Source organism: Megasphaera stantonii, assembly GCF_025567065.1.
Lineage (GTDB): Bacteria > Bacillota > Negativicutes > Veillonellales > Megasphaeraceae > Megasphaera > Megasphaera stantonii.
The window spans coordinates 1-56715 of the sequence record NZ_JAOQKD010000007.1 but is presented as its reverse complement, the minus strand read 5'-3'; the positions used below and the strand labels follow the sequence as shown (position 1 = coordinate 56715).

Below are 56715 nucleotides of genomic sequence, written 5' to 3'. Positions count from 1 at the left end.
AGAATATGGGCGTAGGATTATAAAATTCGTCTACGTCATGATATATGCGCTTCCAAACGGACAGATCCACGCGGACATCGCGGAATCCCGCCTCGGCCAATAACTCGCAATCCCGCTGCGGACGCAGCTCCGGCCTGCGCAGGACCGTCTTCATCCGTTCATAGTCAGCCAGCAGCGACGGCGCAATCCGTTGGTGCGCGTGGGCAGCCGGCAGCGGCATATCCGCCCTTTCATGGCAATAATCGGCGTCAAAATTCAGCAGCAGGCCGCCGTCCTTCAGCACGCGCCGCCACGCCCTATAGGCCTTGCCCAAATTCGGAAGAGCCCAGGTCAGATTGCGCGAAATGACGACGTCGAAAGAAGCGTCGGGAAACTCGGGCCGTTCCGCATCCATGACGTAAAACGCCGACGGCACATGATATAGCGCCGCTTTCCGCTTCGCTTCGGCGATCATGTGCTCCGTCAGATCGATGCCGACGACGTCGTGCCCTTCCAGGGCCAGGATATTAGCAAAAAATCCTGTGCCCGTGCCGACGTCTAAGATGCGCAGCGGCGCGTCCATTGAAAAATACCGCTGAAACTCCTCTATCCACAGCCGCCGCTTCGGGCTTTGAAACTCCCGGCACCGCTGCGCCGAAAACTCGTCGACCCGCTGCGACCAATACGCTATCATTTCACGTTTAATCTCTTCCATCTGCCTAGCCTTTCTATACATCGTAATTTAAAGTAATTTTATTATACAAAAATATATATGGCCTTTTAAGCCCCCTATGGGGATAGAAATTACCGTACAGTCCATCCAATCCTTCATGACCATATGCTAATCGTTTATACTGCGCACAAAAAAACAGCTCATGCAAAATGCATGAGCTGTTCTGTGGTGACCCGGTAGGGATTCGAACCCTAGACCTACTGATTCGTAGTCAGTCACTCTATCCAGCTGAGCTACCGAGTCATATCTTAACGACTTATACAGTATAGTAAATTTTTTATTATTTGTCAATACGTTTTTTATATAAAATGGGGAAAGAGCGGCGCTCCTTCCCCATTTGCTCCATCGTATTGATGATTTCCAGTTACATGACGCCGGCATCCTTCATCATCTGCGTCAGGAATTCTTTTACCTTCGGGCTGGCGTCTACCATAGGCAGACGGAATGCGCCGGCCGGCAGGCCGAGCATGTTGCAGCAGGCCTTGATCGGCGTCGGGTTTACGGTGCAGAAGATACCCGTCATAACCGGCAGGTATTTCTGATGCAGTTCCATGGCCTTTTTGATGTCGCCGTCTTTATAGGCCTGAACCATTTCGTTCATCTCCTTGCCGATGATATGGGACGCAACGCTGATAACGCCGCAGCCGCCGACGGACAAAATCGGCAGGGTCAGGTTATCTTCGCCGCTGTATACGTAGAAGTCGTCGTCTGTGTCGCGGGCAATCGTCGTAGCTGCGTTCAAATCGCCGCTGGCTTCCTTGATGCCGACGATATTCTTGAAGTCATGGGCCAGCTTGACGACCGTAGCCGCTTCAATCTTGCCGCCCGTACGGCCCGGTACATTGTAGATCAGAATCGGCATATCCGTCGCCTTCGCAAGGGCCGCAAAGTGGGCGTAGCAGCCGTCCTGATTCGGCTTGTTGTAATAGGGAACGATGGCCAGGAAGCAGTCTACTCCCGTCTTTTCCGCTTTTTTCATGAATTCGATCGTCTGCGCCGTATTGTTCGTGCCTACGTTGGCCATGACCATCACTTTATCGCCTACGGCGGCGGAGATGTCCGTAAAGAGCTTTAATTTTTCCTCTTCCGTCATCGTAGCGCCTTCGCCGGTCGTACCGGCTACGAGAATGCCGTCGGAGCCGTTTTCGCAGTAATACTGTGCTAATTTGACGGCGCCTTCGTAATTGACGGACTCGTCTTCATGAAACGGCGTAATCATAGCCGTGATAACGTTGCCAAATGTTAACATACCAATTCGCTCCTCTCTACTTTACCATATCACGAGCCAGCATATATTCGGCGATCTGCAGGGCGTTCAGGGCGGCGCCCTTGCGGATTTGGTCGCCCGATACCCACAAGTTGACGGCTTTGGGATTGTACAGGTCCTTGCGGATGCGGCCTACGTAGCAGTCGTATTGTTCCGACGTATACATGGGCATGGGATATTCCATTTCGGCCGGATTGTCCTGTACCTGCGCGCCCGGGAAGGCATCGATAGCCTTGCGGATCGCGTCGACAGTCAATTCATCCTGTGTTTCTACGTAAATGGATTCGGCATGGCTGCGGAAAACGGGAACGCGGACGGTTGTCGCCGTAATGGCGATAGTATCGTCGTGAAGCATCTTATGGGTTTCGTTGACCATCTTCATTTCTTCCTTCGTATAATCGTTTTCCATGAATTTATCAATCTGCGGAATCAGGTTAAACGCGATGGGATAGTGCTTCGGCAGGCTCTTGCTCGGCAGGATCTGCGGGTTCATGGCTTCGCCCTTGAGGTAGGCCTGCGTTTCTTCCTGCAGCTCATCGATGCCTTCTTTGCCGGCGCCGGACACGGCCTGATAGGTGCTGACGATAATCTTTTTGATCGGCGACAAGTCGTGAATCGGCTTCAAGGCCATGAGCATGATGATCGTCGAGCAGTTCGGATTGGCTATGATGCCCTTATGCCAGGCAATGTCTTCCGGATTGACTTCGGGAACGACAAGGGGCACGTCCGGATCCATGCGGAACGTGCTGGAATTATCGATGACGATACAGCCCCGTTTAGCAGCTTCAGGCCCCAGGGTCTTGCTGATAGAACCGCCGGCAAACAAGCCGATATCTACGCCGTCGAAAGATTCGGGCTTCGCTTCTTCTATCGTGTATTCCTGACCGTTAACGGTCAGCGTCTTGCCTGCCGAACGGGCCGACGCCAGCAGCTTCAGCTTGCTGTACGGAAAGTTTCGTTCTTCAATCAGGCGGATAAATTCTTGTCCAACTGCACCTGTGGCGCCTAAAATCGCTACTACCGGTTCTTTTGCCATACTAAAAACCCCTCCAACATCTTACGTCTTATAAATAATTTTCCAAGCCAAAGGTCAGGCCCGGCCGCGAGCTTACCTTCTTCACAGCTAAAATGACTCCGGGCATGAACGATTTGCGGTCGATAGAATCGTGACGGATCGTCAGCAGCTCGCCGTAGCCGCCGAACAGTACTTGCTGATGGGCGACGTAGCCGGGAAGGCGGACGCTGTGAATGGGAATGTCGTCCACTTTTGCGCCGCGGGCGCCGTCCAGGCTTTCATGCGTCTTATCCGGAGCCTGCTGGGCATTGGCAGCCTTGCGGGCCGCGTCGATTTTATTAGCCGTCATGATGGCCGTGCCAGACGGAGCGTCCAGCTTATTATTATGGTGAAGTTCGATGATTTCTACATCCGGCAAATAAGGAGCCACTTCTTCCGACAGCTTCATCATCAAAACGGCGCCGATAGAAAAGTTCGGCGCAATGAAAATGCTCGTCTTGCGCTGTTCTGCCAAGGCGGCCAATTCGCCGCGCTGTTCCGCCGTCAGGCCCGTCGTGCCGACGACCATGTTGACGCCGTGTTCAATGCAGGTCTTGGCGTTTTCAAAGATAACCTTAGGTGTCGTAAAATCTACGACGACGTCGGGCTTGATGTCATCCAGAGCCTGGCCTAAGCCTTCGCGGATAGCGATTCCCAGCGCGCCGACGCCGGCCAGTTCGCCGGCGTCTTTGCCGATATTCGTCACGCTGACGCCGCCGACAAATTCTAAATCCTTATCTTCATATACGGCTTTGACGACCTGGCTTCCCATGCGGCCGTCCGCGCCGTTTACCAATACGCGAATCATGTTTGTTCACCATCCTAATTTTACTTAATTAAAGATTACCATTAATATATACCTATTATGCAAATTCGTCAATAGAATCACTTTAAATCTTGTCGTCCCGCACTTGACGCACGATTTGCTTGGCCGCCTCGATGCTGGCCTCCGTCGCGTCGTCGCCGGCAAACATGCGGGCGATTTCCAAGACGTGGTCTTCTGCCGACAACGGGCGAACTTGTGAAACGGTCCGACCATCGGCTTCCCTTTTATAGATGAAGTAATGGTGATCGGCGATGGCCGCCGTCTGGGGCAGGTGGGTAATGCACAAGACCTGATTGTCCCGTCCCAGCCGCCGGATGTGCTCGGCTACCTTCAAGCCCGTCTGCCCGCTGATGCCGACGTCGATTTCGTCGAAGATCATCGTCTGCCCGCCGGCCGAGGCCGCGCTCGACTTCAGGGCTAGGGCAATACGGGAAATTTCGCCGCCCGAGGCGATTTTCGCCAGAGGCTGCATGGCTTCGCCCGTATTGGCGGAGAAATATAATTCGATGGAAGCCGCCCCGTCAGGAAGAATTTTTTCCATAGGCTCGATGTGAAAGGCGATGCGGCTGTTCGGCATGCCTAATTGATGCAGGGTCTCTTCCATGGCCTGACGAAAGGAGGCGTCCGCTTCCCGCCGCAGCAAAAGCAGCCGTTCGGCCTGTCGCCGCAGGCCCTGTTCCTGCCGCTTGATGTCGGCTTGAAGCTCTGCCAGCAAGCTTTCCGATTGGTCGAGCCGTTCGTACTCGCCCTTGGCTTTGGCCAAAAAGGCCAGTATTTCTTCAATCGTAAGGCCGTATTTCCGCTTGAGCTTGTCGATCGCCGCCAGGCGGGACTGCATGGCGTCAAGAGCCCGTTCGTCAAACTCAAAGGAATCGGCATACCGCATCAGGCCGTCGTGCACGTCTTCCACCTCGTAGGACAGCGTTTCCACCTTAGACGCTAAGTCGGCAAAGGCCGCATCGTAGGCGGAGGCCTTTTCCAGGCAGCGATGTATCGTCTCCAGCTGTTCGACGATGCCCTTCTGCCGTTCGCCCCCTTCCAGGCAAAATACGGCTTCCTTTAGATTGTCTTTAATATGCTCGGCATGAGAGGCGGCGCGCACCTTCTTTTCCAGCTCGTCGTCTTCGCCGATTTGCAGCTGGGCGCTCTCGATTTCCTTGATTTGGAAATCGAGGATACCGGTCATGCGCGCCTTTTCGCCTTCGTCGTGCTGCAGCTTGCGCGCCTGCTGGCACAGGGAACACCACGCGCCGTACATTTCGTCATACCGCCGCCGCTCCTGCTGCAGCTCCGGCGTCAGCGAATCCAGTATGCCGACGTGGTAGGCCGGGTCAAAGATGAGGCGGTTGTCGAACTGGCCGTGTATGTCGAGAAGGTATTCGCCAATGCGCTTGACGACGGCAGTCGGCACCAGCGTGCCGTTCACCAGCGTCGTACCCCTGCCGCTGCGGTAAAACTGCCGGCAGATGACAAGCTGCCCGTCGTCGCATTCGATGTGGTTTTCTTCCAGCAGACGGGCCAAATGTTCGTCTATAGCAGAAAAAAAGAACGCGCCTTCAACACGAAAGGCGTCCGTGCCCTGCCGCACGAACGATGCTGAAGCGCGTTTTCCTGCCAACATGCCGATTGCATCGAGAAGAATAGATTTGCCGGCACCGGTTTCGCCGGTAAAAATCGTAATGCCCTCGCCGAAAGAAAGCTGCAGATCTTCTATTAACGCAAAATTATGTATGTGCAGCGATTGCAGCATAAGCGCCTCATTCTTTCATCAACGACACGATTAATTTTACCAGCTGCGGCACCGTTTCCGCGTTGTTCGTAATAATGAGAATCGTATCGTCGCCGGCTAAGGTCCCGATAATGCTTTCCCATTTCGCGTGGTCGATAGCCGAAGCTACCATGCTGGCCGAGCCCGGCAGCGTATGAACGACGATTTGATTAAAGGCCGAGTCGACGCGGACGATAGAATCCTGGAACAGGCGGGCCATGCGGTTTTTGGACATGAGCATGTTCTGTTCCGGCGACAGGGCGTACCGATAATGGCCGTCACTGGTCGGAACCTTGATGAGCATGAGTTCTTTAATATCGCGCGACACCGTCGCCTGCGTGACCTCAATCCCTTCTTCCTGCAGGGCTTTTGCCAGCTCTTCCTGCGTTTCAATCGGACGGGACTGCACTATTTCCTTTATCTTCGTATAGCGAAATCGTTTCATGTTAGCTTACCCTCTTTTCTGTACAATATATAAAACAGGCGGACAATGTATTTGGTTGATTGGCTGCCACAGGGACACGTCAAATTCCCGCTGCGGCACGGATTGGAGAAAACGGCGAAGAGCCTTTTCCTCCTGAGCCCCGGCCTCGGTGCCGGGATAGGCCGCTATCATAATTATCCCATTTATCGCAATTTTATGCAAGCATATTTTTATAGCTTTTATCGTCGTTTCACTTTTCGTATGAATCCCATGGTCCCCCGAAGGCAAATATCCCAGGTTAAACACGGCGATATCAACAGGCTCGGCAATGTGCCCGACCAAGTCGTCGTGAGACCCCTGACGATATACGACGGTCTTATGGGACAAGCCCAGGCTGTCCAGCCGCTCTTTCGTCCTGGCGACAGCGCAGTCCTGGATATCAAAGGCATACAAGACGGCGTCGTCCTTCATCAAAGAGGCCAAAAAAGCCGTGTCGTGCCCGTTGCCGCAGGTCATATCGACGAGGACCTGCGCCTCCGACACGTAGGGCTGCAGCAGCATGTGGGACATAGCTACGACATTTTTAAACGGATATACTTTCATTTACTCATTTCCCATCATCTTTTTAAACAAATTGCCGTAAAAATAGCTTTGGTTAAACCGCACGATGTTCAGCACGTCGTCGGATTTTTTGACGTGAAGCACAGCGGAGCGCAGCAGCTCCTGGTCCATCATGCCGTCGACGGAAATGCGGACGCTGTTGCGGCTGTTGTCGACGGTAAAGCTGAGCTCGTCCCTGTCGCTTAGCACCAGCGGCACTTTCAGCAGCAGGTGCGGGCAGATGGGCGTCACCATGATGCACTTGACCTGGGGGGAGACGATGGGGCCGCCGCTGGAAAAGGTATAGCCCGTGCTGCCCGTCGCCGTCGACACGACGAGGCCGTCGCCGGGAAACTGCTGGATAAACTGCCCGTTAATGCTCATGTCGACGCGGATCAGCTTGCCTACGTTGCCGTGGCCGATGACAATATCGTTCAGCGCCGGCGGCAGATGCTGACATGTGCCGTCTTCGTAGCACAAATCAGCCTGAAGCATCATGCGCTCCTCCATGAAATACCGGCCGGCGATGAGGTCTGCAATCCGCTGCTCCAAGGTACTTGTCTCCACTTCGTACAAAAAGCCCAGGGAGCCCAGGTTGACGCCGCAAATCGGCACGCCGGCCTCGGCAAACTGCTTCGACATTTTCAGAATCGTGCCGTCGCCGCCGAGCACCATAGCCACGTCGATGGATTCGTATATTTTTTTCTGCGGCCGCAAATGAGACGCGCCGATATGGCGGTACAGCGCCTGCCGGCTTTCGCCGACATAGGCCGGCAAGTAGTATTCGACGCCCTGGTCCTCGCAAATCGCGATGATCTGCCGGACGATATCGGCGCTCTCTCGTTTTACCAGATTGGGAAATATGCCAATGCGCATACGCTATCACCTACATTTCATGAGAACGGGTTACGATGTCTTCGATCATGTCGTCGCTTATTTCATTGCGGACGGCCCCTTCTTTTTTGCTGTACAGCAAATATTCGATATTGCCGTCGGCCCCTTTGATCGGTGAAAAGGTCAGGGCCAGGGGCGATATGCCGCAGGCTGCAATGCCGTCGGTCACGCGGCGGATGACGTCGCGGTGCACGCCGCTGTCCCGGACGATGCCGCCCTTGCCGACATGCTCGCGCCCCGCTTCAAATTGGGGCTTGATCAGCGTGACCATGGAGCCTCCGTCAGCCAGCAGCGGCGCGACGGCCGACATGATCTTGAGCAGGGAAATAAACGACACGTCGATGGAAATAAAATCGACGGGCTCGCCGATGTCTTCTACCGTGACGTTGCGTATATTGGTCCGCTCCATATTGACGACCCGTTCGTCCGTGCGCAGTTTCCAGGCCAGCTGGCCGTACCCCACGTCGACGGCGAATACCTTGGCCGCCCCGTTCTGCAGGGCGCAGTCCGTAAACCCGCCTGTCGACGCGCCGATATCCATCATCGTCACGCCCGTCAGGTCGATAGGAAAGGTTTCCATCGCTTTTTCCAGCTTCAATCCGCCTCTGCCGACGTAGGGAATGGGATTGCCCTTCACCGCTACTTCGGCGTCGACGGAAATCTTCGTTCCCGCCTTGTCGACGCGCTGATTTTTAACGAATACGAGGCCTGCCATAATAGCAGCCTTTGCCTTTTCCCGGCTTTCCGCCAGCCCTCGTTCGACGAGCAGCACGTCGAGCCGTTCTTTTTGCTGCATACTTTCCTCTCCTTACTTCGTACGGACGAGCATATACGACACGAGGTCCCGCAGGAACCAAGCCTTCGGTCCCAGCGGTTCTACGGCGGCCGTCGCTTTTTCCGCCGCTTCCTCCGCCATGCGCCGCGCTTCGTCTAATGAAAAAATCGTAACATACGTAGCCTTGTCGTTTTTTGCATCGCTGCCGACAGGTTTCCCCAGCGAAGCTTCGTCGCCGACGACATCGAGAATGTCGTCGGTAATCTGGAAGGTCAGGCCCATGTAAAAGGCGTATGTATCCAGAGCTTTTTTCTGCGCTTCGCCGGCATCGCCCAGTACAGCTGCCAATTCAATCGCCGCTTTAAAAATGATGCCGGTTTTAGAATAGTGGAGAAGCTCTAAGCCTTCGCGGCCGATGGACGTATTGCCTTCCGACGCCAGATCAAAGGCCTGGCCGCCTACCATGCCGGCCGGTCCGGCCGCATGGGCAAAGATGGCGATGCACCGCGCCAATTTAGCCGCGTCGATATGGGTCTGCGCCGCCATGAGCTCGAAGGCATAGGTAAGCAGGCCGTCGCCAGCCAAAATCGCCGTGCCTTCGCCGAACACGACGTGATTCGTCGGCTTGCCACGCCGCAGGTCGTCGTCGTCCATGGCCGGCAAGTCGTCGTGGATGAGCGAATAGGAATGAACGCATTCCAAAGCGCAGGCCAGATCTATATACGGTTCCGAATCCTTGCCCAAGGCTTCCAGCGTAGCCAGAAGCAATATCGGCCGGATGCGCTTTCCGCCGGCCAGCAGGCTGTAATTCATCGCCTTATACAGCTGGGCAAACTGCGGCACGTCCGTCTGGAGCAGCGTTTCCAGCCGGCTGTCTATGCGGCCCTTCTGTTCCTTCATATAGTCTGCAAAATTCATAAGCCTAACGTCCCTTCTTCCAAGGTTTGGTCTGACGAATCGTCCTCTTCGGCCCGTTCGTGAATCTCTGCCAGAGCCTGGGCCCGCTGTTTGGCATATTCCAGCGCGCTTTCGCAAGCTTCGGAAAGTTTGATGGCCTTTTCATATAAGTCCAGCGATTCCTTGAGCGTCAAGTCCGGCGAATCCAGGGCCTTGACCACTTCTTCCAGCTTTTCATAGTTCGCTTCAAAATTCTTTAGTTTATCCGTCGTTCTTGCCATATATGTCTACCTCTTTGATTTCCGTCGTAATTGCGCCGTCTACCAGCTGTATCCGCAGCGGACAGTCTTTGTCCAGCCGGCGGATATCCGCGACGATGCGTCCCTTCTGCTCCAGCTGCCCGTATCCGCGGCGCACGAGAGCCGCCGGGTTCAGGGCCTGCAGCGCAGCCTGCAGACCGGCCATGCGCCCGCCTTTTTCAGCTAAAATCACGTCAAGACGGCGGCTCCCCGTCTGTACTATCTGGCGGATGCGGTCTCGTTTTTCCGTCAAAAAGGCGCCGTACCGCCTCGGCTGCATGCGGGCGGCCAGGTTGGCCGTATCGCGGCGCCGTCCTTCAATCGCGTCCATCAGCATGTCCCAGGCCTGACGGCTCATAGCCGCCAAGTCCAGCTCGATTTCCTCTACGTCGGGAAAGGCCAGTTCGGCCGCATGAGTCGGCGTCGCCGCCCGGAGGTCCGCCGCGTAATCAGCCAGCGTCGTATCTGTCTCATGGCCAATAGCCGTAATGACCGGCACCGCCGAGCCGTAAATAGCCTTGACGACGGCGGGACTGTTGAAGCACCACAAATCCTCCATGGAACCGCCGCCGCGCGCCAAAATGAGGACGTCCAAATCCCTGCGCGTTCCGGCTTTTGCCACGGCGGCCGCAATTTTTTCTTCGGCTCCTGCGCCCTGCACGGGAATGGGAAACAGGCGGATATCCACGTAGGGATTGCGTTCGGCGGCTATCTTGCGGATATCGTGAAGCACGGCGCCCGTACGCGACGTCAGCACGCCTACAGTCCAGGGAAAGCGGGGAATCGCCTGTTTGTGGGCGGCGTCGAAATACCCGTCCCGCTCCAGTTCATTCTTTATCCGTTCGTATTCGGCCTGCAGCGAGCCTATGCCCTGCGAAAAGAGGCGCTCGATGATAAACGACAACGCGCCGCCTTTTTCGTATACGTTGACCGAGCCGATGACGACGACATGATCGCCTTCGCGGATACCGTCCATCATCCTCCCGGCGCGATTGCGGAATAAGATGGCCCTGATCGAGCAGGCGTCGTCGTGGAGATTCATGTAGTAATGGCCGTTGGACGCCCGCTTCAGGCCGATGATATTCCCTTCCATCGCTACGCTTTGGAGGCGAAAGTCTTTTTGTATATCGTCCTTGATACGCCGGACGACGTCTGTCACTGAGGCATACTTCATTTGCTCTTCCTTTCCTGCCAGGCAGCCCAAAAGGCCGCGCCGGAACCGTTGTCCGCGCTAAAGCCGGCCGGAGCCAGCAGCAGCCTGACATGACGGCGGCGGCAGTAAGCCGCCAATTCGCCCTGCAAATAGGCGTTCGACATGACGCCGCCTACGGCGACGAGAGACTGCATGTCCTCCTTGTCGTCCAGCATGCGGCGCAGGCCGTCCCAGACCGTAGCCAGCGTCCAGCTGCATATTTCGGCAGCCGTGTCGCTGCGCCCGGCAATGCGCCGCTGCCCCTGCGATTCCGGGCCGGAAAAACTGATTTCTCCCTGCCGGCACCACACGTGCGACGGCTTAGCCGGAACTGCCGCAGTCTGAGCCATTTTATCCACATGAACGCCAGCTGGGAAGGGCAGGCCCAGGGCGACGCCGATGCGGTCGATGAACTGACCGGCGCTGATATCGCTCGTACCGCCGACCCGTTCGATATCGAGACCCATTGCATCGGGAACGGCTTTGAGCAAATCCGTCGTGCCGCCGGACAGATGAAGGCCGTAAAAGGCCTCCTGCCCTATGGAGCCAGTCGCGCGCAGCGCCGCCAGCAAGTGGTTTTCCTGATGGCTGACGGTATACAGCGGGACGCGGAGAACGGCAGCCAGAGAACGGCCGTAGCCCAATCCGGCTAAAAAGGCCGGCATATATGAATCTTCACGCCGCCGCGGCTTATCCGTGACGCCGACAGCGCGAATCACGCAGGACTCCAGCTGCGGCGCAAGCCGTTCGAACAGCACGGGCAGGTTCCGCATATGCTGATATACCATGTTCGACTGGGATAAGCCGCGCCCGCCCTGGGACACGGTCAAAATAATCCGTTCGTCGGCAACGACGTCGAAATGCGAGTCGACTACGCACAACGACGTCGTATAGCAGCTCGTGTCGATGCCCAAAAACGCGTCCATTACGACCGGGACCTCACATAGGCGCCCAAAATGCCGTTGATGAATTTAGCCGCTTTTTCGCCGCTGTATTCCTTGGCCAGCAAGATCGCCTCGTTCAGCACGATGGACGGAGCCGTTTCCTCCTTGGGGTATACGAGCTCGCACAAGGCCAGCCGCATGATGTTTTTATCGGTATGATTCATGCGGGATACGTTCCAGCCTTTGGCAAAAGACTGAATGACGCCGTCCAGCTCTTCCTTGTGAGCCGTAACCGTCTGCACGAGATAGTCGCAATAGGCCCCTTCGTCGCCGCCGTCGCTAAGTTCCGCCGCGCTATCGGCTGCATCGTCAGGCGCCGCGCCGTCTTCTTCAAAAATCTCTTTTTCTTTATATTGTATGTCGTTTTCGCCGTGGAATTCGCGGGAAAACAAAAGTTCCAGCGCCTGCTGGCGCGCTTTATGTCTGCTCACGCTAACCTCCTGTATTGTTTTGGCCCTCATGGGGGCTCATGACTACGTCTTCAATCGTGACGTGGACCTCTAAATGCTTGGGATCTGCCATCACCGTAAGCGCCTTGGCGACGTTCTGCTGCACCGTCAGGGCCAGCGTCCGCAGCTGGGCGCCGTAATAGGCCTGAATGTGCACGTCCGCCGCGACGATGCCGTCCAGATATTTGACGACGATGCCGCGGCCTTTTTTTCCGGCCACGCCTTTGGTGCCCAAGGCCGCCGTCGCCGCAATCTTAGCCAGCGCGCTTTCGCTGATCGTATAGGCAAAACTATCGCTATGCTCCGTCATGACTGCCGCTCCTTTCCGCCCCGTCTCCCTCGCCGTCGGAAAACGCGATATCCTGAACGACGACATGGACGGCCGTCACGCTGCATCCAGCCGAGGATTCTACAGCGTCCTTGACCTTCTTCTGCACCGCCAGGGCAATATCGGGAATCCGATACCCATACTGCACGACAAGGCGCACCGTCAGCTCGACCTCCCGGCCGTCGATGACCGCGTCTACGCCCTGGGCCAGGCTGGTCCGCCCGATCTTCCGGGCCGCCGTTTCCGCAATAGACGCGCCCAGCGAAGCTACGCCGCTGACGGCGGCTGCCGTTTGGGACGCCAGTACGGAAATCGCCCGCTGTGAAATATGTACGCTTCCTAACGCATTCGTTTCCGTCGTTTCCATGATGACCACCATTGATAAAATTCACAAAAAGCGATGAGAAACTCATCGCTTTTCCAGTGTCCGTATGCTTATGCTCTGCCGATATAGTCGCCCGTTCTCGTATCGATCTGGAGAACTTCGCCTTCGTTGATGAAGAGAGGCACTTTAACGACATATCCTGTTTCCAATTTAGCCGGTTTGCTGCCGCCCGTAGCCGTATCGCCGCGGACGCCCGGATCGGTTTCAACGACCTTGAGTTCGACGGCTGCCGGCAAGTCGATGCCGATTACCTTGCCCTTAAACTGCATAACCGTAACCGTCATGTCTTCTTTCAGGAAGTTTACGGCGTTGCCGAGGTTGTCCTTGTTCAGTTCGATCTGTTCGTACGTTTCGTTGTCCATGAAGCAGTACATGCCGTCGTTTTCATAGAGGTACTGCATCTGGCGGCGGTCTACGCGGCCGTCCTGGACTTTTTCGCCGGCGTTCCATGTACGTTCGATAACGGCGCCCGTTTCGAGGTTTTTAATCTTAGCGCGGACAAAGGCTGCGCCCTTACCGGGTTTTACATGCTGGAATTCGACGACCTGCCATACCTGGCCGTCAATTTCAATCGTTACGCCTGGTCTGAAATCATTACTTGTAATCATAGTTTACTCCTCCTATAACAGCTCCATCAATTCTTTTGATGTCTTAGTTAGTATTTCACAGCCATCAGCTGTAACGGCAACGGAATCCTCTATGCGGACGCCGTATTTGCCTTCTATGTACAGTCCCGGTTCAACCGTGACTATCATATTCTCCTGCAGCGTGCCGGCCGCACGCGGCGAAAGCACGGGCTGTTCGTGGATTTCCAGCCCCGTCCCATGGCCCAAGGCATGGGTGAAGTATTGGTCTGCGCCCCGTTCGGAAAAATACTGGCGGACAGCCGCGTCGATGTCGCGGCAGGACGCTCCCGCCCGGACGGCGCCTAATCCCAACAATTGGCCTTCCAATACGGTTTGATAAAACTCTTTCTGCTCCGGCGATGCCTTGCCGACGACGACGGTGCGGGTCATGTCGGAATGATAGCCTTCCCATACGGCGCCGAAGTCAAAGGTAACGAAATCGCCGGCTTCGACGACCTTGCCGCTCGCCGTGCCGTGGGGCATAGCCGACCGGCGGCCTGAAGCCACGATGGTCGCGAAGGATCGTTCTTCCGAGCCGAGAAGAAGCATAGCGCTTTCCAGCCGCGCCGCCAATTCCCGTTCCGTCACGCCGGGACGGATATAGGGCAGCAGCTGGGCAAAGGCCTGATCGGCAATCTCGCTGGCCCGGCGCGTCGCCGTCAGCTCATAGGGCTCCTTTACCGCCCGCAGCTGTGATAAATCCTGAGCCGAGAAACAGCATTCTTCCAAGCCCGATGAAATGGCTTCGTAAAGCGAATGGGTCAAGAAGTCCCGTTCATACAGAACGGCTTGTACGCCCATACCGTTCAGGGAATCGCAGATGGAACCGGCCAGCTTTCCCTCGTGATTTTTCACGGCATACCATTGGCCGGACTGCAGCGCCGCCTGCTCCGTGTATCGGGAGTCGGTCCACAGCACGGCGTCGGACAAGCTGACGACCAGCGCGCCTTCGCCGCCCGTAAAGCCGCTGAAGTACCGAAGGTTTTCCGGCTGCAATATGATTATACCGTCGGCAGTATGTTCATGCAGAAACTGCCGCAGGCGAGAAATCCGTTCTTCCATCACAATCATCCCCCACCGTATTTGGATTACATTTTATGATACCATATTACAGGCCATTTGAACAGGTTATTTATTCATAAAGGGGAATTCTCTTTCCTCTTCCTTCAGGGGACGAAATTCGCCGGGGCGCAGCGTTTCGTCGAGGCGCAGCCCGCCGATAGTATGGCGGCACAGCGCGCGGACGCTGAGGCCGACGGCGGCGCACATGCGCTTTACCTGATGGAATTTCCCTTCCTGAACCGTCACCTCGACGGTCTGCTCCTCTATTTTTCTCGCCCGCGCCGGCAGGCACTGCAGCCCGTCGGCCAGCACGATGCCGCTTTGAAAGACGTCGTCTATATCGTCGGGAATAGAGCCGTCAACTTCGGCGATATATATCTTATCGATATGCTTTTTCGGCGCCGTAATGCGATGAGCCCACACGCCGTCGTTCGTCAGCAGCAGCAGCCCCGTCGTATCCTTGTCCAGACGTCCGACGGGAAATAATCCGGCCCCCTGGTATTGCTGAGGCAGCAAATCGAGAACCGTGCGGCTGCAGCGGTCCTCCGTAGCCGACAAGACGCCGGCAGGCTTGTTCATCATCAGATAATAGAACGCTTCGTATACGACAGTCGTTCCGTCTACGGAAATCTGGTCTCCTTCGGGATTGACCTTCGCCGCACTGTCGCGGCAGCACTGGCCGTTGACGAAGACGTGCCCGCCCTTGCACAGCTCTTTCAGCTGGCGGCGCGTTCCCCAGCCGCAGTGGCCCAGGAGCTTGTCAAGACGCATTGATTTTGCCATATGCCGTCCTTTCCGCTCACAAGCTGGGCATGCTGGCCCACTGGGCCTGATAGCCCGCCATGCCTTCCAGATGCTGCGTGCAGTTCATGAGGGTCATGACGTTTTTGTCGCCGTGATATTCAATGATATTAAAAGCCGTATTGTACTGCTGAAAACACCAGATGCGGCTCATTTCCAAGCCCAGCAGGCCGAAGATCAGGCAGCGGATAGACGCACCGTGCGACGCGATGAGCACCGTGTCGCCGTCCTTATGGCGGCTCAGCAGCTCCTTCGTCTTGGCCGTAATCCGCCGCTCTACTTCGCAGAACGATTCGCCGCCCCGCGCCCGCAGCATGCCGTTGGAGTCGTAAAAGGCCTCGATTTCGCCGGGCCACATCTGGGTAATTTCCTTGTACGTATGGCCTTCCCATACGCCGAAATCAATTTCCTTCAGCTCGTCGTAGGAATACACGGGCAGGCCGTGAGGTTCGGCGACGATTTCCGCCGTTCGGCGGGCCCGCTGCAGCGTGCTGCTGTATATGCCGCTGAAGGGGACGTCCTTCAAAAAGCGGCTCAGGCACTGCGCCTGCTCGATGCCGCGGGCGTTGAGCGGCACGTCCGTAGAACCCTGATACCACTGCTGCACATTGCCGTCCGTTTCGCCGTGGCGCACTACATATAACTTTATCATGATGTTCCTCCTACCGTTTCATGTCCTTGGCGACAGCCTGAGGCCGTCCCTTTCCATTATATCCAAATACACGCCGTCTGAACAGCTCCGGATGCAAGAAAGGCCAGACCCAGCAGCAGCATTTCGCTTAATTCGATGACGGCGCCGTACGTATCGCCCGTCACGCCGCCCAGCCGCCGGGCGATATACGTATTCAATCCCAGCGAAATCAGCATCGCCGCGCCTAACAGCAGGAAATAGCCCCAGCCGGCGATAACCAGCGGCGGCAAGGCACACAGGAAGGCTTTAACCAGGGCGCGGCGGGGCGCATATTGGACGAAGGCCTGTCCCAATCCCTGCTGGCGGGCATAGGGAAATTGAAAAATCCCGATGAGCACGCCGAAACGGGCCGCCGTCGGCACGGCCAGCAGCGCGGCGCAGACCGACGGCTGCGGCAGATTCGCCAGAAAGCAGACCTTCAGGGCCATGCAGGAAACAAAGGCGACGACGCCGTTCGATCCGACACAGCTGTCCTTGAGTATTTCCAGCATGCGCTCGCGGCTCCGCCCGGAAAACAGCCCGTCAGCCATATCCATGAGGCCGTCGGCATGAAGGCCTCCCGTGACAAACAGCCAGCACAGTACCAGGAGAACAGCCGTATAGGGCTGGGAAAACCACAGGGATATGCCGGCATAGGCCAAGCAAAGGACGGCGCCGATAACGGTCCCTACGAGGGGGAAAAATATGACCGAACGGCCAAAGTCCGCCTCCGTCCAGACAGTCTGGGTCACGACGTGGATGCGCGATAAAAACTGCAGGGCAATAAAAAAAGATTTCATCGGTAGCCTCCCGGCGGAATGGACGCTCTCAGCCGCGTGAGCTCTACGGGAATACCGCAGACGGTCCAGTACACCTCGTCGGCCTGACCGGCGGCGTATTGGTTGACCTTGCCGACGACGTCCCGGTACAGGCGGCTTATGTGGCTCATCGGCACGATGCCGCATCCCAGCTCGTTGGTCACGAAAATCACCGTCTTATCCGCCGTCTGCCGGACGGCCCCGACGATATTCTCCATCTCCTGTAGCGCCCCCTGCAGTATCTCCTCGTCCCCGTCCGTTTCATGGGCAAACAGATAATTTGAAAGATACAGCGTCAGGCAGTCGACGAGGACGGCGTCGGCCTGCTCCAGTACGGCAGGAAACGCCGCGCTCAGGCCGGAGGATATCTCCAGTGTCTGCCAGTCTTCCGGACGGCGGCGGCGGTGCTCGGCAACTCGCTCCTTCATTTCTTCATCTAATATCTGGGCCGTCGCGACATAAGATTTGCGGCCGGAACAGGACGTCATATATTCTTCTGCAAACAGGCTCTTGCCGCTGCGCGCGCCGCCTGTCACGACAATCAGCTTCGATTTCATAGCTGCCTCCCCTCATAAAAATCGGGCGTGCCGCAGACACGCCCTTCCATACTAAGGCTCTTACTTTTTAATTTCCGTATATAAGTGGAACAGTTCCGGCAGGATGATCTTTTCCATGCCTACTTTAATCAAGCTGGGCAGGCCGGGCAGGCAAAATACCATGCACTGATGGACCAGGCCGGCCGTCGCGCGGTAGGCCATGGCCTGCACGCCGCAGACGCGGCGATAGGCGAAATACGTGAGCATTTCGGAAAATCCGGGAATTTTCTTTTCAAAGAGAGGCTCTATCGCCTCCAGCGTCACGTCCCGCTTGGCAATGCCCGTGCCGCCGCTCGTAATGACGACGTCGACGCTGCACACCCATTCGTGGATATGACGGGTAATATCCTCTTTATTATCTTTTACGATAGCGTAATCGACGACCTGATGCCCCCTGTTTGTCAGAGCCGACTGAATCATCAGGCCGTTTGTATCATCCGAAAAAGTCCGGCTATTGCTGATAGTCAAAATAGCCGCACGCAAAGGACGTTCTTCAATTTTCTTTCCCAACGTAATCCCTCCTTACAGTTATACATGCCAATCAGACCTTATCACGAACGAAAACAAATCGACATGCTCTTACTATAGTATTAATTCGACCTTCAGAAGACAAATTCCTACCGGGGATTTTTAAAAAATTTACGCCTTCCTGCCTATTCTGCCCCTCCGCCTGTTGTAAATTTTTTCCTTTTTCGTATAATAAAAGGGTACCTTGTTATGGAAAGGAGCGTTTCGTTTGCTAAAGAAAATAACCGCGTTATTGGCCGTCTTTCTCATGGCCGGCACAGCCCTGGCGGCGGCCATGTTTTTCGACGACAATCCCCGCTATATCCAGGTAGGCCATGACGACACGACGGAATCCTACGTCGACATGAACTCCATCCAGTCTATCCGCTATGACCCGCCGTATTATATCATCAAGGCCACCGTCGTGACGTACGATTATACGACGAACGTCGCTTCGGGATATGAAAACAAGTTTTTCTACAACTTTAAAGCCCAGACCGTCAAAGCGCAAACGCTGTCGACGCTGCTGTACGACGACAAAGGCCTGCCGACCAAGCAGATCATACTGCCCGACCCGGCCGTAAACGCTTGCGACCGCTATTCCGTAAACGGCAAGGCTGCCGACAACGCCTTCTTTACCTGCTACAGCATGACCTTTTATCACACCTTTACTAAACAGCCCTCATCTTCAACGAAAAGGAATGAATAGCCATGGATTCACTGCTTCACACCGGCGGCACCTTGCTCACGATTCTCTTCATCGCCGCCGTCCTCTACTCCCTGCTTTCGTCGTTTCGCAAAAAGCGCAAAAAAGCAGCCCGGCAAAAGGACCTGGAAACGAAACAGCACGTACAGGTAGAAAACCTGCACCAATACGACGTCCAGCCGCAGAAGGGCTACTACGCCTATCCCATCGACGCCTCGGACGCCCTTCGCCGCTATCCCCAGCAGTTTACGGCCCTGTCCTTGGTCCTGGCCAACGAGCAGCCCTACTCAGTCTGCCTCATCGGCTTCGCCGAGTTTGAAAAGGGCCAGCTGAAAAACACCCACTATTTTTACGTCCGCCCGCCGGAAAACGACATTACCAATAAAAAATATCCCGAACTGACTTGGGATGTTCTCCGCAAAGCCGACGAATTCGGCGAATACTGGGAAGCCGGCATGAAAGACTACTTCGTCGGCCGCACCCTCGTCGCCCACAACGCGCCCTTCGTCATGGGCTGTATCGCTCACGCTCTGAAAATATACGGCATCGACGCGCCGTGCCTGCGCTTTATCGACACGATGGAAGCAGCCAAGACATTATACCATTTCCCTTCTAATAAGCTGACAGCAATCAGCGAGGAAATGAACATTGAAATGGACGAACAAAACGCCCTCAGCGCCGCCATGGCTGCCGGCCAGTTCCTTATCAAGGCCAAGCAGGACTATCCCCTGTATTTGCCGACCATCCATTTTGCCTACGGCATGCCGACGCAGGACGAACGGCTCGCCGCCGTCGTCGCCGCCGTCGAACGGGAAGAATGCACGGCCGAAGAAATCTTCGCCCCGAACCCGGCCGACATGGATGTCATTCAGACCTTGCTGGATAAAAAATACATCGAGCACGGAGACAAGGAAGGGACGTACTACGCGACAGACGCCGGCCTCGACTTCTCCGAATCGCTGCCCTGACAACCAACGCACACGTATATACTGACATATAAAAAAGATGAGACTGCCTGCAGCGCAGTCTCATCTTTTTTGTATGTCTTTATTTTCGTCCCAATTTGTATATCGTCAGGGCCTTCCACACATCGCCTTTTCTCAAAATGGGCTGGGGAAATTCCGGATGCTCCAGCGCATTGGGATAATACTGCGCTTCCAGGCAGAAGCCGCTGCGGCGGTCAAAGACTGCGCCGCCCTTCCCCAAGGGCGTGCCGTCGAGGTAATTGCCCGTATAAAACTGCACGCCAGGCTGGCTCGTATAGGCCGTCAGCGTAATGCCCGTCCGATTGCCTACGGCATGGGCCATGGGATATACCGTGCCATAGGGCGTAGGCACGGCCTGGGATTCATCGCGGCGGACAATCCAGTTATGGTCGTAGCCGTGGGCCTGGCGGAGCTGGACGTAGTCGTCGTCGATATGGCGGCCAATGGGCGTCAGCTCCCGCAAATCCATCGGCGTGCCCGCGACGGCGACGATGTTGCCGTTCGGCAGGGATTCGGCATCGCTTTCCGTGAAGAAATCGCTGAACAGCTGGATTTCCTGGTCGAGGACGGAACCGCTGCCGCAGCCGTTCAGGTTGAAATAGGTATGGTTCGTCAGGTTGCATACCGTATCGGCGTCGCTGACAGCTTCGTAGCGGATGGTAACAGCGTCGTCGTCCGTCAAATCATACCAGACAGCGACCTGAAGGGCGCCGGGATAATTCCCTTCTCCGTCGGGACTCGTATAGGTCAGTTTCAGCCCTTCCGCCGTTTCTTCGGCTTGCCAGAGCTTTTTATTGAAGCCGGTCAGGGTGCCGCCGTGCAGGTGATTGCGGCCGTTATTGCACTCCAGCTGATAGTCTTTGCCGCCGATGTGCAGACGGCCCCGGGCGATGCGGTTGCCGCAGCGGCCGATGAGAGCTCCGATATATTTGTCTTCGTTCACATAGGTTTCGACGTCGTCATAGCCCAGGACGACATCGACCTCAGCCCCGTCGGCGTCCTTCGTCCGCAGAGCCTGGACATGGCCGCCGTACGTGCAGATGGACAGGGCTGTGCCGTTGGCGTTGGTCAAGGTATAGAGAAAGACGGGCCGGCCATCGGCCAGGCAGCCGAAATCTTTTTTAGAAATAACACTCATGGCATTCACTCCTCTTTTGACTTTTTGCGCACTTGTTCACGCGCACACCTTGTGTTAAAATAGGGAAAACAAAATTAGTGTACATTATATATTTACATCATTCGTAATTCCCAGGAGGGAAATATATGGTAACGATAAAACAAATCGCCGATCTCTGCGGCGTATCCCGCGGCACCGTAGACCGCGTCTTAAACAACCGCGGCAACGTCAAGCCGGAAAAGCGCGAATTAATCCTAGAAATGGCCAAGAAGCTCCACTACAGGCCTAACCCGGCCGGCAAGGCCCTGGCGGCGCAGAAGAGCAATCCCGTCGTCGCCGTCGTCCTGCCCTCCAAGAGCATCCGCTTCTTCGACGACATCATCGACGCCCTGGAAAAGGCGGCCCGGAAATACGAGTCCTACGGCATGCGCACCGTCTGGCACACCGTACGGGGCTATGACGTAGAAGAGCAGTGCCATATCCTCGATCAGATCAAGGGACAGATCAACGCCCTCATCATCAATCCCATCAACGATCCGAAAATAGCAGCCAAGCTGAACGAGCTCATCGCCGCCGGCATCTTCGTCGTCACGATCAACAACGACATCGAGCAGGCCAGCACCCACTACTATGTGGGCAGCGACTACGTAAACGGCGGCCGCACCATCGGGGCGCTGCTGAAGATGTTTTCCCCCGGCCCCTGCCACATCGGCGTCGTCCTGGGCTCGCTGAAAATCTTAGGCCACCGCCACCGCCTGCAGGGACTCAAGGAAATACTGGGAACCGACGGGCAGTATGAAATCACAGCCCTCATCGAAGACAATGACGACGATATTTCGTCGTACGACGCGACGAAAAACCTGCTGCACCAGTATCCGGACATCAACGTCCTCCTCATCTTGTCCTCCGGCGGCTCCTACGGCACCTGCCGGGCAGCCTTGGCCAGCCCCCGCAAGGACGACCTGCTCATCCTCGTCTTTGACACCATCCCGACGACGCGGGAAATGATGAAGGCCGGCGACATCAAGGCCGCCATCTACCAGCATCCCCACCAGCAGGGCCAAAAGGCGATGCAGCTCGTCTTCGATTACCTGGTCAACGGCATCGTTCCCGACCGGGAGCGGTATATCATGAACAACGAAATACGCATTGCAGAAAATATGTAATCTTATAAAAAAGAGAGGCTTTCGCGAGCCTCTCTTTTTATTGATGTAACACTATAAGCTGACGATTAGCAGATTTCTACTAAGTCCAAGTCGAACATGACGGCCAGGTCGTGGATTTGTTCTTCCGTCAGGCGGAAGCTCAATACGGTATGGTGGCCGCCGCCGGCGTGAATCCAAGCCGTAGCGCCTTTCTTCAAGCCGACCTTCGGCGTCCAGAGCTGTTTTGCCACAGGAAGGTGGGGCGTTTCCGCTTCAGGCTTGCGGCACGTTACGGGGTAGCTGATAAGGCGGAAGCCGCCGCGGAAATCGGCTACCGTCAGGTTGACGGCATCGCCTTCCGAGCCGGTGAAAACGAGGCGGGCCGGGTCTTCTTTATCGCCGATATCCAGGGGATGCACTTCAATGCGCGGCTTGTCGCTGGCAATGGTCGGGTCGACTTCCAGCATGTGCGCGCCCAAAATTGCTTCGTGGCCTTTACGCAGGTCCAGCGTATAGTCTTCCATGAATACGGTGCGGTCGTTGTGAGCCATGATCTTCAGCAGGCGCGTCAGGGCGGCCGTCTTCCAGTCGCCTTCAGCGGCGAAGCCGTAGCCTTCCTTCATGAGCAGCTGCGCAGCCAGGCCCGGGAGCTGTTCCATGCCGCAGAGATCCTGGAAGTTCGTGCAGAACGCCGTATAGCCGCCCTTATCCAGGAAGCGCTTGATGCCCAGATATTCTTTGATTTGCACGCGGACGTTGTGTTCAAATTTTTCCGGCGTGTTGTCCCCTACGACCATCGTATATTCTTCCTTCAGCTGGTCGTATACGGCCTGTACGTCTTCGTCGCTAACGCTGTTAATAACCGGCACGAGGTCGCCGACAGGCCAGTAGTCGACGGTCCAGCCCAGGCGAATCTGCGCTTCTACCTTGTCGCCTTCCGTGACGGCTACGTCGCGCATCGTATCGCCGAAGCGGCATACCTTGATGTTGAAGCTTTCGTTGTACGCAACGGCGACGTCCTGCCATTTGGCGATTTCATCCTGTACGTCTTCGTCTTCCCAGTAGCCGTATACAACTTTGTTCTTCAGATTCAGGCGGGCGTTGATGTAACCGTATTCACGGTCGCCGTGAGCGCTCTGATTGAGGTTCATGTAATCGAAGTCGATCGTATCGTAGGGGATGTTGTTCAAATACTGCGTTGCCAGATGGAGAAGCGGTTTCTGCAGGAGCATAGTGCCGCGAATCCAGTTTTTCGCCGGCGAGAAGGTATGCATCCAGGTGATGACGCCGGCTACGTTGTCGTTGTAGTTTACGTCCTTCATGAACTGCGTAATGCCGTCGGCCGTCGTCATGACGCCTTTGTATACGACCTTATAGGGCAGCTTGCCGCTGGCATTGAGCTTGTTGACCATATCTTCCGTATCGCGGTCTACGTTGCGGAGCTGTTCTTCGCCATACAGATACTGGCTGCCGGCGACAAACCAAAATTCATAATCTTTTACTTGTAACATGGATGGTTCCTCCTTATATATGTGAAATACTGATAATAGATATTCTTTATTTTTTCTGTCCGTAATAGGCGTTGGCCCCGTGCTTGCGGTAGTAATGCTTATCCAGCAGGTACTGGGGCACGCGGATGTCGGCGCGCGTGAGCTGGAGCGCGTGGTAGTTCATTTCAGCGACGACTTCCAGAATCTTGGCCGTCTCTACGGCCTTCGCCGCCGTCGGTCCCCACGTAAAGGGCCCGTGCTGTTTTACCAGTACGGCCGGAACGGCGTCGGGGTCGATGCCCCGTTCGGCAAAGGTACGGACGATGACCTTGCCCGTATTTTCTTCATAAGCGCTTTCGATTTCTTCCTTCGTCAGCGCGTCGGTCACGGGTACGTCGCCGTAAAACGTATCGGCATGAGTCGTGCCCATAGCTTCGAGGTCTACGCCGGCCTGGGCGAAGGATACGGCCCAGGGAGAATGGGCGTGAACGATGCCGCCGATATTCGGAAAGGCCTTGTACAATACGGCGTGAGTCATCGTATCGCTCGACGGGTTTAAGTCCCCTTCGACGACCTTGCCGTCCAAATCTACGACGACCATATCGGCAGGCGATAACTTTTCATATTCTACGCCCGACGGCTTGATGACGAACAGGCCCTGTTCCCGGTCAATACCCGATACATTGCCCCACGTAAAGGTGACGAGCTCCAATTTCGGCAGGCGCATATTCGCTTCATAGACCTGCTGCTTCAATTCTTCTAACATACTATATCCCTCCCGGCAGGGTTACTCTGCCAACGTGCGGCCCGCTTCTGCTTCGACAGACAAGGCCCGCTTATAGTTTTCAATAAAGGCGTTGCAGCCTTCTACGCCTTCGGCGTTCGGCGTCAAGGTGACGCTCTTTGGATGGCGGAATACCCGTTCATCGAGGAAGTCGGCCAGCGTTTCGCCTTCCTGGCGGACCTCCATGTATACGGCCAGTACGGCCATGCCCCACGGGCCGCCTTCGCCTGCCGTATCCATAATGGTAATCGGCATGTTGAGGGCGTCGGCCAATACCTGCTGCCCGATGACCGGCGTCTTGAACAGGCCGCCCTGGGCAATCATGACGTCCGTTTCAATGCCTTCTTCCTGAACCAGGATATCCATGCCTATTTTCAGCGGCGCAAAGGCTGCGTACAGCTGGGCCAGCATGAAGTTCGGCAAGGTAAAGCGGCTGTGCGGCGTACGGACGAACAGTGGCCGGCCATTGTCGATGCGCGTTACGTTTTCGCCCGACAAATAGCTGTAGTTGACCAGTCCTCCCGCATCCTTGTCGGCCGTGCCGGCCAGGTTGAACAGCGTTTCATACAGCTTGTCCGGCCCGATCGCCAGTCCCGTCGCCGCGGCAAACTGTCCGAACAGGTCGACCCAGGCGTTGATGTCCGACGAGCAGTTATTCGTATGTACCATGGCGACAGGAGCCCCGTCAGGCGTCGTGACGACGTCAATATCTTCATGGACGCCCTGCAGCGGCCGGTCCAATACGTTCATGGAAAAGGCCGACGTGCCGACGGAAATGTTGCCGGTCCGTTTGCGGACGCTGTTCGTGCTGACCATGCCCGTACCGGCGTCGCCTTCAGGCGGAGCCATATGGCTGCCCTGTTCCAGACGGCCTGCCGGATCGAGGAGGCGCGCCCCTTCTTCCGTCAAAGTACCGGCACCTTCCCCGGCCCGCAGCACTCTCGGCAGGAGGTCGGCTAGCTTCCACGAATAGGGCCTTACCGCTTCCAATTCGTCGAACAGGGACAGCATCTTCGCGTCGTACGTGCCAGTCCTTTCATCAACTGGGAACATGCCCGACGCGTCGCCGATGCCCAGGACTTTTTCGCCGCACAGCTTCCAGTGGACGTATCCGGCCAAGGTCGTCAGGAAGGAAATCTGCGGCACATGGTCTTCTCCATTTAAAATAGCCTGATACAGATGGGCGATGCTCCAGCGCTGGGGAATATTGAAATGGAAGGCTTCCGTCAGCGCCTTGGCAGCCTGGCCGGTAATATTATTTCTCCACGTACGGAAGGGAACGAGCAGTTCGCCTTGCGAATCAAAGGCCAGGTAGCCGTGCATCATGGCGCTGACGCCGATAGAACCGATGCGCGTCAGCGGCACGTGGTAGCGGCTCTGCACGTCGGCGGCCAGCTGAGCATAACAGGCCTGAATCCCCTTCCATACTTCATCCAGCGAATAGGTCCACACGCCGTCGCGCAGGGCGTTTTCCCAGCCGTAGCTGCCCGAAGCGATGGTCTGGCAGTCGTAATTGACGAGAACTGCCTTGATGCGAGTCGAGCCAAGTTCAATTCCTAAGGCCGTTTCGCCGGTTTTAATGTTCGCTGCAACCTTTAATAAATCCATGAGACAAGTCCTTTCTCCCTTAACGGAATACATTAATTATCTTCTCTTCGTTCCCTGGGCTTCGATTTCTTCCAGCGTGTGGCCGCGCGTTTCGGGGACGCATTTCGTCACGAAGCATACGCCGAGCATGCAGATGACGCCGAAGATAGCGAAGACGATTTCCTGCGGCATCGAAGCCGTCATGATGGGGAACAACAAGCCGACCAGGAAGGAGCCGATCCAGTTGAAGGACGAAGCCATGCCGGACGCCCGGCCGCGGATGGCCAGCGGGAAGATTTCACCGACGATAACCCAGGTCAGCGGGGCCCATGTGAAGGAATAAAAGGCAACGTAAATGCACAGGAAGAATACAATCATCATCGGGTTCGTGTCCGGCATGATGCTGTTGATGATAGCCGGCAGGATAAAGGACAGGCCCATAATCGTGCCGCCGACTTTCAGCAGCGTGCGGCGGTTGAACTTATCGGCAATGACCAGGAAGACGAGGGAGCCCAAAACGAGAAGAACGCCCTGAATAATCGGCCACATGAGCTGCGAGCTGGCGGCATGTCCTGTCGCCGTTTCGACGATCAGGGGAATGTAATAGAAAATCGCGTTGGCCCCCTGGAATTGCTGGAATGCGGCGACGCCGATACCGGCGACGACCAAGTACTGGTATTTGCCGCTGAACAACATTCCCCAGGAGCTGTTTTGCGCAGCATGGGCTTCGGCGGCGACGGTTTCCTGAATTTGTTTTAATTCCGGTTCGACTTCGTCGCTGGGACGGATATAGCTCAGCGTACGGCGGGCTGCATCCAATAAGTTATGACGGACGAGAAAACGCGGCGATTCGGGAAGACGAAGGACGCCGAAGAACAGGATAATAGCCGGAACGGCAGCTAAGCCGAGCATTAAGCGCCAAGCGTACATTTCAGGCAAATCCTTCAGCAAATAGTCGACGATGTACGATAGCAGCATGCCCGATACGATCATCGTCTGGTTGATGCCGGACAAGCGGCCCCGCAGATGAGCCGGAGCCATTTCCGACATATAAGCCGGCACGAGAGCCGACGCGGCGCCAACGGCCAAGCCAAGTAAAATACGAACGCCGATCAGGTAATATTGGCCGTTGTCCGGAGCAATCCCCGACAAGACAGAGCCGACGACGAAAATCAGCGCAGAAATCAAAATCATCTTGCGGCGGCCCAATTTATCGGACAGCTGGCCTGCCAGCGCGCCGCCGAAAATAGCGCCGAACATGACGGCCGACGTAATCCAGCCGATGATGCTGGCATTGCCGTGCAGCCCCCAGTCGTCCTGCAGGAAGGGCAGCGCCCCGGTCATAACGCCGATGTCGTACCCAAACAAAATACCGCCAAAAGAGCCGAAAAAGTAAATAAAAGAGCTGGATATCTTTTTATTATCTTTTTCCGCTGTGCTCGTGTTCATTTCTTCATTCCTCCACTCAGCAATACGTACAATTAAAATATGGTTTTTTCTTACTTTTTATAAATTGTGTTCGAACACAGTTTTGTTATGTATATCCTATCCCTTTGTAAACCTTTTGTCAATAGTGTTCACGAGCACATTTTCTCATAAGACGGCGCCAATCGCACAGGACAGCGCATTGTTAACCATAACCAGTAGGAGGAATCCCCCTATTTTACGCCGTCTTTCACGACTTGCAGTTTACGCATTCTTTACGCGGCGCCGGCAAAAAAATGTATTGTTCAGGCTCTGCGCCCAAAACGCCGGCACTTTTCCCTGCCTATCCGTTGACAAAGCCCTGCAACCGTGATAGAATTTCTATTGTTATGTTTTATTAAATTTTTATATGAGGTGATGTAGAAAATGGCAACGAGGAGAGAAGCACGTTTTAAGCAATGTCGCCGGTTCGGACTCAATGTGTACGGACATCCTAAGGCATTAAAACGTGTGAAGAAAGAACAGCGTCAGAAAAAGATGTCTGAATACGGCACACAGTTACTGGAAAAACAGAAGCTTCGCGCATACTACAATTTGCTCGAACGCCAGTTTGTCCGGTATTATGATAAAGCCAAGAAGATGGAAGGCGTTACTGGCGAAAACATGCTGAAATTGTTGGAATGCCGTTTGGATAACCTGGTATACCGTATCGGTTTTGCAAACTCCATTCGTCAGGCCCGCCAGATGGTCAACCACGGCCACATCTTGGTAAACGGCAAACGTTGCGACATTCCGTCGGCACACGTAAAAGTAGGTTCCGTTATCACGCTGAAGGAAGCTTCCCGCGCTAACGAAATGTACAAAAAATCCTTCCAGGAATTGAAAACCTTCGATGTTCCCTACATCGAAAAGAACTTCGACGGCTTCGAAGGCACGCTGACACGTATGCCCGAACGCTCCGAAATTCCTGTAGAAATCAACGAAACACTCATCGTCGAATTGTACTCCAAATAATAACGAGCACAATAGCACAAAACCAAAACAAGGGACCCTGTTATATGCAGGCTTCCTTGTTTTTTTATTGCTCATCAAGTCTTCTAAAAGCAAATGAAATAAATTTTTTGCCTCGTTTTTGCCCCGCCCTTGACGGCCATATGATTTCGCCTGCAATGCAAAAGACCTGCCGGAGACAAGAATATCTCCTCACGGCAGGTCTTTTGCATGTTTCATATTGAGATGAGAGTATAGTAAATTGAGTTAGCAGCTAAATTATATTACCATCCAAAGGGGAAAATGAGGAACCACAGGCTGCCGGCAATGAATACGAACAGCCAGAGCATGAACGTAAACGGCAGGATTTCCTGGAAGCGAAGGCGGAAGGCCGCCAGGTAGGCAATGGCCCAGAAAGGCTGAATCAGGTTGGCCATCTGAGCGCCCGTGCCGTAGGCATTGATAACCTGCGAAACGGGAACGCCTAAATGCTGAGCCGCCGGAACCAGGTACGGCGCTTCGATAACGAATTTAGACCCTGCAGACGGGACGAAGAAGTCCATGATGCCAGTGTAAATGAATACGATCCACGGATAGGTTCCCGGCGTCGCGATGGAGATGAACAGCTCCGTAATTTCGTCGGCCAGGCCGGAGAAGGTAATCAGGCCGAAAATACCGGCGTACAAGGGGAACTGGATGATGACGCCGTATACAGTCGTCGCCCCTTCTTTTACCGATTCAATATAGCTGTGCGGCGAATCGTGGAATAATAAGCCCAAGCCAAAAAGGGCGAAGTTGATCGTGTTCAGGTTGATCTTGCTGACACCTTCCGTAATGACGTGGTCGCCGAACCAGATGAGAATCAACAAAGCAATGAGAGTGTTCAACACGCGGGACCGTTCCCACCGTTCAGCCGGCGTCAATTTCTTCGACGCGTCGACTTTTTCCGGTTCTGCCGTAAATTCCTTGTACAGTTCGTCGCTGATTTCTACGGCCTTTTCCTTCTTAGGCATGAGCAGGTAGTATACGACGGGCAAAGCCAGTAATTCCAATACGAGGAAGGTCATCATGTACGGAGACAGGGACGTCTGGCTGATCGGCACGATGCCGCCCATGATCTTTTCCATAAAGTTGCCCGGCGTCGCCGACAGCAGCGGCGCAGCCTGGGAGATGCCGTTAGCCATGATATTCATGCTTGTATAGGCCATGGCGACGATAAAAGCATAATGGAAGCCTTGGCCTCGTTTGCGGATAGCGATTTCCTTGCCCATGATAATCGTAGCCATGAGGCCGACGCCCCAGTGGAGCCAGGAAATAACGCCGGTAATCAGGGCGAACAGAGCGATGGTGCCGCCGCGCGTCTTCGGCCAGTCAATCAAGCGGACGATGCCTTTGCGAATCGGTTTTGCGTTAGCAATAACGAAGCCGCTGATCATCATCAAGCACATCTGCATGGAAAAGCTTAATAATTCCCAGAATCCTTTTGCATAATCTTCAACCAATCCCCACGGCGTCGAGTCCGTAAAAATCAGTGCCAGTACGAAGACGAATACGGTCAGCCCCAATACGAATACCATGGAGTCGGGAATATAGTTTAAGCTGAATTCTATAAACTTATCGGTAATCGTCTTCTTCTGTGCGTTTTGCGAATTTGCTTGCGCCATAATAAGCCTCCTTTATATAATCCGGTATGGCGGGAACCTCATTCTACTTCTTCATACGCCCCGTCATCTTTCGTCCGAGCCCCTTCTCCCTCCAGGACGCCGCCGGCATGGCAGTCAGGGCAGGTCCCGAAGGCGTCGCCGAATTCCGGAATCAAATCGATAGCGTATTTAAATTTCTTGCCGCATTGCGGACAACGATAATACATAAAACAAGGTCCCCATGTCATACCTGTCACACTCCTATTATTTCAGACCCAGGATTTCGCGCGCTTCTGCCGGCGTTGCGACTTCCTTACCGTATTCTTCTACGCAGCGGCGAGCCCTTTCTACGAACTGGCGGTTGCTTTCAGCCAGCACGCCCTTGGCGTACATGACGTTGTCTTCCATGCCGACGCGGAGATGGCCGCCCAAGGCGATGGTCGCGTACATGATTTCCATGGCGCTGTGGCCTACGCCGAAGGCCGACCAGGTAGAGCCCGGGCACAGGGTATCCATCGTTTCCTTCATGAAGACGAGATTCTTAACCGAGCCGGGGATGCCGTTGGCGCAGCCCATGCACATCTGGAAATGGAGCGGCGCTTTCAATACGCCTTTTTTGAGGTAATAGGCGGCGTTGGCGATCATGCCCGGGTCGAAGGCTTCGATTTCCGGCTTGATGTTCAGTTCCTGCATGAGCTGGCCCAGGTCTTCCAGGAATTTCGGCGGATTGAGGAACAAGCCGCTGTTCATCCAGTTCATGGAGCCGCAGTCGTACGACGCCATTTCCGGTTTTAATTCCTTCAAATGGAACTGGCGCGTTTCTTCCGTCGCGTGAAGGTCGCCCGATGTCGTAAGATTCAGGACGATGTCGCAGTCAGGATATTTAGTCTTGATCGTCTGTACCGTTTCACGGAATTTATCGGCACTCATGGTACCGTTGCCTTCATCGTCGCGCATGTGAAGGTGAGCGACGGCAGCGCCGGCCTGCCAGCACTGATAGACGTCGTCAGCAATTTCCTGCGGCGTCAGGGGAACGTTCGGATTATTTTCTTTCTTGGGCCATGCGCCCGTTACAGCTGCAGTGATGATAACTTTGTTTTTCAAATTGCTCATGATATGTTTCCTCCTTAAAATACGCTCTTATTCTTTATCTTTTTTATAAAGCATGTGAATTAAATAGTCGTTCAGCCCCTTGCGTTCTGCTGCGATGGATTCGTCGTCCCATTTGAAGAAGCCTTCGCCGCTCTTGAAGCCCATCTTGTTTTCTTCCTTCATCTTGACCAGCAGGGGCGACGGCGTCGTGTCACTGCACAGATATTTCAAGATGTATTCGTGAATGTTGTAGGTCAAGTCCGTGCCGACCAAATCGGAGTTAACCAACGGCGGCAGCTGGGGCAGGCGGAGGCCGAAGCTGTATTTAACGGCTTTATCGACCGTTTCGGCGTCGGCAATCCCCTGTTCGACGATATAAATCGCTTCTCTCCACAGGGCGTGCTGCATGCGGTTGGCAATGAAGCCCGGCACGTCGCGCTGGCAGATAACCGGCTTTTTGCCTACTTTTTCCAAAATGTCGTATACCTGCTGGGCTACTTCGTCAGACGAGCCGTTGGCTTTGACGACTTCTACCAGGGGAATCAGCGTTGCCGGATTCCAGAAATGGGTGCCGACGAAGCGTTCTTTGTGCTTGACGCGGGCGCTGATTTCCGTCGGGCTCATGACGGACGTATTGGTGCAGAAAATCGTGTCGGGACGGCACATGATTTCCAGCTTTTCGAAGACCGACTGCTTCAATTCCATGTTTTCAAATACGGCTTCGACGACTAAATCCGTCTTCTGGCACAATTCAGGGCTCAAATCCGTCGTAAAGCTGATGCGGCTCAGCTGCTGTTCTGCCGTGTCGGCATCGACGATGCCCTGATCGACAAAGGACATCATTTCCTTGCGGACCTGGCCGAGAACATCGTTGTCGGCGATATCATATAAAACGATGGAATATTCCGGATTGCGGGAAAATACCTGGGCGATGCCCCGGCCCATCAAGCCGGCGCCGTACACTAAAATCTGTTTTACTTCCATAATGCGTATTGCCTCCTTGAATTTCGATTTGAAAATATATATGAAATTTTCATGCCATATATAAAGAGGCGCAAAACAGCCATTTTTCCATCGTTACAGTGTAAAATGCCTTTACACTCCATTTACACTGTAAAAGCCCTTTACACTTTTCACGCAAGCAAAAGCCAGTACCGGCAGATGATACAGGTACTGGCTTTTTCATTTCGTCACTCAAAATTTCGTTTATCGATGCCATACTCCTTGACGCGCTTGTACAAGGTCGGCCGGCTCATCCCAAGCCCCTTCGCCGCATGGGACATATTTCCCTTATATTCCCTCAAGGCCGCTTCGATCCGTTCTCTTTCATGCCGCAGCAGCCCGCCTACGGCCAAGGGCGCTGCAGCTTCTTCGGCTCCCTTCCCAATGGCGTCGGGAATATCTATCAGCGTGATGTAGTCTCTTTTACATAATATGACGGCCCGTTCCATCACGTTTTCCAGTTCCCGGATATTGCCTGGCCACCGGTAGGCGTGAAAGGCCCGAAGCACGTCTTCCTCTATGTCGGCGACGTGCTTGTCGTAAATTTTATTATAAACAGTCAGGAAATACCGGGCAATTTCCTCTATGTCCCGGCCCCGTTCCCGCAGCGGCGGCAAGGGAATGGTAAACACGTTGAGGCGATAGTATAAATCTTCGCGGAAAGTGTGGTTTTCAATGCACTTCCGCAAGTCCTTGTTCGTAGCCGATATGATGCGGACGTCAATCTGTATGGGCTTCGCGCCGCCGATGCGCGTCACTGTCTGCGTCTGCAGCACGCGCAGCAGCGTCACCTGGACGTCGTAGGGCATGTCGCCGATTTCGTCTAAAAACAAGGTGCCGCCATTCGCCAGCTCAAACTTGCCCGGATGCCCCTTCTTATCGGCGCCGGTAAAGGCGCCCTTTTCATAACCGAAGAGCTCGCTTTCTATGAGGGTCCGCGGGATGGCGCCGCAGTTAATCGCCACAAAGGGGCCATTCCGCCGGCTGCTGGCGTTGTGAATGGACTGGGCGAACAATTCCTTCCCCGTTCCGCTCTCGCCGGTAATTAAAATCGACGGATTATGGGCCGCCCCTAGTTCGGCGATGGTTTTCACCTGGCGAATCGCGTCGGACGAGCCGATAATGTCGTCGAAGCTGAACGTCGGCTCGGCATAGATCATCTTGGTCGCATTCAGATGGGCTTCGGTCTGCTTCGACAGGGTAATAATATATTCCTGCTCTTTTTCGCCGATATTGATGCGGCGGATATAGCAGTACAGCAGGTAGTTCCGTTTGTAGACAAATCGGGGCAACCCGAGCTGACCAGCTCGTAGCAGTACGTTTCGCCGTTCTTCGTATTGGCGGCGATTTTATCCATAGACAGCTTCGAGTCAAAATACGGGCAGACGTTCGTCCCCGGCACATCCTTCAAGTCCTTCTTAATTCCCAGCAATTTCACAGCGCCTTCATTGATGACTTTGACGGTTCCCTCTTCATTACAGTAAATGATGCCCGTCTTAATGCTGTCCAGCGTCGTATACAGCCGGGAGTTTACTTTTTTTAGGGATTGACTCATAGCGTACAAGCGCTTCGTCGCTTTTTCCAATGCATACTGCTTGGAAATGGCTTCCGCCGCGATGACGGCCAATCCCAGCGTATGCAGATGGGAATACCACCAATGGCCCGATACGGCGATAAAGCCTAAAATCTCCTTCGTCTCTGGGTCGACGATAGGGCAGGCGCCGCCGGCCAGGTTGTCGTCAATAGACGAGGCGTGCTCCGTCGATACCAGGATAAAGGGCTTTTTATACGTAAAGACCAAGTGAAACAGCCCGCCGTAGGGCGCGTCGCTTCCCCGATTGGAGCCTTCGATCAGGCCTGTCGCCGCCAGCTCCTTCAGCATCGTATCCGACCCTACCAGCTTTAAGATGACGCCGTCGCGATCCAATAGGGTAATCCAAAAGGTGTCGTTCTGCAAAAACGTATACAGACGCTCCATATACGGCACGGCAATGGCCAGCAGCTCTTCCTCCTTCTGCGTGCGCAGGTACAGGTCCGTCACGACGGGCTTTTTGAAATCCGGCGTGCGGTAGCCCCTGTCGTAGGATACCTTCCAGCCATGTAAAATTTCCTCCCGCACGTCTGTAATGCCGTCAAAGCTGCCGCTGGCAAAAAATTTCGCCCGCATATTGCCGACATGGAGAATATGCTGCGGATTAAATAGATTCTTTATATCTAATTTTATCAACTGTCTCGTCACGCTCCTCTATCCGACAAATTACCGTTATTTCATATATAGTATTATACCATTCCTTTCGGCCATTGACTGCATTTTTGCCCTTCATACCGTCAAATATATGTCCAATTTTATGAAAAGACCTTTCACATGACAAAAAACGCCCCGATAGGAAATCATGTCTTGGCGATTTCCTATCGGGGCGCTGCGTATTTACTTATCTATTCAAGATCATTAGTCGGCGCTGATGACTTTGCCGGGGTTTAAAATCCAGTTGGGGTCGATCGCCCGCTTGATAGACTTCATCAGTTCCAGTTCTACCGGGTCGGTGTATTTTTCCATGTAGTCGAGACGCTTAAAGCCGATGCCGTGTTCGCCGGACAAGCGGCCGCCTAAGCCGTATACGTATTTATAGGCGACGTCGCGGAATTCTTCCAGCTGTTTTTCCCATTCTTCATCGCTCATATCGCATTTCAGGATTTGGAAATGGAGGTTGCCGTCGCCGGCATGAGCCAGGCAGAATACGCGGAAGTCGTATTTCTTGCTTTCTTCGACTAAGGACTGAATGCAGTCGGCAATCTTCGTGACCGGTACGACCAAATCTTCCGACGTGGCGACCTTGGAGAACACGCGGGTGCTTTCCAGGCAGTTGCGGCGGACTGTCCACACTCTGTCGTCGGCTTCTACGACGTCCGTTGCGCCGCAGGCTTCGCAAATGGCCGCCAATTTTTCCATCTTGTCGTCCAATTCGTCTTCATTGAACGTTTCGATCGAAATGATATCGTAATAACCGTCTTCATAATGAGGCAAGCGCAGGTCGCTGTAATCGCTGGCGCTGCGGACGAAGTTGTTGTCCATAAATTCGACGGACGTCGGATTGAGGCCGGCCTTGATTAAGTTCGGCACCAGGGCCGTAGCTTTGCCCAGATCGGTAAAGACGGCCAATACGTCGAGGCGGTACGGGCACAGGGGGACGAGCTTCAGCGTCGCCTTCGTAATAATGCCAAGTGTGCCTTCCGAGCCGATAATCAGCTGATCCAGGCAAAAGCCTGTCGAGCATTTTTTCAAGGGTGCACCGAGATTGGCAATCTTGCCGTTCGGCAGAACAACTTCAATAGCGTATACCTGATGCCGGGTCGTACCGTAGCGCACGGCTTTGTTGCCGCCGGCGTTGGTAGCCAGGTTGCCGCCGATGAGGCAGCTGTCGGAGCTGCACGGGTCGCCGGCGTACAGCAGGCCTTTGGACTTAGCCAAATTTTGGATATCGATCGTACGCACGCCTGCTTCGACAACCATGTACATACCTTCTTCATTGACTTCCAAAATGCGGTTCATCCGTTCCATCAGCAGGACGATGCCATGATATACCGGCACGGCGCCGCAGCTGACGCTGGTGCCGGCGCTTCGCGGCGTAACGGGAACGTTGTACTTGTTGGCGATCTTGACGATTTCGGCCACTTCTTCCGTATTGGCCGGCAGCACGACGACTTCCGGCGTGCGCCAATACGACGGCGCCAGGCTTTCGTCAGATTTATACACGTCTAATACGTCGGGCGCCGTTTTGACGTATTTTTCCCCGACGACGTCCTGAAGAGCCTTGACGACTTCTTCTGTAACCGGATTATATTGTTTCATAACTAACTGCATCCCCTTTTTTACGATATACTGCAACTTCCGTTTCTGCAGCTGCAACAAATCAGTTGAATATGCTTATTATAATACAGGCCGTTTCATTTGTCTTGCCTTGCCCAGAAAAAGACTATACAGTTTTATCATTCCTAACCATGAGCTTTATGCATAAATTATGAGTAAAACGTATAACCCGAAGCAGCTTGCTTCGGGTCAGCCCGTCTGTCTTATTTCTGCAGTACCGGGAAGGTAGCCGACGCGTGCCCCATGACGGTCACCGTATAGTCGTCCTTCCCTTCCCGCTTCAATTCTTCCTGCGCCATAGCCCAGGCTTCTTCCAGCGTCGCCGCCGGAATCTGGCCGCTCTGGCGGATGATATCAAAGTTTTCCGGCCGGGTAACGACATATACCTGCTTCATGGAATTGATGATGCACCGCGATTTAAAGGCCACGAAGGCGGGAATCGAAAAATCGGCGCGCAAATCCCGTTCAAATTCTTCCATGTTGCTGCGGAAAAACCAGTTCGTAAAAATAGCCGGTTCCTTAATGTCCGGGCAATCTAAGGTGAAAATCATAATGCCGCCGGGCTTCGTCGCAAAGACGGAGTTCATATGGGCCTTCATGCTCTGATACAGGTTCATATCCTTAGGATATCCGCCGGCCGAACCGATGGTGACGTCCGACAGCTCCTGAATCGGCACACTGGCAATGCGCAGTAAGTCTTCACAGCCCTTTTCCCACGCTTCATGCCAATGGCCGCCTACGACTTCGTATAACTCTCCGTCAGCCGTAAACACCGTATTGACCAGATAGGCCGGGTTCAGCATTTCCGCCGCCTGACGCATGTCGTCATGGAGGGGGTTGTGTTCCAGCAGGCTCGTTTCGCACAACGGGTTGCAGCCGCCGCCAACGTCTTCCGTCAAGGCCATGGCGTGATTGCGCATGATCGTGTCGTATCCGGCAATACCGGGCAGCACGGCCTTTCGGCCGCCGCCGAATCCAGCCATGGGATGGAAGGACACGGAGCCGGTCAAAATAACCTTATCGGCCTTAACTGCTTCGGCGTTGATATATACGTCGTTTCCATAGGTCGTCGTGCCGATGCAGGTCAAGGCCTCGTCGTTGCGGCAGTCGTGGTTGACGATGCGCAGGCGTTTCGCCATCTCCTGGCCGCAGACGATGGCGTCTTCTTCCGGCGTATGAGCCCGATGGGTACCCTGGGCTGTAATGACGGTGATCTGCTCATCCTTTACGCCGATGGAGTTCAATTCCTCCACGATAACTGGCAGCATGACATCCGTATGGACCAGGCGGGTAATATCGCTGACGATGATGGCCACGGTATCGCCGGCCTGGATGATGTCGCGCAGGGGCGCGCTGCCTACAGGCTGGCGCAGAGCCTGACGTACTGCGGCCTGTTCATCGGCGGCGACGGTTACGTCGTTGCCGTGCAGGTCGTATAACATATGGCTTTCTTCCAACGAAACGGTTTGTGTCCCTTTGCCGCAGGGAAGCGAAAAAGTTTTCATGCACATATCCCCCTTATATAACAATAATTAACTAGCTTTCCTCATATATCTGTAAATAAATTCCATCGTCCCATGTATAACGCGACTAAGGAGCGCACCAGAAGCAGTATGAATAAGACGATGGTCAGCACGCACAAAAAATGTTCGTACTCGTCCATATTTTTCTCTTTATTTCTGACCAAGCTGACAAAATGCACAAACGAATGCAACATACTATCGCCCTCTTTACCGGCCTCGGCCGTTACGAATGAGGAAACAATTCATGAATCTGACGAGCCGACTCTTCGTCCTGTCTGATGCCCTTGAGCAGGGTCTTTTCCGAATTTTCCATATGCTTCTTTGCTACCTTGCGGGCCATGGCGCTGTTATGGTTGGCAATGTTTTCCACCATCTGCCGGTGTTCTTCCCACGTAGCCGCCAGGCGGCCCGGATAATGCATGGATATGGAGCGGAAGCGGAGCATCTGCTCTCTCAGATTATGCAGGATGTCGACGAGGCGCTGATTCCGGCTGGCCTGGTACAGGACGTCATGAAAGCGGACGTCGGCGTCGACGATCTTATCAAAGTCGTCGTGAGCCATGTATTCGTTGATTTCCACCAATATCCGTTCCAGACGCTCCAGCTCGTCCGGCGTGATGCGCTCGGCGGCCAGGCCGGCGGCCAGCTCTTCCAAGGCGCCGCGGATTTCAAAAACCTGGGAAATATCCTTCAGCGAAATATCGGCCACATAGGTGCCGCGCCGGGGCACCATGACGACAAACCCTTCTTGCTCCAATTTCCGGATGGCCTCGCGAATCGGCGTCCTGCTCACGCCCAGCTCCTCGGCCAGGCGGATTTCCATCAGCCGCTCGCCGGGCTTCAGCACGCCGTCCTTAATGGCCTGGCGCAGCACGTCGCTGACGACATCGCGCAACGGTCTATATACGTCTAACTGAATGGGCTCTAATTTATATCCCGTCGTTTTCTTCATATGGCTCGCCATTTCCTTCCACTAACGAACTTATATATACATCGATTCCCCGGTCTTTCGCCTCTGCCGCAACGGCCTGGTATATGTCGCCGGCCGATGCCGACGGCGGCACCAGGGCAAATACGGTGGGCCCGCTGCCGGCCATGAGAGGCCGCAGGCCCTGACGGCGCAGCATAGCACGGCACGTGTCTATCATCGGCACGTCGGGAATGACCAGTTCTTCAAAGGTGTTGCCCATATGGGCTTCCAGCCCTTCAAAATCGGCGGCTTCTACGGCCTTCGCCGCCTCGTCTACGGCTACGCCCTGCAAACGGGGCATCGTGTCGAATAAGGAGTAGGCCTTCCCCGTATAGACCGGCACCGGCGGATGCACGATGAGGACAGGCCGCGCAGGCAGCGGCGGCAGCGGCGTCAATACCTCGCCAATACCCCGGCCCCGCATCGTCCCGCCGCAGACGCAAAAGGGGACGTCGGCGCCGATAGACGCGCCGATGCGGCACAGCTCCTCCGTCGTCAGGCCCAGCCGCCACAAGCGATTGAGCCCCCGCAGCACGGCCGCGCAGTCCGTGCTGCCGCCGGCCAGCCCTGCCGCGACGGGAATGTTCTTTTCGATATGAATGCGAACGCCTTTCGGGCCGCGGCGGTACGGAAGCAGCGCCGCGTACGCTTTATACGCTAAATTCGTCTCGTCGCAGGCCAGCGCCGGATTCGAACAGGTCAGCAAAAATTCATCTGCCTCTTCCAAGCGGATTACGTCGTGCAAGCCGATAGATTGAAATATCGTGTCGATATCGTGGTATCCGTCGTCCCGCCGGCCTGTAATCGCCAGGGCCAAATTAATTTTTCCGCAGCCTATCTCTTCTATCATTCCCAGCTCTCCATTTCGAATGCAAAATGTGCAATCCGTATTGAATTAAAAAATTCCTATGTTATAATGTGAGACAACAACGGCAAACGGCCCTTGTTATCCATTGCCACTGTACATACTGATGCAGCGGCGTTACTTTTAATTATACCGTTTTTTTCTTTATTTTACAATTCTTTCCGCATTTTTACAGGAGCAAAGAACATGAAAACAACACAGGACACATCGCTGAAACAATTGGCAATTCCCTATATTGCCTCCTTCATCGGCTGTCTCATCGTAACCGTCGGCATGAATGCCTTTTTCATCCCCCATCACCTGCTCAGCAGCGGCATCGGCGGCGTAGCCATCATGTTTTACTTCGCCGTGGGCCTGCCTGTCGGCGTAGGTATTTTCGCCCTCAACATACCGATTATGATTGCCTGCTACAAATTCATGGGACGGCAATATACCATCCTCAGCATCGTCGGCACGGCTATCTTCTCCGTACTGGCCGACGCGACGGCCTTCCTTTCAACGTGGGACATCGTCAAGGACCCGATGATCTCCAGCATCACCGGCGGCCTGGTATCGGGCCTGGGATTCGGCATTTTATACAAATACAACGGCAACAGCGGCGGCCTGGACGTCGTCGGAGCCATCGTAAAGAAATACTATTCCCTGGAAATGGGCAACGTCGTCATGGTCATCAACTCCCTCATCCTCGTCGCCGCCGCCTACATGTTTTCCCTGGAAATGGCCGTCCTCACCTTCGTCAGCACTTATATTACGGCCTTCATTACCAACAAGGTCGTCATCGGCCTGAAGCAGCGGAAATCGGTCTTCATCATTTCCAACCACGCGGAAGAAATCGCCAACCTGCTCATGCGCTACATCGGCCACGGCGCGACGTACCTGTACGGCCAGGGCGCCTATACCATGCAGGATAAGCGCATTATCTACGCCGTCATCAAGCTGACGGAAATCGCCAAGATCAAAGAACTGGTCAACAAAATCGACCCGGGTGCCTTCATGATCATCAGCGACGCCTCGGAAGTCGTCGGCCGTGGCTTTACAGGGCCGTCCGTAAAATACCACGATTCACCGGGCGACGCCTTGAAAATGCCTCGAACTAAGAAAAATATGCCGCCGGAATATTAATTCCGGTTCCCTGCGCTGTCTGCCGCACCGTACGGCAGGCAGCGATTTTTTTATTCCGCTCAGCTATTTTCGGTCAGGCAGCAAAAGTTTATCGAAACAGAGTAAGAACGATTTATACAGGAGGAAAAACACAATCCCTGTATCTGCCCAAGCATTCGGCAAACCATCATAGAGACGACAAACTGCCCGTATTGTCCGAAGCCCTGGTCTTGCCGCAGCCTCGCACTGCACAGCGCACAGCCTAGGCCCTCGCCACCGCTCCGGCGGCAATACATAACATAATATAAGCCGTATATAAGCTGTCAGGACGAGCTATGCCAAGCAAAGATGTACCTATTCCCTATATCTTTATGCCGCGCTATATCTCAATGCAAAGGGATACCTTCATCAGGCAGCGAGACATAGGCGGCGGATATCGAGCAGATATCAAAAAAACAGGAACCTGCCGAGGCAGATTCCTGTTTTGCTTATTCAAGTATGTGCTTAGTGAACGAACATGCTCAAGCCGAAGTAAGCGCAGAGGCCAGCGACTACGATATAGATAACGAAGTACTTCGCAATGCTCTGCATAATGACGTTGGCCTGAATGCTCTGACGCAGGCTGTCCGCTTCGCCGCTTTCCACTTTCTTTTCAGAAATATAAGCTTCCAAGGCCGGAGCAACAGCGCCGATGCCGATAGCGATACTCTGCGGGGAGAACATCTTGCCGATGCCTGCGCCTGCGGAGTTCGTAGCTGCGAGCCACATAGCCAAGCCCGTGTCGCCGGGAACCATCTGCGCGGCAGCCGCCGTCTGCAAGGGCCCGAAGAGGACGTTGGCGTTCGTGCCGGAACCGGTGATGAATGCGCCGAGAGCGCCTACGAGAGGAGCAAAGGCCGGATACATGGAACCCGTCGCAGCGACGAGAGCGCCGGCGATTTCAGCGGTCATGCCGCTGTACGTCATCAATTTAGCCGTCATAACAACGCAGATAATCGTAACGTACGTAAATTTCAGGCCTTTGAAGGTATCACCCAAAACGCCGAGCATTTTGCCAAGGCCAGCTTTTTGATATGCGCCGCCGAGGAATGCCGAGAGGAAGATCATGATGCCAGGCGTAGCAACCCATACGAAGGTATAGGGGGAAGCGCCGGGGCCGGCATAAATCTGAACAGACGTCTTAAATGCGCTGAGCGGGCCGTTGATGAACGGGAAGAACTTAGACGTAATGATTAACAACACGAAGATCAAGATAAACGGCATGGTCGCGCTGATACCTTCGCTGGAAGAAATCTGACGAACTTCAGCTTCGACGCGGTATTCCGGATCGTCAGTCTTGAAGATCTTCGCGCAGACGACGATGGAGCCCATGATAATAGCCGACGGAACGATAACGGACAGTTCAGGACCCATAGCCATGTTGATGAGCAATTCCGGAACGGACAGGGCCAAGCCGGAAATCAGGGTCGGCATGAATACGCCTTTCAGGGCTTTCGGGCCGCCGCCCATGATCATAACTACGAAGAACGGGCTTAATGTATTAAGAATAAAGAGCTGAATTGCAATGAACTGGCCCAGGCCGACGGAATCAAGATGCGTCAACGTCGCCAAGGTCGTCGTCGGAATAGCGATAGAGCCGAAGGTCGTCGGAACGGAGTTCGCAACCAGGCAGGCCAGGATAGATTTCAGCGGATGAAAGCCGAGGCCGACCATCATAGCCGCCGGAATTGCAACGGCCGTACCGAAACCAGCCATGCCTTCCATGAAGGCGCCGAAGCCCCAAGCCAAGAGGAGGGACAGGATACGCATATCCGAGCTTACGGACGTCAGCATCGTCTTAATCGTTTCCATAGCGCCGGTGCGGACGACGAGGTTATACGTGAAAATAGCCGACGTAATAACTAACAAAATAGGCCAGATAGCCAAGGCAACGCCTTCCAGCGCGCCTGTTGCCATGATGCCGGCTTCCTTACCGAAGGGCACGACGGCGACGATGAATGAAATAATTGCTGCAACCCCGCAGGCTTTCCATGCCGGTACTTTTAAAATGGACAAGGCAACGATAAGCCATAACAGCGGCAGTACTGCCAAAAATACCATCATAATCCAAATTCACCCTTTCATACATAAAAACAGAAAACATTACGAATGCCGCATACTCCAACAGCATTCAGCATACAATATTACTTTGCGCTCCTTTCCTTTTAGTATTGTAAAGAATAACCTTTGTTATTATTATAATGCATGTATCGAATAATGCAACATACTATTTAATTATTGCAAGCAAAAAAATTTGCTATTCCTTTCGCTCATCTGTTTATCCAGGTTCTCTTAATATTTTTAACTTTTTCATTTAATATCTTACTATTTTCTGAATCTTTTCGCAAAGCGAAATATTTCCCCCATTTTCATCTATCGCACATTCGATATAAGCATACCGATTTATTCCACTTTTTATATTTCTAAGTATTTAATCGTATCATTTTTACTATGCTTTTTTTACATATATCCTTGACTCCCCTTCCCACAGCAAGGTAATCTATAGGCTGCCGCAGAAATTCCTGCAAACAGGCAATACAAAACTGAAAAAGTATGGTATAATAGGATGCAATCCGGAAGTTCTTTCAAAACATACGGAAAAGACTATACCAAGGAGGATGTATCATGGCAGAAATTACAAAAGATACAGGCATCATCGAAGCGGTTCAGAAATACCCCCAGATTCTCGAAGTATTCCAGCAATACGGTCTGGGCTGCGTCGGCTGCATGGCCGCCCACTTTGAAACGATCGGCCAAGGCGCCGGCGCCCACGGCATCGACGTAGACGCTCTCATCGCCGATCTCAACGAATGCATCGCAGCGAAGGGCTAATATCTTTCACATCATACACAGTAAAAAATAGGCCGCAGGCAGCGCGTCGAAGCGTTGTCCTGCGGCTTATTTCATGCGGAACGGCGGTATAGACGCCGTTTTATTTTACTTTGACAAAGCGAAAATCCTGATCTGCCTTCGGATACTTCGCCTTATCCACTTCGCTCATGAAATCCTTCAGCGGGCGGGCGTAGGTCTTCATCGTATCCTGCAGCGCTTTATAGATGACGAACTTTTCACCTGTTTCCGTATGCTCTGCAATCGTAATGATTTCGTACATATTATTTTTAAAATGACGCCATATTTCATGGGCCTGCGGTAAATCTCTCATGAGTCTGAACCCCTCCTGCGCATATCTGATGTTCCTGCCGAATCTCATGTCCGGCATATTTTCTAAATCTGCCGTATCATTATACCATATTTCCATTAAAATGTCGTAAGCTCGTCGAAAATTTTTTCTGCATAGGTATCGGTCATGCCGGCGATATAATCGATGCAGGCCAGCCGGTAGTCTTTTTCATCGTCGGCGATGCGGTACATCACAGCGTTTCCAAAGGCGTTGCCGAATTTATCCCGGCTGGCTACGGCCCGGCCAATATCGGAATACTTCTTCATGCGCTCCAAAAAATGTTTTCCTAAGGTGGGATAGTCCTGGCGCAGCCGTTCCAGCTCCTGAAGCGTATTGCCGCCGGCATAGCACGCCTTCAAAATGCCGTAAATCGATTCCAGAATCAGCCTGGCGTAGGCATGGTATACTTCCAGACGCTTGCTGCGGTAAATGTACTCGTAGTTGAACTTCATGACGTCGTCCATGAGCTTCAGATGGGACTCTGAAAGCACCAGCCCCTTCTCCGGAGTGCTTTCCCGGCAGATATCCGTAATCAGGGGATACATGATCGACGTATTGGTCAGGGATTGGAGATGGGCGTGAAGCTGCTCGTTCAGCCGCTGCTTCAGCTCGGCCAGGGGCTTGCCGTCTTCCGTCAGGATGCGCAGGCGCACGGCGTCTTCAATATCTCTGCCCAGATAGGCGATTTTATCAGCAATTTTGACGACGCATCCTTCCCAGGTATAGGGCTCATATTCGTTAGGACGGGTAATCGACTCCAGAGGGACGACATGTTCCCGAGGGCGCAGCACCGTCTGCCGCACTTCGCCGCAGTGATTGATAATGCCGTCGCGGACAGCGTAGGTCAGCATCATGTTTTTCATTTTCCCGGCTGGGTCCAGCAGCGTTTCCATATCGTCGACGACGCGGAGGCCCTGCCGTTCGTGCCAAAACGTCTCTCCCAGCTCGGCCTGGCTGATGCGGCTCAATACCCGTTCTCCCAAATGGCCGAAAGGCGCGTGGCCCAGGTCGTGGCCGTTGGCAATGGCGCTGATGAGCTCCGTATTCAGCCCCAAATACCGGCCGATGGTGCCGCTTACGGACGCGACGTGATTGACGTGCTCAATGCGCGTGCAGATATGGTCGTTTTTCGTCGTAAAAAACACCTGGGTCTTGTGCTTGAGGCGGCTGTAGGCCGTCGAATGAAGAATACGCGTATAATCGCGGCCAAATTCCGTGCGGAAATCTCCTTCGCGCCGATACAGGCTGCCTTTGCGGCTGATGGCAATCTGCCAGTTCGGATGATGCTCGTCCATGCGTACAGAAGCAAAGGCCTTTTCCATCGTTTCACTCCTTTCTTGAAGCTGCAGCCGGATTCCAGAAAGCTTTATAGCTTCCGCAATTCCCGGATAGAAGCCTGGGCCTGTTCAACATCGATGCGGTCGCTTTCCTTTTCGGCTACGTCCACGCCCAGGCGCTGCTTGGCCTCCTTTTTAATCAGCTTGTACAGGCCGGCGGGAAAATCGGGAACAGTCGTCGTGACGCCGCGGGGAAAGACGGCTTCTTTTTCCAGGGTGTAGCCTTCGGGATAGCGCCGCGACGCCCGGGGATGATACATGTCCAGATACAAGTAGTCGACGACCTTTCCGCTGACGTTGACCAGCTCAAATTTGTCGACGCGGCCGATCGTTTCAACCTTGTGAAAAAACACCATCGAGCCAGTGCTGCGCAGGCGGAGGCGCGACAAGTAGGTCATTTCGCCGAAGGGGCCGTTGACGGGTATGGGATTGCCCATATCGTGGCCAAACCGGCCGCTGCCCTGGGAAAGGACGTCGCAGTCTTCTCCTCCTTCTACTTCTGCTTTTAATGCCGGCGGCAGCGTTTCGTTCTGCAGCTGCGCCGAGTTAAACAATTTCAGCGCGTCGTCGTACATCTTTTCGCTGCGCGTCCTGTTTATATCTGATTTTACCAAAGCGTCAAAAAATCCCATGCTGATAAATTCCTCCTATATTACCGCTTATGGTGTTTATTATAGTATGCTTCTCCCCGTCTGTCGAGCTCGCCCCATATGAAAAATCACCTGCCGCGCGTACGTGCGGGCAGGTGAAAGGGCACATGGATTAAATATTGATTTCGTTCTTTTCCCGGTAAATAACCCAGTTGGCAATATTGTTGGCATGGTCGGCCATGCGTTCAATATATTTGACGATCAGCACGTAGGTGACGTACTGCTTGGAATTCTGGGAATCCTTGTTCATCTGTTCGGAAATTTCTTCCATCAGATGGGTAAAGGCTACGTCGACGACGTCGTCCTTATCCTTCATCAGATCGGCCTGAGCGCTGTCTTTGCCCTTGTAGAAATCGAGGACGTCGCTGACCATGGACGACATGACGCCGTACATTTCCCGCAGTCCCGGCGGCGGCGCGATGGGATGGCCCGTATCGGCCAGCAAATGGACGTACCGGCAAATATCCGCGCAGTGATCGGCAATGCGTTCCAAGTCAGACAAAATCTTCAGCGTGGCCATGAGACTGCGCCAATCGGCGGCTACAGGACTCTGGGTCATGCTGATGGTCAAGTCCATGCGCATGCATTCCCGTACCTTTTCGTCGATTTCCGTGTCGCCGTTATACACTTCGTCGGCCAATTCGACGTCAAAGGTTTCCAAGACCTTCCAGGTCTTATCGATGGCGGCCTCGATGCTGAGTCCCAGAGCAGACAGCTCTTGGTTCAGCACCTTCATAGAATTTTCATATGTTTGTAACATGCTTAACCTCCTATTAGCCGAAGCGGCCCGTGATGTATTCTTCTGTTTTCGGATTCGACGGATTGGTAAACATGTCGACCGTGTTGTTGTATTCGATCAACTCGCCCAGGAGGAAGAAGGCCGTCTTGTCGGAAATACGACGGGCCTGCTGCATGCTGTGCGTTACGATGACGATGGTATATTTTTCCTTCAATTCCAGCGCCAGGTCTTCGATCTTCTGCGTAGAAATCGGGTCCAGGGCCGACGTCGGTTCGTCCATGAGGATAACCGACGGATTGGCTGCCAAGGTACGGGCGATGCACAGACGCTGCTGCTGGCCGCCGGACAAGCCTAAGGCGCTCTTATGGAGACGGTCCTTCATTTCGTCCCAGCAAGCAGCGGCGCGCAGGCTTTTTTCAACGATTTCTTCCAATTCTTTTTTATTAGAAATACCCTGGATACGCGGCCCATAGGCAACGTTTTCAAAGACACTCTTCGGGAACGGCGTCGGCTGCTGGAATACCATGCCTACGCGATACCGCAGAGCCAGGGGATCGACTTCTTTAAAGATATCTTTGCCTTCAAACAGAACCTTGCCTGTAATACGGCAGCCTTCTACCCAGTCGTTCATGCGGTTCAGCGTCTTAAGGAACGTCGATTTGCCGCAGCCCGACGGCCCAATGAAGGCCGTAATTTCGTTTTTATTTATCTTCATGGAAATATCCTTCAGCGCCTGCGTCTGGTCATAGAATAAATCCAATCCCGTTACGTCAAAGGTTGCTTCCGTCAATTTTGCGCTTTCTTTTTCCAACTCACGAGTAGCTACAACATCCTGCGAAGCTTCTTTCTGCTGCGCTGCGCCATAGCCGGACAAGGTTGTCGTCAATTCTGCCATTATTTATTTCCTCCCATTTTCTTATCAATACGCCAACTCATATACCGCGCAGCCAAGCTGAACGATACGACGAGAATCATCAAGATAGCCGAAGACGTAGCAGCCTGCTGCGCAGCGTCGGCATGCAGCGCTTCCGTCCGAAGAGCCCAGATATGCAGAGCCAGGGTTTCACCGGGGCGGAAGGGATTCAGCGGACAAGACGTAGACGTAATGTCCCAGTTGGACCAGTTAATATCCGTCGACATACCGGCAGTAAACATCAGCGCGGCGGCTTCGCCGAATCCGCGGCCGGCGGCCATGATAAGACCAGTCATGATGCGGGGAAAACAAGCCGGCAGCAGTACGCGCCAGATCGTCTGCCAGTGGGATGCGCCTAAGCCGAGACTGCCCTGACGATAGCTGTCAGGAAGATTGCGCAGTGCGTCTTCCGTTACAGACGTGACCAGAGGCAGCGTCAAGATCGATACGGCCAGAGAGCCGGCGAATAGATTCCACTGCGAACCAGTCATAACGATAAATACTAGATAACCGAACAAGCCGACGACAATAGATGGCAGCGAAGCTAAGGTTTCAACAGCCATTCGAACCCAGTGGGTAATGCGGCCTTTTTTTGCATATTCAGCCAGGTAAATCCCAGCGGGAATACCCGTAATGGTACTGGCAATCAGCGCCAGGAATACCAGATATAATGTATTAAAGAACATGTTGCCCATGCCGCTTCCCGTAAAGGACAGCATTTCCGGCGTCATGCCGCTGAAGCCTTCGACAATAACAAACCCAACGAAGGCCACGAGCAGTACGACGGCAAATCCGGCGCCGCACAGAAACAGGCTGGTCATGATATTGTCCATTTTCTTTTTGGACTGTACACTAGTCATATATTATTTGCCTCCTTTTAAGCTGGAAGCTGCATTGAGCTGATGAATCAGGAAAATAAACAGGAAGGACAAGAGGAACAGGATAAGAGCCATTGTCCACAGCGCCGCACTGTATTCGCCGCCTTCCATAGCCCCGCCCATATCAGCGGAAATAGCCGTCGTCAAGGTGCTGGCCGGCAGGAATAGCGACGTCGGAAAGACCTTCATCTGGCCGATAACCATCGCAACAGCTAACGCTTCGCCGAGAGCACGGGCCAGACCGAGGATAATGCCAGTAAAAATGCCGCCCTTGGCTGCTGGAAGCACTACATGAGCAATAGTTTCCCAACGCGTAGCGCCCAAGCCGTACGAAGCTTCACGCCATGATTTCGGCACTGCCGCCATTGCGTCGGCTGCCATGGTCGTAATCGTAGGAAAAATCATGATGGCCAGCACAATGCCTGCCGCCAATACAGAAAAACCAAAGGGCATAGGGAAAATGCTGCGCAGGAAGGGAATCAGTACCGTCATGCCTACGAAGCCGTAGACAACGGAAGGAATCCCCGTAAACAATTCAATAGCCGGCTGAATAAGGCGGCGCGTCCGGGGAGACGCAATTTCCGTCATGAAGATCGCCGACGAAATACTTAAAGGCAGGGTAATAATCAGCGCCAACAAACAGGTCACGAGGGAGCCGGCCAGGAACTTGGCCGCGCCGACCTGGCCGCCGCCTTCTGCCGTATCGCTCGGATTCCATTCGCCGGAGAATAAGAACTCGCCGACGCCATGTCCAAACAGGAAAAAGGTATCTGTACCCTTTATAAAGAGAAAGGCCCCAATGAGAAACGGCACCAGTGCCATACCGATGCCGCATACTGTAATGAAGGTCCGGGCTGCTTTCTCGCTTCGGTGGGCTCTAGAGACCGCCGCTTCGATTGCATTCATTACATTCCCTCCGTGTGATTAGTGAACTTCTTTTGTCTGCATCTTGGAGCTTACGCCGTAGCCAAGTTCTTCAATGCGCTTGCCGTATTCGTCGCCCATAATGTATTCAAGGAAGGCTTTAACGGCAGCTTTCGGTTCTTTGCTCGTGTAGATGTGTTCGTAGCCCCATACGGCATATTTACCGCTGTATGTATTTTCCAGCGTCGGTTCTACGCCGTCGATGGACAGAACATCTACGCTCTTGTCGTTAATGAGGTAAGGAAGAGCTACGTAGCCAATAGCACCGGGGTTCTGCGCTACGCTCTGGATAAGAATACCGGAGTTATCCGTTTCGAGAGATTTGTTGTCTGCTTCTTCTGCACCGTTGATCGCGTACTGTTTAAAGAGAGCTCGCGTACCGGAAGTTTTCGGACGAGTTACGAGGACGATCGGTTTGTCCGGGCCGCCGACATCTTTCCAGTTTGTAACTTTAGCCGTGAAGATATCCTGAAGCTGCTGACGAGTCAGGTTCTTAACGCCTACGTCTTTATTGACGATGGTAGCGACAGTCATAACGCATACTTTATGGTCTACGAGCTTTTCAGCTTTCGCTTTGTCGAGTTTCGTTTCAGCCGGTACGTCGGAGTTGCCCATGTCTACGGAGCCGTCGGAAACCTGTTTCAGGCCCGTGCCGGAACCGCCGGCGTTTAAGGTAATCGTTACGTCTTTGTTATTAGCTTTGAACTTTTCCGCAGCATCTTTTACCAAAGGAAGCAATGCAGAAGAACCAGAGCCGGTAATGCTGCCAGATACAGCCGCCGTATTCGAGCTGCTTTCGCTCTTCTGTTCGCCGCCGCAGCCGGCTGCGCTGACAACCATCATTGCCGCTAATGCAGCAAGAACTAACTTTCTCAATTTCATATTAAGATCCTCTCCTTTTGTCAAGTACAAGTTTATGAGTGCTTCTTGCTTGATACGTACTTATCCTAACAAAGGTATGTAAGGTTACAATGTAGACAATGTAAAGTTTTGTAAAATTTACAAAAGCAGACATCTTTTGCAAAACAGGCAACCTAATAGAGAATTCTGGCCAGTAAAAAAGCGCCCGAAAGGGCGCTCTTTCATTCAATATCGTATTCTATTTCTTCTCTAGTCTTCTTTATTACTGGCAGCGTCGACGCGGCATAGGGCATGAGGGCTATGGTGTAGTCCTCTTTTCCATCTTCCGCCAATATGGCGTTTGCCGCCTGCCAGGCTTCTTCCAGCGATTCGACGGGAATTTGGCCGCTTTGTTTCATGATGTCAAAGTTTTTTCTCTCCGTGACGACGAACACTGCCCGCATGGACTCGATGATTTCCTGCGTCTTATAGGCGGAAAAGGCGCCAATGGTGAAGTGCTGCCGCAGATCCTGCTCAGCTGCAGATGTATCACGCCGGCCAAAAGCTTTGGCAAATTCCGGCGGTTCGCTTATGTCGGGGCATTCCATGACTAAAATCATAATGCCTCCCGGCTTCGTCGCAAAGACGGCGTTCATATGGGCCTTCGTGGCCTGATAGAAATTGATATCCTTCGGATATCCTCCGGCCGAAGCAATCGTCACGTCCGCCTTTTGAGGAATTGCAACGCTGTCGGCGGCCAGCAACAGCCGGCATCCATCCTGCCAGTCCGTCAGCCAATGGCCTGCCACGACGTCGATGACTGCGCCGTCAGCACCCAGCACCGTATTGACCATAAAATCAGGCTCAATAAACAACGTCCCTTCCACCATGTCTTCGTGCATAGGATTGCCTTCCAGCCGTGCCGCGTCGCAGCATCGGTTCCGCCCGCCTATATCTTCCGCGTTCAAGGCCAGGGCGTGGTTCCGCATAATCGTATCGTATCCAGCCAAGCCAGGCAGAACGGCCTTTCGCCCGCCGCTGAAGCCGGCCATGTCGTGAAACGAAATGCCCCCCGTAAGGATGACCTTATCGGCTTCTACAGCCAGCCGATTCAGATATACGGCATTCCCCTCCGGCGTCGTTCCGACATAAGCCAGCTGCGTTTTGTCCCGGCAGTCATGCTGCACGACGCGCAGTCTGTTTGCCCAAGAGCCGCATATTTCCGTCAGCTCCCGCTTTGTCGCCGGCCGGTGCGTCCCTAAGGCGACGAGCAGCGTAATCTGTTCATCCGCCACGCCGATGGTATGGAGCTCGCCGATGACGGCGTCCAGCATCTGCGGCGTATATACCATCCTCGTTCCGTCGCTGACGACGATGACGACCTTTTCATACGGCGCGACGCGTTCTGATAGTGCGTCCTTCGGATATACCCTGCGCAGCGCCTTCTGCACTGCCTTTGTCACGTCCGCTACAGGCGCCGCCCCAGTTCCCTTCAGCTCGTACGCTACATGGTCTTCCGGCAATACGACGGTTTGAACTCCACGTCCATATGGAAACGTATATTGTTTCATGTATTTCTCCTTATGAATTGCCTGACGGCAAATGAATGATGATTTCAGTCCCGTGATTTTCCTTGCTGCGGAGCGTAATCGTGCCGTTATGGTATTCAGCAATATGCTTGACAATAGACAGGCCCAGTCCGCTGCCGCTTATCTTCCGGGAACGGCTCGTGTCAGCCCGGTAAAAGCGCTCGAACACGCGCTTCTGCTTGTCTTCGGGAATGCCGATCCCCGTATCCTTAACGGCAAAGTCGATATGGTCTCCGCGCTTCCGCACCGACACGTATACATGGCCGCCGGGAAGATTGTACTTGACCGCATTGTCGATGAGATTCATAGCCATTTCCCGCAGCAGTCCCTTATCCCCCAGTACCGTCGCCTGCTCCAGCGTACAGTGAACGGTCACTTTCTTTTCCACCAGCATCGGTTCCATAAATTCGACGATATCCCTTATAATTTCCGGCAGGCACACCGGTTCGCGATGAACCTTTTCCCGATTTTCCTCGATGCGGGTCAGGTGCATGATTTCTTCAATCATGGCCAACAGCCGCTTCGCCTCCTTGCGGATAAGCGAGCCGAAATGGACGACGTCGGCGTCGCTTTTAAACAAGCCTGCCGACAGCACTTCAGCAAACCCGCTGATAGAGGTCAGCGGCGTTTTGAGCTCATGGGACACGTTGGACGTAAATTCGCGGCGCAGCTGTTCCCGATGCTCCTGCTCGGTAATATCATCAATGATAAACAGCACGCCGTAAAATTCTTCATCCTGGTACACCGACTGTACCGTCAATAAATACAGCGACGCGTCTCTGCTGATTTTCCGCTCCAATACGTCGGGAAGATTGGTATGTCCGTGTATTTCATCCCACGGCGCCTCTGCAAAAAACGGCTCCAGCGGCTGTCCGACTAAGGACGAAACGTCCTTTTTCTGCAGGATATCGCCGGCGCAGCGGTTCATTCCCAGGATGCGGTACGTATCGTCTGTCAAGATAACGCCTTCCTGCAAATTTTCCATCATGAGACGCACGATGTTGCGCTGCTGTTCCAAGCTGTGAATCAGTTGGTTCAGGGCCTGGCTCTGGTCGATAATTTTATCTACCAGCGGCCGCAACTCAGCATCGACATGGTACGAAGCGGGAACGGAAATGCCGTTGGGATCTCCAATTTGCCGCATGAGCAATACGGTGCGGCGCAGCGGATTCAAAAGGCTGGCCGTCAGCATGCGGGAAGCCTTGATGCAGGCTACGGCCGCGCAAAGGAGCAGCAGAGCCACAACCGGCAGCAGCGACAAGAAATGGGAATAAATAGATTCCCGTTCCATGCTGAGGCGCAGGATCGTCCCGTCCGGCATTTGTTCCGCCATATAATATAAGTCCCGCGACAAGGTATGGGACTTGCGGACAGCCGTGCCGTAGGCCTCGTTCAGCGCCTCCTGTACTTCCGGCCGGTCGAGATGATTTTCCATCTGCCACTTGTCATACTTCGATTCAAAGCGAATAGTTCCGTCCGGATTGATCCACGTAATGCGCAGGCTGCCTTCGCATCCATCGGCAATTCCCTGCAGGTAAGCTTCCATGTCGTCGTTCTTTTGAATCGTATTCGAAATGACGTTCATGACGACGTGCATTTCTTCCGCAGCCTGGCGCTGCACAGCCTGCCAAAAGAACCATCCTGAAATCAGGACGGTAATGGCCATGCAGGCGAACCCCATGGCAAGAAGGCTGACGTATATTTTCTTTCTCATACGTTTCCGCCAATCACATACCCGACGCCGCGTACAGTGCGGATAATGTGCCCTCCGTCGCCCAGTTTTTGCCGCAAGCTCTTGATATGCATGTCGATAGTGCGGCTTTCGCCTTCATACGTAAATCCCCATACGGCTTCCATAATTTGTTCGCGTTTCAGCACGATGTCTATATTGACCAAAAGATACCGCAGCAGTTCGAATTCCTTGACCGTCAAATGGCATGGCTCGCCGTTGACAGTGACGACGTGTTTTTCGCCGTCGAGGGATACGGGACCGAAAGAATACATGTTGCTTTCCCGTCGCTGCGGCTTGCTGCGGCGCAGGACGGACCGTATGCGGGATATCAGCTCGACGATGCCGAAGGGCTTGCAGACGTAATCGTCGGCGCCGCCGTCCAGCCCGCGGACGATGTCGTATTCGCTGGTCTTTGCCGTCAGCATGATGACCGGAAGAGATCGGAGCTGCGTGTCTTTTCGAATTTTATCCAATATTTCCGTGCCGCTTTCTCCGGGAAGCATGATGTCCAGCAGCACCAGAGCCGGTACGCGCTGCTGCACAGCCTTCCAGAATTCCTTGCCGTCGGCAAAGGTTTCTACTTCAAAATCCTGGCTGCGCAAGGCGTACCCTACGAGTTCACGTATATTTTCATCATCTTCGACACAATAAATCAACGCCATGTTCTCACATCCTAATCTGCATATAATGGTATTCTATTCTTTATATTATACATGCAAAGCATCGTTTTCCTCATAGGTTTTCTGTAAAATATAGGTAAAAAAGAACTGCGGCGTCACGCTCTGTCCGCCGCAGTTTATACATCTGCTAGAATCTGAAATCCTTGGGTATAACTTCAAGATCCCATTCATCCTCAACTTCTTTATACGTAATAATCGCTGTAAAAGAATGGAGATCCCGCACCCAGGTATAGTTGCGGTCCGAAATATCTCCGCTGTCTAAATTCTTGGCCAAAGAGAAAATAATCGTATCGCGAGGCGTCAAGATATATCCGACAGAAAACCCTTTCTGCCGCGGATCGTCTATCGTATCAAACCGATACGGCGTAAATCCGCTGACGTTGTGCTTTTTATACCAAAAGCTGGTCCACAAGCGGTCGTTGATGCTCTGGCTGAGCACGACGCCCCAGTACGGATCGCGGCGTTCCGCATCCTTTACAGAATACCAGTCCCTGCGGTATCCCGAAAAGAACCGAATATTGGCCCGTTTCCACAACGGAAGGGGACGATGGGTAATCTCCGCGCGGAAGCCCCGGTGGGAGCCTGTTTCCTGCCCGTCTTCCGACCAGCGGCCCCAGCTGGCAGATCCATCGATATAAATACCTGTATCGCCTAAGTAAAGGCGGGGCATAAAGTATTCCAATTCAGGCCACTTCGTCGCCCAGATATTATCGTCGTTATCGCTGCTTTCTTCCGAACCGTAGCCAAAGGCAAAGGTACCAAACTTCGTATATTTTTCAACTTTAGCCGTAGGTTTAAACCCATTCTTAGAAGTCAAAGCATAGCGCATATTAAAAGCTAAATCGCCGCTTTGGTTCAAGGGGATATTCGCATGGCCCCGCACGCCGAAGCCATCGTCGCTGTTATATGTCGGCCGCGGCAATAGCGTAAACAACCACGAATTTCGGTTATCTTCTTCGTCTAACCGTCCTTCATAGTGTCCGTATGTCAGCAAGCAGACGTGCTTAAACCATAGCTTTGTATTTTCAGCCGTAAATTTTTCTCCGGGATAAATGCGGATATCATCGCCGGTAATATAGTAGTCCGGCGTCTTAGCCACGGCGTGAGGCGTCGTAATCAAGCCGTGCTTGACGTAGCCGACGCCGTCGACCATTTCCGCCCCCGTACCGCGGATATACGTGCCCGGCCCGATAAAGCCTTCAATCGTATCCATGCTGGCATCGCCGTCTTTGCTGTTATAAATGATGCCTGTCCCGGAAAGGGCATTCTCACTGGTAAGGTATACGGCTGGTCCCGGCGTATGGTACAACTGATTATTCGTACTGCCTTCAATATAGCTGGTATGCAGCTCGTCCATTCCCTGCTGCAAGTCGACGTTGCCGCGGCCCTGAATATACCCATCTGCGCTGCGTACAACCAGGGAATCAGCCGTCATATGGACAGGCTGCTGCGGCAATACGATATCATACGCTTCCGACGCCGCGTCGAGATCAATGGGAACGATCTCCCCTGCGCCGTCCTGTCCGTCAATGCGGGCCACTTCTGCCATCGTTTCCTGCCCGGTCTTAGAAACATCGCCGCTCCCGTCTGCCGCCCATATGGAAAACGGAAGGAGCGCAGCCAAAATAGAGGCTGTCCACGTTTTATTCATGTACGTCACCTGTCACCTGTTCGTCTGAAGGAGTAATCGTTACTACGACTTCTTCAGATTCGTCGTTTTGATCCTCTGCTTCGCTGTCGCCGCCTAATTCTACCGGCGTCACGTCGCCGTAATATCCCGTTTCATGGGTCGGCTCCGTCGTTTCTGCGTCAGGATATGCCGGCACGACGACGCCGCTGGCAGCCATATCGGCAGTCCGCATGTCATCGGGAGTACCTACTGCTCTAAATCCCATGACTTCGGTATTATCCTTCGCTTCTGCAAGCATTTCCGTACCGACGGGAATATCTACGTCATTGCCATGAACGAATAAGCCGCCTACCAGGCCGACCGGTCCCAGGATAATGGCTCCAGCAGCCGACGCGCCGACGGCTCCGGCCGTCCGTTTATATTCTTCTTTTGTCTTTTCGCCGATAATCAGCGGAACCGGCGTGTTGTCAGCGGCCCGCACGGTATGATAGGTAATTTCAATCTTTCCGTCTTTGCCAAACATGCCCGATTTTCTGGCGTTGGTAATCGTCCCTTCGGCTTCCATGCCGCGGGGAATGGCGACGACATCGCCTACGACGACGTCTTCGCTAACGGCAAAGTGCACTGTATCGCCTTCCTGAGCCGTTTTGGAGTTCAGGGCTTCCAAATTTTTCATTTTGACAATCGTTCCGGCAGGAATCGTAACCGACTGAGACACGTATTTCGTATCTCCCAGCAGGGCCTGGCGCAGGGACAGTACGCGGCCTTTCAACGCGCCCGTAATCACCTTGCCGTCGATGCCTTCTTCCAAGGCGTCAACACGGACCAAAATCGGTTCCTCCGTTACCTGACCAGAATACTGCCACTGCATGAGATTGACTGCCGCTACTAACGACAGGTCCGATCCGGAATTTCCATATACGTCTTTATACAAAGCATTGGTTTTCTCCTGCAGGCTGCCCGACACGGTGGACTGTCCGTTCAGCAGCTTATCCAGAGCCGCCACGCGTTCGTTGAGCGAGCCCGTCTGCGTCGTGCCGTACACAGTCGTTTCCACTTTATCCGCTTTTTCCAAAATTGTATAATCAGCTGCGCCGGCCGTCATAGCGCCGCATAAAGCCATGACCGCCAGCAGGCAGGAAACTTTTTTCTTCCACATGCTTCATTCCTCCTTGTCGTACCCAGCCGCATATAATGACTGTTCGTAGAAAAGCCTTCCCGGCATATGATACATAAGAATACTTATATATCATTATATAAAAATAAGGCTTAAAAAGCAACAATTTGCCCTTATCTGGACAGTGTCAAGTTGTTGTGGGTATATATTTGACAGAAACATCTTGGCATGTAAATCCGGCCTTTTAGTATCTAATGTATATGGTGATATCCACTGTT

At 53.8% G+C, this 56715-nt stretch carries 58 protein-coding genes and 1 tRNA gene (1 of these 59 only partly in view); 6 read left to right on the top strand and 53 right to left on the bottom strand.

The annotated features are described in order from the left end of the window. From OCV58_RS05710 to OCV58_RS05595, 24 genes are all read right to left on the bottom strand, one after another. Positions 1-694, bottom strand: partial view of a class I SAM-dependent methyltransferase gene (locus OCV58_RS05710; protein ID WP_107196364.1) — the 5' portion only. Its footprint begins 20 nt before the window's first position; the window shows 694 of its 714 coding nt (coding positions 1-694); it begins with the start codon at positions 692-694; its stop codon lies off the left edge, out of view. A gap of 184 nt (positions 695-878) precedes the next feature. Further along, a tRNA-Arg gene (locus OCV58_RS05705) sits at positions 879-955 on the bottom strand. Positions 956-1076: 121 nt separating this feature from the next. Beyond that, the gene (gene dapA / locus OCV58_RS05700) at positions 1077-1961 is read right to left on the bottom strand and encodes a 4-hydroxy-tetrahydrodipicolinate synthase (protein WP_095629232.1); all 885 of its coding nucleotides are present in this window, start codon (positions 1959-1961) and stop codon (positions 1077-1079) included. 16 nt (positions 1962-1977) lie between these two features. Next, complete coding sequence (locus OCV58_RS05695; RefSeq protein ID WP_095629231.1) at positions 1978-3015, bottom strand: aspartate-semialdehyde dehydrogenase; 1038 nt, start codon at positions 3013-3015, stop codon at positions 1978-1980. A gap of 28 nt (positions 3016-3043) precedes the next feature. Continuing rightward, on the bottom strand, positions 3044-3841 hold the full coding sequence (gene dapB / locus OCV58_RS05690; protein WP_107196578.1) for a 4-hydroxy-tetrahydrodipicolinate reductase: 798 nt from the start codon (positions 3839-3841) through the stop codon (positions 3044-3046). Between the two features lie 82 nt (positions 3842-3923). After that, positions 3924-5609, bottom strand: a complete 1686-nt coding sequence (gene recN / locus OCV58_RS05685; RefSeq protein ID WP_154877206.1) for a DNA repair protein RecN — start codon at positions 5607-5609, stop codon at positions 3924-3926. A gap of 7 nt (positions 5610-5616) precedes the next feature. Next, positions 5617-6072, bottom strand: a complete 456-nt coding sequence (gene argR, locus OCV58_RS05680) for an arginine repressor (protein WP_087476872.1) — start codon at positions 6070-6072, stop codon at positions 5617-5619. A gap of 6 nt (positions 6073-6078) precedes the next feature. Continuing rightward, a complete protein-coding gene (locus tag OCV58_RS05675; RefSeq protein WP_154877205.1) occupies positions 6079-6654 on the bottom strand; it encodes a tRNA 5-(aminomethyl)-2-thiouridylate-methyltransferase MnmM in 576 nt (191 codons plus the stop codon). Next, positions 6655-7527, bottom strand: a complete 873-nt coding sequence (locus tag OCV58_RS05670; RefSeq protein WP_087476870.1) for an NAD(+)/NADH kinase — start codon at positions 7525-7527, stop codon at positions 6655-6657. Positions 7528-7537: 10 nt separating this feature from the next. Continuing rightward, entirely contained in the window at positions 7538-8341 is an 804-nt protein-coding gene (locus OCV58_RS05665) for a TlyA family RNA methyltransferase (protein ID WP_154877204.1), read from the bottom strand. Positions 8342-8353: 12 nt separating this feature from the next. Continuing rightward, positions 8354-9238: a polyprenyl synthetase family protein gene (locus tag OCV58_RS05660; protein ID WP_087476868.1), complete on the bottom strand. Its 885-nt coding sequence runs from the start codon at positions 9236-9238 to the stop codon at positions 8354-8356. Further along, positions 9235-9498, bottom strand: coding sequence for an exodeoxyribonuclease VII small subunit (xseB, locus tag OCV58_RS05655; RefSeq protein ID WP_087476867.1), 264 nt, complete (start codon positions 9496-9498; stop codon positions 9235-9237). Before xseB ends, OCV58_RS05660 begins: the two co-directional genes overlap by 4 nt. Continuing rightward, entirely contained in the window at positions 9479-10690 is a 1212-nt protein-coding gene (xseA, locus tag OCV58_RS05650; protein WP_154877203.1) for an exodeoxyribonuclease VII large subunit, read from the bottom strand. Before xseA ends, xseB begins: the two co-directional genes overlap by 20 nt. After that, complete coding sequence (locus OCV58_RS05645; protein WP_154877202.1) at positions 10687-11634, bottom strand: tRNA (adenosine(37)-N6)-threonylcarbamoyltransferase complex transferase subunit TsaD; 948 nt, start codon at positions 11632-11634, stop codon at positions 10687-10689. The genes xseA and OCV58_RS05645 overlap by 4 nt, the downstream gene beginning before the upstream one ends. Beyond that, positions 11634-12083 (bottom strand): transcription antitermination factor NusB, encoded by a 450-nt coding sequence (nusB, locus tag OCV58_RS05640; protein WP_087476864.1) that lies wholly within the window; start codon positions 12081-12083, stop codon positions 11634-11636. Before nusB ends, OCV58_RS05645 begins: the two co-directional genes overlap by 1 nt. 1 nt (position 12084) lies before the next feature. Then, positions 12085-12411 carry an Asp23/Gls24 family envelope stress response protein gene (locus tag OCV58_RS05635; protein ID WP_267312807.1) on the bottom strand — a complete coding sequence of 109 codons (327 nt, stop codon included), beginning with the start codon at positions 12409-12411 and terminating at the stop codon, positions 12085-12087. Further along, complete coding sequence (locus OCV58_RS05630; protein WP_095629253.1) at positions 12398-12796, bottom strand: Asp23/Gls24 family envelope stress response protein; 399 nt, start codon at positions 12794-12796, stop codon at positions 12398-12400. Before OCV58_RS05630 ends, OCV58_RS05635 begins: the two co-directional genes overlap by 14 nt. A 68-nt stretch (positions 12797-12864) precedes the next feature. Beyond that, a complete protein-coding gene (gene efp / locus OCV58_RS05625; RefSeq protein WP_087476862.1) occupies positions 12865-13422 on the bottom strand; it encodes an elongation factor P in 558 nt (185 codons plus the stop codon). Between the two features lie 12 nt (positions 13423-13434). Continuing rightward, complete coding sequence (locus tag OCV58_RS05620; protein WP_154877200.1) at positions 13435-14505, bottom strand: M24 family metallopeptidase; 1071 nt, start codon at positions 14503-14505, stop codon at positions 13435-13437. 63 nt (positions 14506-14568) lie between these two features. Then, the gene (locus OCV58_RS05615; protein WP_154877199.1) at positions 14569-15285 is read right to left on the bottom strand and encodes a pseudouridine synthase; all 717 of its coding nucleotides are present in this window, start codon (positions 15283-15285) and stop codon (positions 14569-14571) included. Positions 15286-15301: 16 nt separating this feature from the next. Beyond that, complete coding sequence (locus OCV58_RS05610; protein WP_154877198.1) at positions 15302-15955, bottom strand: histidine phosphatase family protein; 654 nt, start codon at positions 15953-15955, stop codon at positions 15302-15304. Between the two features lie 56 nt (positions 15956-16011). Then, positions 16012-16773, bottom strand: coding sequence for an adenosylcobinamide-GDP ribazoletransferase (gene cobS, locus OCV58_RS05605; protein WP_154877197.1), 762 nt, complete (start codon positions 16771-16773; stop codon positions 16012-16014). Beyond that, positions 16770-17348 (bottom strand): bifunctional adenosylcobinamide kinase/adenosylcobinamide-phosphate guanylyltransferase, encoded by a 579-nt coding sequence (gene cobU / locus OCV58_RS05600; RefSeq protein ID WP_154877196.1) that lies wholly within the window; start codon positions 17346-17348, stop codon positions 16770-16772. Before cobU ends, cobS begins: the two co-directional genes overlap by 4 nt. Before the next feature lie 60 nt (positions 17349-17408). Beyond that, positions 17409-17897, bottom strand: a complete 489-nt coding sequence (locus OCV58_RS05595) for a MogA/MoaB family molybdenum cofactor biosynthesis protein (protein WP_154877195.1) — start codon at positions 17895-17897, stop codon at positions 17409-17411. A gap of 226 nt (positions 17898-18123) precedes the next feature. Between OCV58_RS05595 and OCV58_RS05590 the strand changes: the two genes are divergently transcribed. Together OCV58_RS05590 and OCV58_RS05585 are read left to right on the top strand one after the other, a co-directional pair. Continuing rightward, positions 18124-18603 (top strand): hypothetical protein, encoded by a 480-nt coding sequence (locus OCV58_RS05590; protein WP_267312806.1) that lies wholly within the window; start codon positions 18124-18126, stop codon positions 18601-18603. 2 nt (positions 18604-18605) lie between these two features. After that, complete coding sequence (locus OCV58_RS05585) at positions 18606-19568, top strand: exonuclease domain-containing protein (RefSeq protein ID WP_154877194.1); 963 nt, start codon at positions 18606-18608, stop codon at positions 19566-19568. Between the two features lie 79 nt (positions 19569-19647). Here the strand turns inward: OCV58_RS05585 and OCV58_RS05580 are convergent, their stop codons facing one another. Next, a complete protein-coding gene (locus OCV58_RS05580; RefSeq protein ID WP_107196563.1) occupies positions 19648-20724 on the bottom strand; it encodes an aldose epimerase family protein in 1077 nt (358 codons plus the stop codon). A gap of 125 nt (positions 20725-20849) precedes the next feature. On the opposite strand from OCV58_RS05580, the gene OCV58_RS05575 reads away from it, so the two are divergent. Continuing rightward, positions 20850-21869: a LacI family DNA-binding transcriptional regulator gene (locus OCV58_RS05575; RefSeq protein ID WP_154877193.1), complete on the top strand. Its 1020-nt coding sequence runs from the start codon at positions 20850-20852 to the stop codon at positions 21867-21869. A gap of 65 nt (positions 21870-21934) precedes the next feature. On the opposite strand, the gene araA is transcribed toward OCV58_RS05575, so the two are convergent. From araA to OCV58_RS05555, 4 genes are read right to left on the bottom strand one after another with little or no spacing between them, the layout of a single operon-like run. After that, positions 21935-23359, bottom strand: coding sequence for an L-arabinose isomerase (gene araA, locus OCV58_RS05570; protein WP_107196562.1), 1425 nt, complete (start codon positions 23357-23359; stop codon positions 21935-21937). A gap of 46 nt (positions 23360-23405) precedes the next feature. Then, positions 23406-24104, bottom strand: coding sequence for an L-ribulose-5-phosphate 4-epimerase (locus OCV58_RS05565; RefSeq protein WP_095629212.1), 699 nt, complete (start codon positions 24102-24104; stop codon positions 23406-23408). 21 nt (positions 24105-24125) lie between these two features. Then, positions 24126-25730: a xylulokinase gene (locus tag OCV58_RS05560; protein WP_154877192.1), complete on the bottom strand. Its 1605-nt coding sequence runs from the start codon at positions 25728-25730 to the stop codon at positions 24126-24128. Between the two features lie 36 nt (positions 25731-25766). Next, positions 25767-27158: a sugar porter family MFS transporter gene (locus OCV58_RS05555; protein ID WP_087476849.1), complete on the bottom strand. Its 1392-nt coding sequence runs from the start codon at positions 27156-27158 to the stop codon at positions 25767-25769. 402 nt (positions 27159-27560) lie between these two features. Between OCV58_RS05555 and rpsD the strand changes: the two genes are divergently transcribed. Continuing rightward, positions 27561-28148: a 30S ribosomal protein S4 gene (gene rpsD, locus OCV58_RS05550; protein WP_087476848.1), complete on the top strand. Its 588-nt coding sequence runs from the start codon at positions 27561-27563 to the stop codon at positions 28146-28148. A gap of 260 nt (positions 28149-28408) precedes the next feature. On the opposite strand, the gene OCV58_RS05545 is transcribed toward rpsD, so the two are convergent. From OCV58_RS05545 to ispE, 10 genes are all read right to left on the bottom strand, one after another. Next, the gene (locus OCV58_RS05545) at positions 28409-29788 is read right to left on the bottom strand and encodes a short-chain fatty acid transporter (protein ID WP_107196175.1); all 1380 of its coding nucleotides are present in this window, start codon (positions 29786-29788) and stop codon (positions 28409-28411) included. A gap of 38 nt (positions 29789-29826) precedes the next feature. Beyond that, positions 29827-29994, bottom strand: coding sequence for a transcription initiation factor IIE subunit alpha family protein (locus OCV58_RS05540; RefSeq protein ID WP_204967436.1), 168 nt, complete (start codon positions 29992-29994; stop codon positions 29827-29829). Positions 29995-30031: 37 nt separating this feature from the next. Further along, entirely contained in the window at positions 30032-30880 is an 849-nt protein-coding gene (locus OCV58_RS05535) for a beta-keto acid cleavage family enzyme (protein WP_204246303.1), read from the bottom strand. A 27-nt stretch (positions 30881-30907) separates the two neighbouring features. Next, entirely contained in the window at positions 30908-31843 is a 936-nt protein-coding gene (locus OCV58_RS05530; RefSeq protein ID WP_154877191.1) for a 3-hydroxyacyl-CoA dehydrogenase family protein, read from the bottom strand. Positions 31844-32049: 206 nt separating this feature from the next. After that, a complete protein-coding gene (locus tag OCV58_RS05525; protein ID WP_267312815.1) occupies positions 32050-33021 on the bottom strand; it encodes a sigma-54 interaction domain-containing protein in 972 nt (323 codons plus the stop codon). Between the two features lie 11 nt (positions 33022-33032). Further along, positions 33033-34088: a hypothetical protein gene (locus OCV58_RS05520; RefSeq protein WP_267312805.1), complete on the bottom strand. Its 1056-nt coding sequence runs from the start codon at positions 34086-34088 to the stop codon at positions 33033-33035. 222 nt (positions 34089-34310) lie between these two features. After that, a complete protein-coding gene (locus tag OCV58_RS05515) occupies positions 34311-35711 on the bottom strand; it encodes an FAD-binding oxidoreductase (RefSeq protein WP_154877189.1) in 1401 nt (466 codons plus the stop codon). Positions 35712-35932: 221 nt separating this feature from the next. After that, positions 35933-37234 carry an NPN-dependent 2-hydroxyacid racemase, LarAH10 family gene (gene larA, locus OCV58_RS05510; RefSeq protein WP_267312804.1) on the bottom strand — a complete coding sequence of 434 codons (1302 nt, stop codon included), beginning with the start codon at positions 37232-37234 and terminating at the stop codon, positions 35933-35935. A 241-nt stretch (positions 37235-37475) separates the two neighbouring features. Further along, positions 37476-38204, bottom strand: a complete 729-nt coding sequence (locus tag OCV58_RS05505) for a GntR family transcriptional regulator (RefSeq protein WP_095629206.1) — start codon at positions 38202-38204, stop codon at positions 37476-37478. Further along, positions 38182-39072, bottom strand: a complete 891-nt coding sequence (ispE, locus tag OCV58_RS05500; RefSeq protein ID WP_267312803.1) for a 4-(cytidine 5'-diphospho)-2-C-methyl-D-erythritol kinase — start codon at positions 39070-39072, stop codon at positions 38182-38184. Before ispE ends, OCV58_RS05505 begins: the two co-directional genes overlap by 23 nt. A gap of 201 nt (positions 39073-39273) precedes the next feature. Here ispE and OCV58_RS05495 point away from each other — a divergent pair, with 201 nt between their 5' ends. Continuing rightward, a complete protein-coding gene (locus tag OCV58_RS05495) occupies positions 39274-40209 on the top strand; it encodes a YitT family protein (RefSeq protein WP_087476839.1) in 936 nt (311 codons plus the stop codon). A gap of 483 nt (positions 40210-40692) precedes the next feature. Here the strand turns inward: OCV58_RS05495 and OCV58_RS05490 are convergent, their stop codons facing one another. Then, positions 40693-42288 carry an L-lactate permease gene (locus tag OCV58_RS05490; RefSeq protein WP_394802410.1) on the bottom strand — a complete coding sequence of 532 codons (1596 nt, stop codon included), beginning with the start codon at positions 42286-42288 and terminating at the stop codon, positions 40693-40695. A gap of 564 nt (positions 42289-42852) precedes the next feature. Here OCV58_RS05490 and OCV58_RS05485 point away from each other — a divergent pair. Next, positions 42853-43059, top strand: coding sequence for a DUF1858 domain-containing protein (locus OCV58_RS05485; protein ID WP_087476837.1), 207 nt, complete (start codon positions 42853-42855; stop codon positions 43057-43059). A gap of 100 nt (positions 43060-43159) precedes the next feature. Here the strand turns inward: OCV58_RS05485 and OCV58_RS05480 are convergent, their stop codons facing one another. From OCV58_RS05480 to OCV58_RS05420, 13 genes are all read right to left on the bottom strand, one after another. After that, on the bottom strand, positions 43160-43390 hold the full coding sequence (locus tag OCV58_RS05480; protein ID WP_087476836.1) for a DUF1653 domain-containing protein: 231 nt from the start codon (positions 43388-43390) through the stop codon (positions 43160-43162). Between the two features lie 95 nt (positions 43391-43485). Next, positions 43486-44730: a deoxyguanosinetriphosphate triphosphohydrolase family protein gene (locus OCV58_RS05475; RefSeq protein ID WP_095629203.1), complete on the bottom strand. Its 1245-nt coding sequence runs from the start codon at positions 44728-44730 to the stop codon at positions 43486-43488. Positions 44731-44774: 44 nt separating this feature from the next. Continuing rightward, the gene (locus OCV58_RS05470) at positions 44775-45377 is read right to left on the bottom strand and encodes a hypothetical protein (RefSeq protein ID WP_087476834.1); all 603 of its coding nucleotides are present in this window, start codon (positions 45375-45377) and stop codon (positions 44775-44777) included. A 130-nt stretch (positions 45378-45507) separates the two neighbouring features. After that, entirely contained in the window at positions 45508-46155 is a 648-nt protein-coding gene (gene phoU, locus OCV58_RS05465; protein WP_095629201.1) for a phosphate signaling complex protein PhoU, read from the bottom strand. Positions 46156-46168: 13 nt separating this feature from the next. After that, entirely contained in the window at positions 46169-47029 is an 861-nt protein-coding gene (pstB, locus tag OCV58_RS05460; RefSeq protein WP_095629200.1) for a phosphate ABC transporter ATP-binding protein PstB, read from the bottom strand. Then, entirely contained in the window at positions 47029-47907 is an 879-nt protein-coding gene (gene pstA, locus OCV58_RS05455; RefSeq protein ID WP_095629199.1) for a phosphate ABC transporter permease PstA, read from the bottom strand. The genes pstB and pstA overlap by 1 nt, the downstream gene beginning before the upstream one ends. 3 nt (positions 47908-47910) lie before the next feature. Next, positions 47911-48831, bottom strand: a complete 921-nt coding sequence (gene pstC, locus OCV58_RS05450; protein ID WP_095629198.1) for a phosphate ABC transporter permease subunit PstC — start codon at positions 48829-48831, stop codon at positions 47911-47913. An 18-nt stretch (positions 48832-48849) separates the two neighbouring features. After that, entirely contained in the window at positions 48850-49731 is an 882-nt protein-coding gene (locus OCV58_RS05445; RefSeq protein ID WP_095629197.1) for a phosphate ABC transporter substrate-binding protein, read from the bottom strand. 200 nt (positions 49732-49931) lie between these two features. After that, on the bottom strand, positions 49932-51260 hold the full coding sequence (larA, locus tag OCV58_RS05440) for an NPN-dependent 2-hydroxyacid racemase, LarAH10 family (RefSeq protein ID WP_154877185.1): 1329 nt from the start codon (positions 51258-51260) through the stop codon (positions 49932-49934). Positions 51261-51270: 10 nt separating this feature from the next. Beyond that, positions 51271-52992 (bottom strand): sensor histidine kinase, encoded by a 1722-nt coding sequence (locus tag OCV58_RS05435; RefSeq protein WP_087476827.1) that lies wholly within the window; start codon positions 52990-52992, stop codon positions 51271-51273. Beyond that, positions 52989-53672: a response regulator transcription factor gene (locus tag OCV58_RS05430; protein ID WP_087476826.1), complete on the bottom strand. Its 684-nt coding sequence runs from the start codon at positions 53670-53672 to the stop codon at positions 52989-52991. Before OCV58_RS05430 ends, OCV58_RS05435 begins: the two co-directional genes overlap by 4 nt. 145 nt (positions 53673-53817) lie before the next feature. Then, positions 53818-55341: an LPS-assembly protein LptD gene (locus OCV58_RS05425; RefSeq protein ID WP_087476825.1), complete on the bottom strand. Its 1524-nt coding sequence runs from the start codon at positions 55339-55341 to the stop codon at positions 53818-53820. Then, positions 55334-56479 carry a hypothetical protein gene (locus OCV58_RS05420; protein WP_232818803.1) on the bottom strand — a complete coding sequence of 382 codons (1146 nt, stop codon included), beginning with the start codon at positions 56477-56479 and terminating at the stop codon, positions 55334-55336. Before OCV58_RS05420 ends, OCV58_RS05425 begins: the two co-directional genes overlap by 8 nt. Positions 56480-56715: the final 236 nt, after the last annotated feature.

Excerpts from the sequence above, each read along its gene's own strand:
- pstA (WP_095629199.1), bottom strand. The coding sequence starts at position 47,907 with ATGACTAGTGTACAGTCCAAAAAGAAAATGGACAATATCATGACCAGC.
- OCV58_RS05530 (WP_154877191.1), bottom strand. The coding sequence starts at position 31,843 with ATGGAAGTAAAACAGATTTTAGTGTACGGCGCCGGCTTGATGGGCCGG.
- OCV58_RS05665 (WP_154877204.1), bottom strand. The coding sequence starts at position 8,341 with ATGCAGCAAAAAGAACGGCTCGACGTGCTGCTCGTCGAACGAGGGCTG.
- OCV58_RS05670 (WP_087476870.1), bottom strand. The coding sequence starts at position 7,527 with ATGCGCATTGGCATATTTCCCAATCTGGTAAAACGAGAGAGCGCCGAT.
- OCV58_RS05435 (WP_087476827.1), bottom strand. The coding sequence starts at position 52,992 with ATGAGAAAGAAAATATACGTCAGCCTTCTTGCCATGGGGTTCGCCTGC.
- phoU (WP_095629201.1), bottom strand. The coding sequence starts at position 46,155 with ATGTTACAAACATATGAAAATTCTATGAAGGTGCTGAACCAAGAGCTG.
- dapB (WP_107196578.1), bottom strand. The coding sequence starts at position 3,841 with ATGATTCGCGTATTGGTAAACGGCGCGGACGGCCGCATGGGAAGCCAG.
- OCV58_RS05645 (WP_154877202.1), bottom strand. The coding sequence starts at position 11,634 with ATGGACGCGTTTTTGGGCATCGACACGAGCTGCTATACGACGTCGTTG.
- larA (WP_154877185.1), bottom strand. The coding sequence starts at position 51,260 with ATGAAACAATATACGTTTCCATATGGACGTGGAGTTCAAACCGTCGTA.
- pstB (WP_095629200.1), bottom strand. The coding sequence starts at position 47,029 with ATGGCAGAATTGACGACAACCTTGTCCGGCTATGGCGCAGCGCAGCAG.
- OCV58_RS05615 (WP_154877199.1), bottom strand. The coding sequence starts at position 15,285 with ATGGCAAAATCAATGCGTCTTGACAAGCTCCTGGGCCACTGCGGCTGG.
- efp (WP_087476862.1), bottom strand. The coding sequence starts at position 13,422 with ATGATTACAAGTAATGATTTCAGACCAGGCGTAACGATTGAAATTGAC.
- larA (WP_267312804.1), bottom strand. The coding sequence starts at position 37,234 with ATGAAAACTTTTTCGCTTCCCTGCGGCAAAGGGACACAAACCGTTTCG.
- OCV58_RS05420 (WP_232818803.1), bottom strand. The coding sequence starts at position 56,479 with ATGTGGAAGAAAAAAGTTTCCTGCCTGCTGGCGGTCATGGCTTTATGC.
- OCV58_RS05695 (WP_095629231.1), bottom strand. The coding sequence starts at position 3,015 with ATGGCAAAAGAACCGGTAGTAGCGATTTTAGGCGCCACAGGTGCAGTT.
- argR (WP_087476872.1), bottom strand. The coding sequence starts at position 6,072 with ATGAAACGATTTCGCTATACGAAGATAAAGGAAATAGTGCAGTCCCGT.
- OCV58_RS05610 (WP_154877198.1), bottom strand. The coding sequence starts at position 15,955 with ATGATAAAGTTATATGTAGTGCGCCACGGCGAAACGGACGGCAATGTG.
- rpsD (WP_087476848.1), top strand. The coding sequence starts at position 27,561 with ATGGCAACGAGGAGAGAAGCACGTTTTAAGCAATGTCGCCGGTTCGGA.
- cobS (WP_154877197.1), bottom strand. The coding sequence starts at position 16,773 with ATGAAATCTTTTTTTATTGCCCTGCAGTTTTTATCGCGCATCCACGTC.
- OCV58_RS05560 (WP_154877192.1), bottom strand. The coding sequence starts at position 25,730 with ATGGATTTATTAAAGGTTGCAGCGAACATTAAAACCGGCGAAACGGCC.
- dapA (WP_095629232.1), bottom strand. The coding sequence starts at position 1,961 with ATGTTAACATTTGGCAACGTTATCACGGCTATGATTACGCCGTTTCAT.
- OCV58_RS05515 (WP_154877189.1), bottom strand. The coding sequence starts at position 35,711 with ATGAAACAATATAATCCGGTTACAGAAGAAGTCGTCAAGGCTCTTCAG.
- ispE (WP_267312803.1), bottom strand. The coding sequence starts at position 39,072 with ATGATAGAAGAGATAGGCTGCGGAAAAATTAATTTGGCCCTGGCGATT.
- OCV58_RS05480 (WP_087476836.1), bottom strand. The coding sequence starts at position 43,390 with ATGAGAGATTTACCGCAGGCCCATGAAATATGGCGTCATTTTAAAAAT.
- OCV58_RS05555 (WP_087476849.1), bottom strand. The coding sequence starts at position 27,158 with ATGAACACGAGCACAGCGGAAAAAGATAATAAAAAGATATCCAGCTCT.
- OCV58_RS05660 (WP_087476868.1), bottom strand. The coding sequence starts at position 9,238 with ATGAATTTTGCAGACTATATGAAGGAACAGAAGGGCCGCATAGACAGC.
- cobU (WP_154877196.1), bottom strand. The coding sequence starts at position 17,348 with ATGAAATCGAAGCTGATTGTCGTGACAGGCGGCGCGCGCAGCGGCAAG.
- OCV58_RS05585 (WP_154877194.1), top strand. The coding sequence starts at position 18,606 with ATGGATTCACTGCTTCACACCGGCGGCACCTTGCTCACGATTCTCTTC.
- OCV58_RS05430 (WP_087476826.1), bottom strand. The coding sequence starts at position 53,672 with ATGGCGTTGATTTATTGTGTCGAAGATGATGAAAATATACGTGAACTC.
- xseB (WP_087476867.1), bottom strand. The coding sequence starts at position 9,498 with ATGGCAAGAACGACGGATAAACTAAAGAATTTTGAAGCGAACTATGAA.
- OCV58_RS05535 (WP_204246303.1), bottom strand. The coding sequence starts at position 30,880 with ATGAGCAATTTGAAAAACAAAGTTATCATCACTGCAGCTGTAACGGGC.
- pstC (WP_095629198.1), bottom strand. The coding sequence starts at position 48,831 with ATGAATGCAATCGAAGCGGCGGTCTCTAGAGCCCACCGAAGCGAGAAA.
- OCV58_RS05525 (WP_267312815.1), bottom strand. The coding sequence starts at position 33,021 with ATGATCTATGCCGAGCCGACGTTCAGCTTCGACGACATTATCGGCTCG.
- OCV58_RS05540 (WP_204967436.1), bottom strand. The coding sequence starts at position 29,994 with ATGTATTATCGTTGTCCGCAATGCGGCAAGAAATTTAAATACGCTATC.
- OCV58_RS05580 (WP_107196563.1), bottom strand. The coding sequence starts at position 20,724 with ATGAGTGTTATTTCTAAAAAAGATTTCGGCTGCCTGGCCGATGGCCGG.
- araA (WP_107196562.1), bottom strand. The coding sequence starts at position 23,359 with ATGTTACAAGTAAAAGATTATGAATTTTGGTTTGTCGCCGGCAGCCAG.
- OCV58_RS05575 (WP_154877193.1), top strand. The coding sequence starts at position 20,850 with ATGGTAACGATAAAACAAATCGCCGATCTCTGCGGCGTATCCCGCGGC.
- xseA (WP_154877203.1), bottom strand. The coding sequence starts at position 10,690 with ATGAAGTATGCCTCAGTGACAGACGTCGTCCGGCGTATCAAGGACGAT.
- OCV58_RS05545 (WP_107196175.1), bottom strand. The coding sequence starts at position 29,788 with ATGGCGCAAGCAAATTCGCAAAACGCACAGAAGAAGACGATTACCGAT.
- OCV58_RS05470 (WP_087476834.1), bottom strand. The coding sequence starts at position 45,377 with ATGGGATTTTTTGACGCTTTGGTAAAATCAGATATAAACAGGACGCGC.
- OCV58_RS05495 (WP_087476839.1), top strand. The coding sequence starts at position 39,274 with ATGAAAACAACACAGGACACATCGCTGAAACAATTGGCAATTCCCTAT.
- OCV58_RS05635 (WP_267312807.1), bottom strand. The coding sequence starts at position 12,411 with ATGACGGAGCATAGCGATAGTTTTGCCTATACGATCAGCGAAAGCGCG.
- OCV58_RS05475 (WP_095629203.1), bottom strand. The coding sequence starts at position 44,730 with ATGGAAAAGGCCTTTGCTTCTGTACGCATGGACGAGCATCATCCGAAC.
- recN (WP_154877206.1), bottom strand. The coding sequence starts at position 5,609 with ATGCTGCAATCGCTGCACATACATAATTTTGCGTTAATAGAAGATCTG.
- OCV58_RS05425 (WP_087476825.1), bottom strand. The coding sequence starts at position 55,341 with ATGAATAAAACGTGGACAGCCTCTATTTTGGCTGCGCTCCTTCCGTTT.
- OCV58_RS05565 (WP_095629212.1), bottom strand. The coding sequence starts at position 24,104 with ATGTTAGAAGAATTGAAGCAGCAGGTCTATGAAGCGAATATGCGCCTG.
- OCV58_RS05505 (WP_095629206.1), bottom strand. The coding sequence starts at position 38,204 with ATGAAGAAAACGACGGGATATAAATTAGAGCCCATTCAGTTAGACGTA.
- OCV58_RS05675 (WP_154877205.1), bottom strand. The coding sequence starts at position 6,654 with ATGAAAGTATATCCGTTTAAAAATGTCGTAGCTATGTCCCACATGCTG.
- OCV58_RS05445 (WP_095629197.1), bottom strand. The coding sequence starts at position 49,731 with ATGAAATTGAGAAAGTTAGTTCTTGCTGCATTAGCGGCAATGATGGTT.
- OCV58_RS05490 (WP_394802410.1), bottom strand. The coding sequence starts at position 42,288 with ATGGTATTTTTGGCAGTACTGCCGCTGTTATGGCTTATCGTTGCCTTG.
- OCV58_RS05630 (WP_095629253.1), bottom strand. The coding sequence starts at position 12,796 with ATGGAAACGACGGAAACGAATGCGTTAGGAAGCGTACATATTTCACAG.
- OCV58_RS05485 (WP_087476837.1), top strand. The coding sequence starts at position 42,853 with ATGGCAGAAATTACAAAAGATACAGGCATCATCGAAGCGGTTCAGAAA.